57 protein-coding genes and 2 tRNA genes (2 of these 59 only partly in view) are annotated in these 55,379 nt (G+C 63.9%); 24 read left to right on the top strand and 35 right to left on the bottom strand.

What is annotated here, in order from left to right; genetic code table 11:
* The 3 genes from phnE to phnC all read right to left on the bottom strand — a co-directional run.
* Positions 1-573 carry the 5' portion of a phosphonate ABC transporter, permease protein PhnE gene (gene phnE, locus AC2FMN_RS05565; RefSeq protein ID WP_496686831.1) on the bottom strand. The gene continues 309 nt to the left of window position 1, outside the view, so only the first 573 of its 882 coding nucleotides appear in the window; its start codon is at positions 571-573; its stop codon lies beyond the left edge, outside the window.
* 66 nt (positions 574-639) lie between these two features.
* Positions 640-1,542: a phosphonate ABC transporter substrate-binding protein gene (gene phnD / locus AC2FMN_RS05560; protein ID WP_496686829.1), complete on the bottom strand. Its 903-nt coding sequence runs from the start codon at positions 1,540-1,542 to the stop codon at positions 640-642.
* Between the two features lie 68 nt (positions 1,543-1,610).
* On the bottom strand, positions 1,611-2,432 hold the full coding sequence (gene phnC / locus AC2FMN_RS05555; protein ID WP_496686828.1) for a phosphonate ABC transporter ATP-binding protein: 822 nt from the start codon (positions 2,430-2,432) through the stop codon (positions 1,611-1,613).
* 183 nt (positions 2,433-2,615) lie between these two features.
* Between phnC and rpe the strand changes: the two genes are divergently transcribed.
* Complete coding sequence (gene rpe, locus AC2FMN_RS05550; protein ID WP_496686827.1) at positions 2,616-3,305, top strand: ribulose-phosphate 3-epimerase; 690 nt, start codon at positions 2,616-2,618, stop codon at positions 3,303-3,305.
* 106 nt (positions 3,306-3,411) lie between these two features.
* Here rpe and AC2FMN_RS05545 read toward each other — a convergent pair whose 3' ends face one another.
* The 6 genes from AC2FMN_RS05545 to AC2FMN_RS05520 all read right to left on the bottom strand — a co-directional run bounded on the left by AC2FMN_RS05545 (position 3,412) and on the right by AC2FMN_RS05520 (position 11,035).
* Positions 3,412-4,902, bottom strand: a complete 1,491-nt coding sequence (locus AC2FMN_RS05545; RefSeq protein ID WP_496686826.1) for a class I adenylate-forming enzyme family protein — start codon at positions 4,900-4,902, stop codon at positions 3,412-3,414.
* Between the two features lie 39 nt (positions 4,903-4,941).
* The gene (locus tag AC2FMN_RS05540) at positions 4,942-5,361 is read right to left on the bottom strand and encodes a PaaI family thioesterase (RefSeq protein WP_170444354.1); all 420 of its coding nucleotides are present in this window, start codon (positions 5,359-5,361) and stop codon (positions 4,942-4,944) included.
* On the bottom strand, positions 5,342-6,469 hold the full coding sequence (locus AC2FMN_RS05535) for an acyl-CoA dehydrogenase family protein (RefSeq protein WP_496686825.1): 1,128 nt from the start codon (positions 6,467-6,469) through the stop codon (positions 5,342-5,344). The genes AC2FMN_RS05540 and AC2FMN_RS05535 overlap by 20 nt, the downstream gene beginning before the upstream one ends.
* Before the next feature lies 1 nt (position 6,470).
* Positions 6,471-7,661, bottom strand: coding sequence for an acyl-CoA dehydrogenase family protein (locus AC2FMN_RS05530; protein ID WP_496686824.1), 1,191 nt, complete (start codon positions 7,659-7,661; stop codon positions 6,471-6,473).
* A 102-nt stretch (positions 7,662-7,763) separates the two neighbouring features.
* Positions 7,764-8,939, bottom strand: a complete 1,176-nt coding sequence (locus tag AC2FMN_RS05525; protein ID WP_496686823.1) for an acetyl-CoA C-acyltransferase — start codon at positions 8,937-8,939, stop codon at positions 7,764-7,766.
* Entirely contained in the window at positions 8,939-11,035 is a 2,097-nt protein-coding gene (locus tag AC2FMN_RS05520; protein WP_496686822.1) for a 3-hydroxyacyl-CoA dehydrogenase NAD-binding domain-containing protein, read from the bottom strand. Before AC2FMN_RS05520 ends, AC2FMN_RS05525 begins: the two co-directional genes overlap by 1 nt.
* A 251-nt stretch (positions 11,036-11,286) precedes the next feature.
* Here AC2FMN_RS05520 and AC2FMN_RS05515 point away from each other — a divergent pair, with 251 nt between their 5' ends.
* The 3 genes from AC2FMN_RS05515 (at position 11,287) to AC2FMN_RS05505 (ending at position 12,843) form a co-directional block, all read left to right on the top strand.
* Positions 11,287-12,105, top strand: a complete 819-nt coding sequence (locus tag AC2FMN_RS05515; RefSeq protein WP_496686820.1) for a cyclase family protein — start codon at positions 11,287-11,289, stop codon at positions 12,103-12,105.
* A gap of 2 nt (positions 12,106-12,107) precedes the next feature.
* Entirely contained in the window at positions 12,108-12,503 is a 396-nt protein-coding gene (locus tag AC2FMN_RS05510) for a carboxymuconolactone decarboxylase family protein (RefSeq protein ID WP_496686819.1), read from the top strand.
* Positions 12,504-12,627: 124 nt separating this feature from the next.
* Positions 12,628-12,843 carry a DUF1127 domain-containing protein gene (locus tag AC2FMN_RS05505; protein ID WP_496679012.1) on the top strand — a complete coding sequence of 72 codons (216 nt, stop codon included), beginning with the start codon at positions 12,628-12,630 and terminating at the stop codon, positions 12,841-12,843.
* Here the strand turns inward: AC2FMN_RS05505 and AC2FMN_RS05500 are convergent.
* From AC2FMN_RS05500 to AC2FMN_RS05475, 6 genes are read right to left on the bottom strand one after another with little or no spacing between them, the layout of a single operon-like run.
* Complete coding sequence (locus AC2FMN_RS05500; RefSeq protein ID WP_496686817.1) at positions 12,840-14,138, bottom strand: aspartate aminotransferase family protein; 1,299 nt, start codon at positions 14,136-14,138, stop codon at positions 12,840-12,842. The genes AC2FMN_RS05505 and AC2FMN_RS05500 overlap by 4 nt on opposite strands.
* 10 nt (positions 14,139-14,148) lie before the next feature.
* Positions 14,149-15,255: a mandelate racemase/muconate lactonizing enzyme family protein gene (locus AC2FMN_RS05495; protein ID WP_496686815.1), complete on the bottom strand. Its 1,107-nt coding sequence runs from the start codon at positions 15,253-15,255 to the stop codon at positions 14,149-14,151.
* A complete protein-coding gene (locus tag AC2FMN_RS05490; protein ID WP_496686813.1) occupies positions 15,252-16,358 on the bottom strand; it encodes a mandelate racemase/muconate lactonizing enzyme family protein in 1,107 nt (368 codons plus the stop codon). The genes AC2FMN_RS05495 and AC2FMN_RS05490 overlap by 4 nt, the downstream gene beginning before the upstream one ends.
* The gene (locus AC2FMN_RS05485) at positions 16,355-16,933 is read right to left on the bottom strand and encodes a dimethylsulfonioproprionate lyase family protein (RefSeq protein WP_496686811.1); all 579 of its coding nucleotides are present in this window, start codon (positions 16,931-16,933) and stop codon (positions 16,355-16,357) included. The genes AC2FMN_RS05490 and AC2FMN_RS05485 overlap by 4 nt, the downstream gene beginning before the upstream one ends.
* Positions 16,930-18,009 carry an alcohol dehydrogenase family protein gene (locus tag AC2FMN_RS05480; protein WP_496686810.1) on the bottom strand — a complete coding sequence of 360 codons (1,080 nt, stop codon included), beginning with the start codon at positions 18,007-18,009 and terminating at the stop codon, positions 16,930-16,932. Before AC2FMN_RS05480 ends, AC2FMN_RS05485 begins: the two co-directional genes overlap by 4 nt.
* On the bottom strand, positions 18,006-20,459 hold the full coding sequence (locus AC2FMN_RS05475) for an FAD-dependent oxidoreductase (RefSeq protein ID WP_496686809.1): 2,454 nt from the start codon (positions 20,457-20,459) through the stop codon (positions 18,006-18,008). Before AC2FMN_RS05475 ends, AC2FMN_RS05480 begins: the two co-directional genes overlap by 4 nt.
* A 68-nt stretch (positions 20,460-20,527) precedes the next feature.
* Between AC2FMN_RS05475 and AC2FMN_RS05470 the strand changes: the two genes are divergently transcribed.
* From AC2FMN_RS05470 to AC2FMN_RS05425, 10 genes are all read left to right on the top strand, one after another.
* On the top strand, positions 20,528-21,415 hold the full coding sequence (locus tag AC2FMN_RS05470; protein ID WP_496679023.1) for a MurR/RpiR family transcriptional regulator: 888 nt from the start codon (positions 20,528-20,530) through the stop codon (positions 21,413-21,415).
* On the top strand, positions 21,412-22,536 hold the full coding sequence (locus tag AC2FMN_RS05465; protein WP_496686807.1) for an aromatic ring-hydroxylating oxygenase subunit alpha: 1,125 nt from the start codon (positions 21,412-21,414) through the stop codon (positions 22,534-22,536). Before AC2FMN_RS05470 ends, AC2FMN_RS05465 begins: the two co-directional genes overlap by 4 nt.
* Entirely contained in the window at positions 22,520-22,912 is a 393-nt protein-coding gene (locus AC2FMN_RS05460; RefSeq protein WP_170357019.1) for a carboxymuconolactone decarboxylase family protein, read from the top strand. Before AC2FMN_RS05465 ends, AC2FMN_RS05460 begins: the two co-directional genes overlap by 17 nt.
* 192 nt (positions 22,913-23,104) lie before the next feature.
* Positions 23,105-24,307 carry a 3-oxoadipyl-CoA thiolase gene (pcaF, locus tag AC2FMN_RS05455; protein WP_496686805.1) on the top strand — a complete coding sequence of 401 codons (1,203 nt, stop codon included), beginning with the start codon at positions 23,105-23,107 and terminating at the stop codon, positions 24,305-24,307.
* 15 nt (positions 24,308-24,322) lie between these two features.
* A complete protein-coding gene (gene paaA, locus AC2FMN_RS05450) occupies positions 24,323-25,315 on the top strand; it encodes a 1,2-phenylacetyl-CoA epoxidase subunit PaaA (protein ID WP_496679029.1) in 993 nt (330 codons plus the stop codon).
* A gap of 23 nt (positions 25,316-25,338) precedes the next feature.
* Positions 25,339-25,623 (top strand): 1,2-phenylacetyl-CoA epoxidase subunit PaaB, encoded by a 285-nt coding sequence (gene paaB, locus AC2FMN_RS05445; protein ID WP_005978248.1) that lies wholly within the window; start codon positions 25,339-25,341, stop codon positions 25,621-25,623.
* Positions 25,623-26,384, top strand: coding sequence for a 1,2-phenylacetyl-CoA epoxidase subunit PaaC (paaC, locus tag AC2FMN_RS05440; protein WP_496686804.1), 762 nt, complete (start codon positions 25,623-25,625; stop codon positions 26,382-26,384). The genes paaB and paaC overlap by 1 nt, the downstream gene beginning before the upstream one ends.
* A 6-nt stretch (positions 26,385-26,390) precedes the next feature.
* A complete protein-coding gene (gene paaD, locus AC2FMN_RS05435) occupies positions 26,391-26,852 on the top strand; it encodes a 1,2-phenylacetyl-CoA epoxidase subunit PaaD (protein ID WP_496686803.1) in 462 nt (153 codons plus the stop codon).
* 10 nt (positions 26,853-26,862) lie between these two features.
* A complete protein-coding gene (locus tag AC2FMN_RS05430) occupies positions 26,863-27,936 on the top strand; it encodes a 2Fe-2S iron-sulfur cluster-binding protein (RefSeq protein ID WP_496686801.1) in 1,074 nt (357 codons plus the stop codon).
* Positions 27,937-27,949: 13 nt separating this feature from the next.
* Positions 27,950-28,708, top strand: a complete 759-nt coding sequence (locus AC2FMN_RS05425) for a Phenylacetic acid catabolic protein (RefSeq protein WP_496686799.1) — start codon at positions 27,950-27,952, stop codon at positions 28,706-28,708.
* Here the strand turns inward: AC2FMN_RS05425 and AC2FMN_RS05420 are convergent, their stop codons facing one another.
* The 5 genes from AC2FMN_RS05420 to paaG all read right to left on the bottom strand — a co-directional run bounded on the left by AC2FMN_RS05420 (position 28,709) and on the right by paaG (position 32,137).
* Entirely contained in the window at positions 28,709-28,924 is a 216-nt protein-coding gene (locus tag AC2FMN_RS05420; protein WP_496679035.1) for a hypothetical protein, read from the bottom strand.
* Between the two features lie 70 nt (positions 28,925-28,994).
* Positions 28,995-29,591, bottom strand: a complete 597-nt coding sequence (locus tag AC2FMN_RS05415) for a TetR/AcrR family transcriptional regulator (RefSeq protein WP_496679037.1) — start codon at positions 29,589-29,591, stop codon at positions 28,995-28,997.
* Positions 29,592-29,594: 3 nt separating this feature from the next.
* On the bottom strand, positions 29,595-30,905 hold the full coding sequence (paaK, locus tag AC2FMN_RS05410) for a phenylacetate--CoA ligase PaaK (RefSeq protein ID WP_496686798.1): 1,311 nt from the start codon (positions 30,903-30,905) through the stop codon (positions 29,595-29,597).
* Positions 30,906-30,920: 15 nt separating this feature from the next.
* Positions 30,921-31,349, bottom strand: a complete 429-nt coding sequence (gene paaI, locus AC2FMN_RS05405; RefSeq protein ID WP_496686796.1) for a hydroxyphenylacetyl-CoA thioesterase PaaI — start codon at positions 31,347-31,349, stop codon at positions 30,921-30,923.
* 2 nt (positions 31,350-31,351) lie between these two features.
* Positions 31,352-32,137 (bottom strand): 2-(1,2-epoxy-1,2-dihydrophenyl)acetyl-CoA isomerase PaaG, encoded by a 786-nt coding sequence (paaG, locus tag AC2FMN_RS05400; RefSeq protein ID WP_496679042.1) that lies wholly within the window; start codon positions 32,135-32,137, stop codon positions 31,352-31,354.
* Between the two features lie 165 nt (positions 32,138-32,302).
* Between paaG and AC2FMN_RS05395 the strand changes: the two genes are divergently transcribed.
* From AC2FMN_RS05395 to AC2FMN_RS05360, 8 genes are all read left to right on the top strand, one after another.
* Positions 32,303-33,322, top strand: coding sequence for a TRAP transporter substrate-binding protein (locus AC2FMN_RS05395; RefSeq protein WP_496679043.1), 1,020 nt, complete (start codon positions 32,303-32,305; stop codon positions 33,320-33,322).
* A 56-nt stretch (positions 33,323-33,378) separates the two neighbouring features.
* Entirely contained in the window at positions 33,379-33,885 is a 507-nt protein-coding gene (locus AC2FMN_RS05390; protein WP_496686795.1) for a TRAP transporter small permease, read from the top strand.
* Positions 33,882-35,234 carry a TRAP transporter large permease gene (locus tag AC2FMN_RS05385; RefSeq protein ID WP_496686793.1) on the top strand — a complete coding sequence of 451 codons (1,353 nt, stop codon included), beginning with the start codon at positions 33,882-33,884 and terminating at the stop codon, positions 35,232-35,234. Before AC2FMN_RS05390 ends, AC2FMN_RS05385 begins: the two co-directional genes overlap by 4 nt.
* A 43-nt stretch (positions 35,235-35,277) precedes the next feature.
* Positions 35,278-37,308 carry a phenylacetic acid degradation bifunctional protein PaaZ gene (gene paaZ / locus AC2FMN_RS05380; RefSeq protein WP_496686791.1) on the top strand — a complete coding sequence of 677 codons (2,031 nt, stop codon included), beginning with the start codon at positions 35,278-35,280 and terminating at the stop codon, positions 37,306-37,308.
* Between the two features lie 51 nt (positions 37,309-37,359).
* Positions 37,360-38,160, top strand: coding sequence for a PaaX family transcriptional regulator C-terminal domain-containing protein (locus AC2FMN_RS05375; protein WP_496686790.1), 801 nt, complete (start codon positions 37,360-37,362; stop codon positions 38,158-38,160).
* A 76-nt stretch (positions 38,161-38,236) separates the two neighbouring features.
* Entirely contained in the window at positions 38,237-39,217 is a 981-nt protein-coding gene (locus AC2FMN_RS05370) for an alpha/beta fold hydrolase (RefSeq protein ID WP_496686789.1), read from the top strand.
* Between the two features lie 78 nt (positions 39,218-39,295).
* Positions 39,296-39,372, top strand: a tRNA-Met gene (locus tag AC2FMN_RS05365).
* Positions 39,373-39,982: 610 nt separating this feature from the next.
* A complete protein-coding gene (locus tag AC2FMN_RS05360; protein ID WP_496686788.1) occupies positions 39,983-40,954 on the top strand; it encodes an adenylate/guanylate cyclase domain-containing protein in 972 nt (323 codons plus the stop codon).
* A 125-nt stretch (positions 40,955-41,079) separates the two neighbouring features.
* Here AC2FMN_RS05360 and AC2FMN_RS05355 read toward each other — a convergent pair whose 3' ends face one another.
* The 10 genes from AC2FMN_RS05355 to AC2FMN_RS05310 all read right to left on the bottom strand — a co-directional run bounded on the left by AC2FMN_RS05355 (position 41,080) and on the right by AC2FMN_RS05310 (position 47,809).
* Complete coding sequence (locus AC2FMN_RS05355) at positions 41,080-41,673, bottom strand: GNAT family N-acetyltransferase (RefSeq protein ID WP_496686787.1); 594 nt, start codon at positions 41,671-41,673, stop codon at positions 41,080-41,082.
* On the bottom strand, positions 41,666-42,064 hold the full coding sequence (locus tag AC2FMN_RS05350; protein WP_496686786.1) for a ketosteroid isomerase-related protein: 399 nt from the start codon (positions 42,062-42,064) through the stop codon (positions 41,666-41,668). The genes AC2FMN_RS05355 and AC2FMN_RS05350 overlap by 8 nt, the downstream gene beginning before the upstream one ends.
* The gene (locus AC2FMN_RS05345) at positions 42,061-42,519 is read right to left on the bottom strand and encodes an arsenate-mycothiol transferase ArsC (protein WP_496686785.1); all 459 of its coding nucleotides are present in this window, start codon (positions 42,517-42,519) and stop codon (positions 42,061-42,063) included. Before AC2FMN_RS05345 ends, AC2FMN_RS05350 begins: the two co-directional genes overlap by 4 nt.
* A gap of 3 nt (positions 42,520-42,522) precedes the next feature.
* Entirely contained in the window at positions 42,523-43,002 is a 480-nt protein-coding gene (locus AC2FMN_RS05340; protein ID WP_496679056.1) for a UPF0262 family protein, read from the bottom strand.
* Positions 43,003-43,085: 83 nt separating this feature from the next.
* Positions 43,086-43,883: a hypothetical protein gene (locus tag AC2FMN_RS05335; RefSeq protein ID WP_496686783.1), complete on the bottom strand. Its 798-nt coding sequence runs from the start codon at positions 43,881-43,883 to the stop codon at positions 43,086-43,088.
* A 128-nt stretch (positions 43,884-44,011) separates the two neighbouring features.
* Positions 44,012-45,313, bottom strand: a complete 1,302-nt coding sequence (gene hisD / locus AC2FMN_RS05330; protein WP_496686781.1) for a histidinol dehydrogenase — start codon at positions 45,311-45,313, stop codon at positions 44,012-44,014.
* Positions 45,314-45,363: 50 nt separating this feature from the next.
* A complete protein-coding gene (locus AC2FMN_RS05325; protein ID WP_496686780.1) occupies positions 45,364-45,906 on the bottom strand; it encodes a GNAT family N-acetyltransferase in 543 nt (180 codons plus the stop codon).
* Positions 45,907-46,383, bottom strand: a complete 477-nt coding sequence (locus AC2FMN_RS05320; protein ID WP_496679062.1) for a DUF2948 family protein — start codon at positions 46,381-46,383, stop codon at positions 45,907-45,909.
* Positions 46,383-47,648: a UDP-N-acetylglucosamine 1-carboxyvinyltransferase gene (gene murA, locus AC2FMN_RS05315; RefSeq protein WP_496686779.1), complete on the bottom strand. Its 1,266-nt coding sequence runs from the start codon at positions 47,646-47,648 to the stop codon at positions 46,383-46,385. Before murA ends, AC2FMN_RS05320 begins: the two co-directional genes overlap by 1 nt.
* A gap of 5 nt (positions 47,649-47,653) precedes the next feature.
* On the bottom strand, positions 47,654-47,809 hold the full coding sequence (locus AC2FMN_RS05310; RefSeq protein WP_496686778.1) for a hypothetical protein: 156 nt from the start codon (positions 47,807-47,809) through the stop codon (positions 47,654-47,656).
* Between the two features lie 83 nt (positions 47,810-47,892).
* Between AC2FMN_RS05310 and AC2FMN_RS05305 the strand changes: the two genes are divergently transcribed.
* Positions 47,893-47,967, top strand: a tRNA-Thr gene (locus AC2FMN_RS05305).
* Positions 47,968-48,059: 92 nt separating this feature from the next.
* Positions 48,060-49,205 carry a hypothetical protein gene (locus tag AC2FMN_RS05300; protein WP_496686777.1) on the top strand — a complete coding sequence of 382 codons (1,146 nt, stop codon included), beginning with the start codon at positions 48,060-48,062 and terminating at the stop codon, positions 49,203-49,205.
* A gap of 292 nt (positions 49,206-49,497) precedes the next feature.
* Here the strand turns inward: AC2FMN_RS05300 and AC2FMN_RS05295 are convergent, their stop codons facing one another.
* From AC2FMN_RS05295 to AC2FMN_RS05275, 5 genes are all read right to left on the bottom strand, one after another.
* Positions 49,498-49,743: a MoaD/ThiS family protein gene (locus AC2FMN_RS05295; RefSeq protein WP_496686775.1), complete on the bottom strand. Its 246-nt coding sequence runs from the start codon at positions 49,741-49,743 to the stop codon at positions 49,498-49,500.
* Positions 49,736-51,991: a xanthine dehydrogenase family protein molybdopterin-binding subunit gene (locus AC2FMN_RS05290; RefSeq protein WP_496686774.1), complete on the bottom strand. Its 2,256-nt coding sequence runs from the start codon at positions 51,989-51,991 to the stop codon at positions 49,736-49,738. Before AC2FMN_RS05290 ends, AC2FMN_RS05295 begins: the two co-directional genes overlap by 8 nt.
* Positions 51,991-52,470 carry a (2Fe-2S)-binding protein gene (locus AC2FMN_RS05285; protein WP_170435415.1) on the bottom strand — a complete coding sequence of 160 codons (480 nt, stop codon included), beginning with the start codon at positions 52,468-52,470 and terminating at the stop codon, positions 51,991-51,993. Before AC2FMN_RS05285 ends, AC2FMN_RS05290 begins: the two co-directional genes overlap by 1 nt.
* Positions 52,467-53,333: an FAD binding domain-containing protein gene (locus AC2FMN_RS05280; protein WP_496686772.1), complete on the bottom strand. Its 867-nt coding sequence runs from the start codon at positions 53,331-53,333 to the stop codon at positions 52,467-52,469. The genes AC2FMN_RS05285 and AC2FMN_RS05280 overlap by 4 nt, the downstream gene beginning before the upstream one ends.
* 126 nt (positions 53,334-53,459) lie before the next feature.
* A protein-coding gene (locus AC2FMN_RS05275) for a reductive dehalogenase (RefSeq protein ID WP_496686771.1) crosses the window boundary here: on the bottom strand, positions 53,460-55,379 show its 3' portion. It continues 1,293 nt past the right edge of the window; 1,920 of the gene's 3,213 nt are visible here — the last part of the coding sequence; its start codon lies off the right edge, out of view — the gene reads right to left on this strand; its stop codon occupies positions 53,460-53,462.

Below are 55,379 nucleotides of genomic sequence, written 5' to 3'. Positions count from 1 at the left end.
CAGCCCCTCGACCGGCTTCAACGACGCGTTTTCGTTGACCTCAGAAAACAACTTGCCGAGCGCACCGGCGGTATGGATGGCGATGGCGATCATGGCCGGAACCGGACCGCCACCCAGCACGAAGATCAGAACCAGCGCGATCACGATCTCGGGGACGGCCCTGCAGATATCGGCGAGGCGGCGAAACAGCGGGATCAGCCGAGGCCAGGGCGCCAGCCCCCGTGTCGAGACCAGCGCCAGAAATGCTCCTGCCAGCGTGCCGACCAGTGTGGCCGCTGCCGCGATGTTCAACGTTTCGACCAGGGCCGGAAAATACGCGACAAGGTTCGCGGGCATGTCCGCAATCTTGTCCCACGCCTCGGACAGCACCTCGGCCGGATAGTCCAGAACGCGGTGCAGGCCGTCGGTGAAACTGCCGGCATTGCGCCTGTCGGCGGTGCGGAACCCCGCAGCCATCAAGGCCACGAACAGGATCAGAAGAATTCCGCCATAGACCCGCTTTCGGCGGGTCATCGCGACATAGTCGTCGCGGACATCGTCTACGCTTCGGGCGCTGGCGGTCAGATCTGTCATGGAATTCTCCCGGATGGACGGCGAGGCCCGGCCTCAGGCCGGACCCCGGGGCGGCAAGGCTTGGCGTCAGTTCGACTTCAGCTTGCGGGCCTCGATGATGCTTTCATAGGCCGCATGGGTGATCGGTTCGAACCCTTTGGCTTCTCCCGCCGCCACGCCATAGAAACAGTCACGGTCCTTTTCGGCCAATCCGGCCATCAGCGCCGTCATCTTCGCCTTGATCTCGGCCGGCAGCGCCTTTCGCAGCACGATCGGGCCTTCAGGGATGGGTTTCGAGCGCCAGATCTCGACCAGATCGTTCATGTCCACCAGACCGGCATCGACCGCCTTGCGCAGCGCACCCGAGTTGTAGCCGTCTTCCCATTCGCCCAGACCGTCGGCCCAGGTCACGCCGGCATCCACGTCGCCATTGCTGACGGCCACGATGGTCTGTTCGTGCCCACCGGTGAACTTAACTTGGCCGAAATAGTCACCCGACTCCATCGTGGCGCCGATGGCCCGAGGGATCTCGATCGACGGGATCAGGTAGCCCGAGGTCGAGTTGGGATCGCCGAAGCCGAAGACCTTGTCCTTCATGTCGGCCAGCGACGCGATGCCGCTGTCCTTGCGGGCGAAACCGATGGAATGATACCCGAACCCGCCGTCGGTGTTGACCTTGACCAAAACCGGCTCGACCGCCTCGGGGTCGCTCAGATAGGTCTTGGCATAGGCCGAGGCCCCCAGCCAGGCCATGTCGATCGTGCCGCCCAGCAGTCCCTGGATCACGCCGTTGTAGTCCGCCGGGGCGAAAAGCTTGGTTTCGACGCCCAGCGCGTCCTCGGTGTACTCACGCAGACATTCGTTGTTGTTCAGCCGGTCCTGTGCGTTTTCTCCGCCCAGGATGCCGATACGGAATTCCCTGATCCCCTCGGCCATGGCAGGCGCGCTCAGGGCAGTGGTCGCGACCAGGGCGGCAACAAGTTTCTTCATCTGTCTCTCTCCGGGTTGATTGGCCCACCCCGTTCATCGGGCCGGGCGATGAATGAGGTTGTTGGGGCTCAGATCGTGGCCTCGGCTTCCATCAGAGCCTTCCGGGAGGCATCCAGCGTTTCGATCTCGGTCGAGGTCGCGGCCTCGGAGAAGCTGGCATCAGCTCCGTAGATCTCGCGGGCGACGCCGGTGGTCAGCTGCTCGGGCAGGCCGTCGAACACAATGCGCCCGTCGCGCATGCCGACCACGCGGTCGCAGTAGCGGCGCGCGGTGTCCAGCGTGTGCAGATTGGCGATCACGGTGCGGCCATCCTCTTCGTGGATGCGGCGCAGGGCCTGCATCACGACCTGCGCATTCATCGGGTCCAGCGAGGCGATGGGCTCATCGGCCAGGATGATCTTGGGGTCCTGCATCAGCGCCCGCGCGATGGCGACGCGTTGCTGCTGCCCGCCCGACAGCGCCTCGGCTCTTTTGGGGGCATGTTCGGCGATGCCCAGACGGTCCAGAATGTCGATGGCGCGGTGGATGTCCGCGGTCGGGAACAGGTTGAACAGGGTCGCCAGCGTCGAGTGCTGGTTCAGCGTTCCATGCAACACGTTCGAAACCACGTCCATGCGGGGCACAAGGTTGAATTGCTGGAAGATCATCGCGCAATCCGCCTGCCAGGCGCGTTTGTCGCGCCCCTTCAGGGTGGTCACGTCGCGCCCGTGAAACAGGATCTGTCCGGCGCTGACATCGGTCAGGCGGTTGATCATACGCAGCAGGGTGGACTTGCCGGCACCCGACCGCCCGATGATCCCGATCATGCATGGCTTGTCGACGTCCAGCGTCGCGGTGTCGACGGCGGTAATGTCGCCGAAGCGCTTGGTCAGGTTTTCGATGCGCAGCACGGGCCACCCCCAGTTGTTGATGGCGGTCAGCTACTGACCCTGTTCAACGTCTGTGTGTCGGTCTGGTAAAACTTTTGCAAAGGCGCGACATTGACGCGGTACGGTGGGGCTGGGCAATGCCGCTCGTCCCGTCTATACGCGGGCCCAACACCTGAAACGTCAGATCTGTCACATGAGGCCGCCATGAGCTTTGACCGCAAGATCAAGATCGCACCGTCGATCCTATCCGCCGATTTCGCCAATTTCGGACAGGAGATCCAAGCCATCGAGGCCCAAGGCGCTGACTGGGTCCATGTTGACGTGATGGACGGGCATTTCGTGCCAAATCTCACCTTCGGCCCGCCGGCGGTCAAAGCGTTCCGGCCGCATGTCAAGACGGTGATGGACGTGCATCTGATGATCACGCCGGTCGACCCCTACATCCAGGCCTATGCCGATGCCGGCGCGGATTTTCTGACAGCCCATGTCGAAGCCGGCCCACATACGCACCGCACACTGCAAGCGATCCGAGCGGCCGGGATGAAGGCAGGCGTGGCGCTTAACCCGGGCACTCCGGCCGAAGCGGTCGAGCATCTGCTGGATCTGGCCGATCTGGTCTGCGTGATGACGGTGAACCCCGGCTTTGGCGGGCAGAAATTCATCGACATGACCGCAAAGGTGCGCCGCCTGCGCGAGATGATCGGCGACCGCCCGGTGCATATCGAAATCGACGGGGGCGTCGACCCATCGACCGCCCCGCTGGTCGCGGCGGCCGGTGCCGACGTTCTTGTTGCCGGTTCAGCGGTCTTCAAGGGCGGGTCGGTTGCGAACCCGGACGTTTATGGCCAGAACATCCGTGCCATTCGCGCCGCAGCCGAAGGCCACGCGGTCTGACGGCCGCTCCTGCCCGTCGTCGACGTTTTTTGACAAAACGCCTCCTCCTGTTGGGCCCGGCGCAGCCGATGTCGCGCGGGCGCGCAGCGTTTTGCCGGCCCTGCTCCTAGGCCAGTTGATCCGCGAAATGCGTCAGCAACTTGTGCTTGAGGATCTTGCCCGTGGGCGCGGCGGGCAGAGACGTGGCCAGCACGATCCGGCTGGGCCGTTTGTAGCCCGCAAGACGTGCGGCCACGAACTCCGCCAACTCTGCCTCGGACACAGCGCCGTTTTCAGGCACTTGAACAAAGGCCAGCACCTGTTCATCGCCGCCCACCCGATGCCCGATCACCGCAGACTGGATCACCAGCGGGTGGTCGTTCAGCGCGGCCTCGACCTCGGGCGGATAGACATTGAAGCCGCCGTGAATGATCAGTTCCTTGGCGCGGCCTACGATGTGTAGATTTCCCTGCGCGTCGAGACGGCCGAGGTCGCCCGTGCGCAGCCACCCCTGGGCAAGCACCCGGCCCGTTTCCTCGCCGTTGCGATAGTACCCCTTCATTACATGCGGGCCGCGCGTCAGGATCTCGCCCACGCCATCTCCGCCGCCGGGTATGGTTTCGTCAATGCGCAGTTCGACCCCCGGCAAGGGCGGGCCGACCGAGATATCCGGATCCCCGATCCGGTTGTGCGAGGCGCAGATCCCCGCCGTGCTTTCGGTCATGCCATAGCCATTTTGCAGCGCGACGCCATAGAATGCCTCGGCCTTGCGTTTCCACGCCGGGTCCAGCGGGGCGGCCCCGGACGATGTGTAGCGCAGAGCGCCTGACGGCAGCCGCTCCAACCCCTGTTCCTTGGCATATTGCATCAGCAGCGCATGCATCTGCGGCACGCCCGAAAACACCGTGACGCCCGCGTTCAACGCGGCAAAGGCGCGGTCCGCCGCGAACCGGGCATCCAGCTGGACGAAGGCCCCGGCCAGCGCCGACCCGGTGACGATCGAAGCCAACCCGAAGATATGCGAAATCGGCAGCACGCCGTAGACCACGTCATCCTGCGTCAACCCCCGGAAATTCGCCGAAGTCAGCCCGCCGAACCGCAGGTTTTCGTGGGTCAGCATCACGCCCTTGGGCGTTCCGGTCGTGCCGGTGGTGAACAGCATCGCCGCGACATCCGCCAGATCGGGGTCGGGCGCGCTCGGGTACGGCGCGGCCAGGTGCAACTGCCCGAAGGCCCCGGAAACGGGCCGGGCCACGGCCCTTCGCGCATGGTCGCGCGCCTCCGGCGACGCCGCCGATGTGAACAGGATCACCGCCGGAGAGACGTGATCCACGATGCGCGCCAACTCAGCCGCGGTGTGGCGGGCGTTCACCGGCACCACGCAGGCCCCAATCCGGGAACAGGCAAACAGCGCGGCCACCGCCGCACAGCAATTCTCGAGCACCAGCATGACCCGATCGCACGGGCGCACCCCCGAGGCCAGCAGGATGTCTGACAACTCGGAAATCGCGCGGTCGAGGTCAGCAAAGCTCCAATCGGCGCCGAACCCGTCGGCAAAGGCGCGGGCCCGCGGACGGGTCCGGATCTGGGCATCCGGATAATCGTGCCACTTGTTCATGTCCCTTCGCCCTCCCCTGCGCCGGAACCGGTTTTGCGCTCAGCGTTTCATGGTGCGCTTGAACACTCCCGCCGCCGTTGCGATCAGGGTTCCGTCGTCGCTGTGCAACTCTCCGGTCACATAGGCCAGCGTGCGCCCGCCACCCGTTGCGCGCCCCGTGGCCGTCACGCGCCCCTGACGCACCGCCGCCACATAGCTTGTGTTCAGCGACAGGGTCAGAACCAGCGGATGTTCGTCCCGGTCGAACCAGGCCGAGGCGGTGTTGCCGCAAGCCACGTCCAGAAGCATGGCGATGATGCCGCCATGCAGGATGCCCTGGCTATTCAAGTGATCCGCCCGGATGGTCAAATGACACCGGGCACGGCCGTCGGGGTCGGACAGATCCACCTCGAACCCGATCGCGTTCTGACAGCCCGATCGCCGGACCCTTGGGTCGTCTTCAGGCCGCGCCGAGTGCAATGAACCTCTCCAAGTGATAATCCGCGTCGCCAAACCTGTGATCCGACATGACGATCCGCTTGGCAATATGCGCCAGCTCATATTCCTGCGTCATGGCGATGCCGCCATGCATCTGGATCGTTTCCTCAGCCACCAGCCGGCCTACCCGCGACACAAGGTTGCGGGCCGCGGCGATCTGCCGGTCGCGGTCGGGTGCTTCAAGGTGACCGGCCGCGTTGATCACCGCCGAGCGCGCCTGCTCCAGCTCGATCAGCATATCCGCGAACCGGTGCTGCAGGGCCTGAAAGGTCCCGATCGGGCGGCCGAACTGCTTGCGCGTCATCAGATATTGCCGTGTCAGTTCCACCGCACTTTCCATAGCGCCCAGAACCTCGGCGACCAGCGCGCAATTGGCTGCGGCCACAACGTCCATCAGCGGATCGAACCCCTGCCCCGCGGCGCCCAGACGCGCGCTTTCCGGCAGGCGCACATCGTCCAGAGTGACCTCGGCCGCTCGGCCTCCGGCCAGCATCGGATACCCGCGCAGACCCAGCCCCGGCGTATCAGCTGGCACCAGGAACAGAGATATGCCGTCCAGATCGAACGGCCCGCCCGTTTCGCGCGCGGATACGATCAGCTGCCCGGCGGCCTCGGCATTCACGACCACGGCCTTGCGCCCGTTCAGGATCAGATCCGTGCCGTCGGTCCGCACGGTGGTCTCGACCCGGCTCAGGTCATACCGGCTGGCAGGCTCACCATGCGCCAGCGCCAGATGCAGCGCGCCCGAGATCACCTGATCCAGCAACACTCGCTGATCGGGGGTGCCCGCCTGCGCGATCAGCCGGCCGCCCAGAATGCAGCTGTCCAGAACCGGCTCGACCACCCCGGCCCGGCCCAGTTCCTCGAACACGGTGGCGATGTCAAAGCCCGCCCCGCCGAACCCGCCATCCGCTTCGTCGAACAGCGCGCCCAGAACGCCCAGATCGGCCAGTTCGCGCCAGATGTCAGCGCTGAACCCCGCCGCGCTGTCCAGAATGTCGTTACGCACCGGAGTAGTGTAGCGGTCGGCCAAATAGCGCCGCAGAGTGTCCTGCAGCATCTGCCGTTCTTCGGTCAGGTTGAAATCCATCTCAGCCCCCCATCTTGACCTTGGCGATGATCCCGCGCTGGATCTCGTTCGACCCGCCGAAGATCGACAGTTTCCGGTTGTTGAAATACTGGGCGGCGACCGGCGCGGCATAGTCCGGCCCGATCGGGTCGTTGTCGCCTGCCACCGCCTCGGAGGCGAAAGGCATCGCATAAGGCCCCACCGCGCGGCGGGCCAGGTCGTTGATCTCTTGCCGGATGATCGTACCCTTGACCTTCAGCATCGAGCTTTCCACCCCCGGTGCCTGTCCGGCCGAAGCCTGGCTGATGATGCGCATGTTGGTGGTGGCCATGGCCATCAGGTCGATCTCGACCCGTGCCAGCCGGGCGGCGAAATGCGGGTTCTCGATCAGGGGGCGGCCATTCGCGGTTTCGATCCGGGCAATCCGCTTGACCATGTCCAGCCCCGCCTGGCTGAAGCCAACCCCGGCGATGTTGGTGCGTTCATGCGTCAGCAGATACTTGGCATAGGTCCAGCCCTTGTTCTCCTCGCCCACCAGATTTTCGACCGGGACGCGCACATCGTCAAAGAACACCTCGTTCACCTCGGGCGTTCCGTCCAGCAGGACGATGGGGCGCACTTCGATCCCCGGCGTATTCATGTCGATCAGCAGGAACGAGATCCCCTCCTGCGCCTTGGCCTCGGGGTCGGTGCGCACCAGGCAGAAGATCCAGTTGGCGTATTGCGCCATCGTGGTCCAAGTCTTCTGGCCGTTCACGACATAGTTGTCGCCGTCGCGCACCGCCCGAGTCTTCAGCGAGGCCAGGTCCGACCCGGCGCCCGGCTCGGAATAGCCTTGGCACCACCAGTGTTCACCATTCAGGATGCGCGGCAGAAAATAATCCTGCTGCGCCTTCGACCCGAATTTCTGCAGCACCGGGCCCAGCATCGACAGGCCAAACGGCACGATGCGCGGCGCATAGGCGGCGGCGCATTCCTCCTCGAAGATATGGCGCTGAACCGCGTTCCACTCGGCGCCGCCAAACTCCTTCGGCCAGTTGAAATTCAACCAGCCGCGCTCGTTCAGAGTGGCATTCCACCACTCATACCCTTCCTTGCCGATGTTCCGGCCAGCCCGGATCTTGTCCGAGATCTCCTTGGGCAGTTTCTCGGCCAGAAAACCGCGTACCTCGTCGCGAAAGGCCTTCTCCTCGTCCGTATAATTCAAGTCCACAGCCGCCCTCCTCCTCGACGCGATCGGAACCTTGCCTGCTCGGCCCCAAGGGCCGGGCAGCGCCGGACCGGCCCTCGATGGGCTGGCCCGGCGCCCCTTTCTTCAATAGATCTCGAACAGACCGGCCGCGCCCATGCCGCCGCCGATGCACATGGTCACGACACCCAGCTTGGCCCCGCGCCGCCGCCCTTCGCGCAGCAGATGGCCGACCATCCGCGCGCCGGTCATGCCGAATGGATGCCCGATGGCGATCGAGCCGCCGTTCACGTTGCATTTCTCGTCATCGATCCCCAGACGGTTGCGGCAGTACAGCGCCTGCGAGGCGAAGGCCTCGTTCAGCTCCCACAGGTCGATGTCATCAACGCTCAGACCATGCCGTTCCAGCAGGCGCGGCACAGCAAAGACCGGGCCGATACCCATCTCGTCGGGCTCACACCCCGCCACGCAGAACCCCTTGAACGCGCCCATGGGCTCCAGCCCCCGACGCTCTGCCTCGGCGCTGTCCATCAGGACAACGGCGGCTGCGCCGTCCGACAGCTGGCTGGCATTGCCGGCAGTGATGTAGTTTCCGGGGCCACGCACAGGCTCCAGACCGGCCAGACCCTCCAGCGTCGTGTTCGGCCGGTTGCATTCATCCCGGTCCACGGTGACCTTCCGGTGCGAGACCTCGCCCGTCTCTTTGTCCTTGACCGCCATAATCGTCTGCATCGGCACGATTTCCTCATCGAACTTGCCGGCCGCCTGCGCCGCCGCGATGCGCTGCTGCGACCGCAGGCCATAGGCGTCCTGTTCTTCCCGGCTGATACCATAGCGTTCGGCCACGATGTCGGCGGTCTCGATCATCGTCATGTAGATCGCGGGCTTGTGCTCCTGAATCCACGCCTCGGGCACGGGGCGGGTTTTCGGCTGGACCAGCGAGATGCTCTCGACCCCACCGGCCACGATGGGGCCCGCGCCGCCCTCGGTGATGGCCTGCGCCGCTAGCGCCACGGTCTGCAGCCCCGACGAGCAGAACCGGTTCACGGTCATGCCCGAAACGCTGACCGGCAGCCCGGCCCGGATGGCGATCTGGCGGGCGATGTTGCTGCCGGTCTCGCCTTCGGGGAAACCGCAACCGATGATGCAATCCTCAATCTCGGCGCCATCCAGCCCCGACCGTTCGACCGCGGCCTGAACCGCGTGGCCGCCCATCGTGGCGCCGTGGGTCATGTTGAACGAGCCCCGGAACGACTTGGCCAGCCCGGTGCGCGCGGCGGATACGATTACGGCTTGTTTCATCACTCGGCGCCCTTGTTCAGATCATCAAAGCTGCGGCCCTCGGCCACCAGTTTTTCCAGCAGTGGCGCGGGTTGCCAGAAATAGGCATCCTCGGCCGACCAGGCGCGGATATCCTCCAGAATACCCGGCAGACCCTGCAGATCCGCCCATTTCAGCGGCCCGCCGCGATAACGCGGGAACCCATAGCCATAGAGCAGCACCACATCCACGTCCAAGGGGCGGCGCGCGATGCCCTCGCCCACCACCTTGGCGGCCTCATTGACCATCGCCACCATATATCGCCGCACGATCTCGTCATCCGTGAATGTGCGCGGGGTGATGCCCTGCGCCGCGCGGTCGGCCGCGATCAGGTCCAGAACCTCGGGGTTGGGCGAGCCACCGCGCTTGCCCTTTTCATAGACATAGAAGCCTTTACCGGTCTTCTGTCCGAAATGCCCGGCCTCACACAGTTTGTCGGCATAGCTGCTGTCGCGGGCACGCGGGTCCAGCCCCTCGGCGCGTTTGCGTTTGCGCACCGCCCAGCCGATATCCAGCCCGGCCAGATCGGACACCGCGAACGGCCCCATGGCAAAGCCGAAATCGGTCAGCGCCTTGTCGATCTGGAACGGGCTTGCCCCGTCCAGGACCATGTGGTCGGCGCAGGTGCGATAGGTGCTGAGGATCCGGTTCCCGATGAACCCGTCGCACACCCCCGCCCGCACCGAGACCTTTTTCAGCCGATGCCCCAGCGCAAAGCCGGTGGCGACCACCTCGGGCGCGGTCTTGTCGGCCACAACGATCTCGAGCAGCTTCATCACATGGGCAGGCGAGAAGAAATGCAGCCCGATCACGTCATGCGGGCGCGTAGTGGCGGCTGCAATTTCGTTGACGTCCAGATACGAGGTGTTGGTCGCCAGAACCGCCCCCGGTTTGCAGACCGCATCCATCTGGGCAAAGACCTGTTTCTTGACGTCCATATCCTCGAACACGGCCTCGATCACCAAATCGACGGCGCTCAGCGCGTCATAGCCGGTGGCAAGCTGCAACTGGTCCGACAGGATTGCGTCATGCTGTTGTTGGCTGATCTTGCCGCGCTTTAGGGCGCCGGCGATGTTTCCGGCGATCCGGTCCTTGGCGGCATGGGCGGCCTCCTGCGTCATCTCCAGCAAGGTCACGGGCAGACCCGCCAGCAAGGCGGCGGTGGCGATCCCCGCGCCCATCGTGCCGCCGCCGATGACCCCGATCTGATGCACCGGACGCGGCTCGACACCCTTCAGTTCGGGCAGTTTGCCCACGGCGCGTTCGGCGAAGAAGGCGTGGATCAGGCCCTTGCGCTGATCTGACTCCATCAACTGCATGAACAGTTCCCGCTCGCGCGCCATGCCCTCGGCAAAGCTGGCCGCCTCGCAGGCGGCTTGCACAGCACGCACGGCGACAGCTGGGGACAGCTGGCCCCGGCCCTTCTTCAGAACGGCCTCGTAGACCTCATCGAAATCGACAGAGTCCGGCGCAGGCATCTCTCCGACTGCGCGACGGGGCGCGCCCGAGTCAAGCAGCTCCTGCGCATAGGCCAGCCCGATCTCGCGCGGGTCGCCATCCTGCACCTTGTCGATCACGCCCAGCTTCAGCGCCTCGTCGGCCCGGACATGGCGGCCGGTTGTGATCATATCCAGCGCGGCCTCGACCCCGGCCACGCGCGGCAGACGCTGAGTACCACCGGCGCCGGGCAGGATACCCAGATTGACCTCGGGCAGGCCGACCTTGGCTGAGGGGAGCGCGATGCGGTAGTGGCTGGACAACGCAACCTCGAGCCCGCCACCGAGCGCCGTGCCGTGCAGCGCCGAAACCACCAGCAGGGGCGAGGCTTCGATCCGGTCGCACAGGCCCGGCAGCCAGGGCTCTTGCGGGGGTTTGCCGAACTCGCGGATATCGGCCCCTGCGAAATAGGTCCGCCCCTTGCCGTAGATCAACACCGCCTTTGCGCCCTCGGCCTCGGCCCGTTCAATTCCGGCCAGCAGGCGCCGGCGCACGTCCACGCCCAGCGCATTGACCGGCGGGTTGTTCGCCGCCAGCACCGCGATATCGCCAATCCGTTCGTATTCCACCGCCTCGGACATCAGACTTGGTCTCCTCTTGCCAACCAGAGCTTGTTCCGCATTGCGGAACAATATTCCGCAACAGATTGAACCCGTCCGCGCGCGGGTTCAACCCCTTATACCCGACTACGCCTCCGGGCCGCATTTGTTGTCGGCGAGCGGGGTCAAAACAACTTGTGAACCGGATCGCGGAAAACCGTGCTAGGCTTTGCCCACCCGGCCAATGAATTCGGCCGGGAACGAAAACAGATTGCAGAACAGGGAGTTTTGAAATGTGTGACGTTTGCGTAATAAACACGGTGAAAGACCGGATGCTGTCCCGCCGTTCCTTTTTCAAGGCTGGCGCGGCGATGGCGGCAGGCACGGCGCTTGGAACGGTGGCAGCACCCCCTGCACTGGCCGCGGGTCATGGCGAGGTGCTGGACATGACCCATGTCTACGATGCCGATTTCCCCACTTATTTCGGCCAACCGGGGATCGAGGCGACCCAGGCCTTCAATTTCAAGGAACATGGCTTCAACCTGTTCAACCTGACCGTCAACGAACACACCGGCACGCATGTCGATGCCCCGCTGCATTTCTCGGCGGATGGGCAGTCGGTGGACGAAATCCCGGTCGCGAACCTCGTCTGCCCTCTGTGCGTGGTGGACATTGCCGCCCGCGCGGCCGAGGACCCGGATGCGCAGGTGACCCCAGATGACCTGAAAGCGTGGATCGCGGCAAATGGCGACATCCCCGATGGCGCCTGCGTCGCCATGCATTCGGGATGGGCCGCTAAGACCGCCACGCCCGAGTTCCGCAACGCCGACGGCGAAGGCAAGATGCATTTCCCCGGCTTCCACGTCGAAGCGGCTCAGATGTTGATCGAAGGAACCGGCGCCGTTGCGCTGGCCGTCGACACGCTGTCGCTGGACCACGGGCCATCGGCTGATTTCGTGACGCATTACGCGTGGCTGCCCACCAACCGTTACGGCATCGAGAACCTCGCCAATCTCGACAAGGTGCCCGCCAGCGGAGCAACGCTGGTGGTCGGCGCGCCGGCCCATCGTGGCGGGTCGGGCGGCCCGGCGCGCATCTTCGCGATGGTCTGAGCATGGCAACGGTTCGCCTGTTGACGGACGAAGAGGTCAGCGCCGAGGCGCTGGCCGTCTTCGATGACATCCGCGCCACCCGCAACACTGATTACATCAACAATTTCTGGCGCGCTCTGGCCCATGACCCGGTGCTGCTGAAAGCGACGTGGGAGCGGCTCAAGACCGTCATGGCCCCCGGCGCGCTGGACCCGTTGATGAAGGAGATGCTGTATGTGGCGGTTTCGATCGCCAACAATTGCGAATACTGCGTGCACTCCCATTCGGCCGCGGCCCGCGCCAAGGGAATGACCGACCAAATGCAGGCCGAGCTGCTGGCGGTGATCGCGATGGCCAGCCAGACCAACGCTCTGGCCACAGCCTTGCAGGTGCCGGTGGATGACCGGTTCAAAGCCTGAAATCCTGCATTCTGCCCGCAGATTTGCATCAGACGCACGGCGGGTATTCGGGCAGAACCCTAGCTGCACCGCAGCATCGGGTCTAACTGCGCGGGGTCAACTTCAGACCAGAGGAGTTCTGCTCATGGCACATACGACGCGCCGCCCGGCGGTCTTCAACCTGCTGTCGACAGTGGCCGATGTGTTCTACGGCATCTACGAGGCGCTGATCCGCATGGGTGAGGCCAACGCCAAAGTCGTCAAGATCAAGCAACTGCACGCGCTGACCGACGAAGAACTGGCCGCGCGTGGCATGAAGCGCGAAGACATCGTGCGTTTGGTGATGGCGGGCGTCTACTAAGACACGCCCGCATCCTGCATCTCGACCACGGCCTGCGCGGCCTTGGCATAGGCGGCTTTGCACAGGTCAAAGTCCGCTTCGGTCAGCGCCAGGGACGGATAGGTCTTGCCCGGTGACTTGAACATCCCGTTCTGCATCAGAACCGCATTGAACCGGGTGGCCTTGGCCGTATCCGCGCGGACTACATCCCTGTAATCCCGCACTTTCCCGTCCGTGAACACGATCTCGAACAGGGTCGAATCACCGATGATACGATGGGCGACCCCCTGCTTGGTCAGCGCGGCCGAGGCCATATCCATCAGACGCTGACCATTGGCGCGCAGCCGGTCGTACTGACCGGGACGGCGCAACACCTCCATCGTCTTGAGCCCGGCCACCGCTGCCACCGGATTGCCTGACAGTGTCCCCAGCTGCATCAGCCATTTCTCAGGCCCAACGGCGGGTTTGTCGAAATGGGCCATGATCTCGGCCCGCCCGGCGATCGCGGCCAGGGGAAAGCCGCCGCCGATGATCTTGCCCAGCGTGGCGATGTCGGGGGTCACGCCGTACAGCTCCTGCGCGCCGCCATAGGCGAAACGAAACCCGGTCACCACCTCGTCAAAGATCAGCACGATGCCGTACTTGTCGGCCTCGTCCCGCAGAAGCTGTAGGAAGCCCGGTTCGGGCGGGATGATGCGTTGCAGCGGCTCGACGATGATGCCCGCGACCTGGTTGCCGTGCTCGGCCAGCAGCGAGCGGATGTAGTCCGGGTCGTTGAACGGCGCGATCAGCATTTCGGCCTGAACGCTGGCCGGTATGCCCGCGCTGTCGGGAACCGCCTGCGGGAAATTCACCATTCGTGACGGGGCCAGGCTCATCTGTGCTTCGGCGCTCATGCCGTGATAGCCGCCTTCGAACTTCACGATCTTGTCGCGGCCAGTAAAGGCGCGGGCCAGCCGGATCGCGTACATGTCAGCCTCACCGCCGGACGAGACATAGCGGATCTGATCAGCGCAGGGCACGGCAGCGCAGATTTCCTCGGCCAGTTCGACCGCGCGCGCGTTGTTGGCGAAGAACGTCATGCCCTTGGGCATCTGTTCGGCGACGGCCTCCAAGACCTCGGGGTGGCCGTGGCCCAGCAGCATCGGCCCCGAGCCGATCAGCAGGTCGACATATTCCTTGCCGTCTTCGTCCCAGACGCGGCTGCCCCGGCCCTCGCGGATGAAGACCGACGGGTCGAAATTGCCAAAGCCGCCGCCGGGCAGCACCGCGCGGGCGCGCTGGCCCCAGTCGGATTGGCTGAGATGTCGCGGCATGGTCGCCTCCCTAATCCAGTATCACGTCCGGCGCGCCCAGGTATTCGCGGTCTGGCGAGACGCCGAGGCCGATCCCGTCGGGCGGCGCGATCCGACCGCCCTTGCGGGCCGGGCCATCCGGCGCCAGCCGCGGCGCGACATAGCCCGACAGGTCGCACACGTTCATCAAGCGCGCGGGTTCGGTGGCCGCGCCCAGATGCAGCAGGGCGGCTGTGGTGATGTCAGACCCCCAGGTGTCTTCGACGCACATCTTCGCCCCCAGATGCAGGCACAGATCACGCGCGCGGCGCGCCGCCGACAGCCCGCCGAATTTCGACAGCTTCACCGCGACCGCATCCATGCAGCCCAGCGCATGCGCGGCCAGCAGGCTGGCGGTGTCGTGTGCGCATTCGTCCAGCTTCATCGGCAGACCGGTGGCGGCGCGCACGCGGGCGCAATCTTCAATCGTGGCACAGGGTTGTTCCAGCATCACATCCAGATCCGCAACCGCCCGCCCCACGCGGCTGGCGTCCAGAGACGTGGCGCCGCAGTTCCAATCGCCATAGACCAGCGGCCCGTCGCCCACCGCCTCGCGCACCAGACGCAGGCGCTCGACATCGGTCTGCCAATCGGCATCCGCGCCCAGCTTGACCTGGAACTGGGTGATGCCCTGCGCCTGCGCCTCGCGGGCGATGCGGGCCATCTCGGCCGGGGCGATACAGGTGATCGAGTGATAGAGCGGCATCGTCTGCGCCCGCCGACCGCCCAGCAGCGCGTGCAGCGGCAGCCCTGCCACCTGCCCCGTCAGATCCCACAGCGCGATGTCAATCGCCGATTTGGCATAGACATGCCCCGGCAGGTGCCGGTCCAGCCGCGCCATCAACGCCTCGGGTCCGATCGGGTCGGCGCCCAGCAGAACCGCGGCCATGTCCTCAACCGCCGGGGCTACGCCGCGCGCATAGGCGGGCAGGTAATGCGGAATCGGGCAGACCTCGCCCCAGCCGGTAAGATCGTCATCGGTGTCCAGCGCCAGAACCACCGTTTCAACCGTGTCGCAGGCCTTGCCGTCAGCCATGTAATAGGCCTGGTGGCTGGTCAGCGGCACATGCCAGAGCGAAATGCGGGTGATGCGAGTCATTGGTACACGGCCTTGGGATCGCCCAGTGCATCTTCATCAGGGGCCAGGCCAAGGCCGGGGGCCTCGGGCAGTTCCAGATGACCCAGACGGTTGCGTGGGCCGCGCCCGCCCGCAACGTCCAGCGTCAGCATGTCCTGACAGGCCCAGACGCCCAGGCGGTTGTGGTCGGGGATGGTGGCGGCCAGATGCAGCGCCTCGGTGTCGGCCAGAACCGAGCCGCCGGTGGCCATTACGTACATGTCGATGCCATGCGCCAGCGCGATGTCCCGCATCCGAGCAGCCTTGGTCAGGCCGCCGACACGGTTGAGCTTGATCCCGAAGACCTCGGCCAGCCCGTCGCGGGCAATGCGCGCGGCGTCCTGCAGGGTGACCAGGCTTTCATCCACGCTGACCGGCGCGGAATGCAGGGCCCGGATGGCGGCGATGTCGTCCAGCGTCTCGCCCGGTTGTTCGAACATCACGCCCAGATCCTCGGTGGCCTTCATCACCCGCAGCGCCTGCTGCCGCGTCCAGGCGCGGTTGACGTCATAGAGGATGCGCTCACCCGACGGGCGATGCGCCTCGACATCGCGTATGCGTTCTATGTCGCGATCCACGTCGCCGCCCACTTTGACCGAATGTACCCAATAGCCGCGGTCACGATAGCGATCCATCACCGCGCGGGTTTCCTCGATGGTCTTGGCCCCGACCGATGAGGCGATCGGCGCGGGGCTGCGCGACCCGCCGCCCATCAGATCGGCAATCGGCAAACCGGCCGCCTGTCCGGCAATGTCCCAGCAGGCCATGTCGATCGGCGACTTGGCATAAAGATGCCCGGGCAGCGCGTGGTCCATCGCCCGCTCGACCTCTAGAACCCGGCGGGGGTCCAGCCCGAGGACGAAGGGCGCCATGGTCTCGATCCCCGCCCGGATACCCGGTCCGTGCGCGGGCACATAGGTGTGGCCCCACGGCGTGCCCTCGCCCCAGCCGGTCAGGCCGGCGTCGGTTTCGATCTTGACGAAGGTGGCATCCAGCACCTCGAATTTCAGACGTCCGCCAGACAACCAATAGGGATGCTCGAGCGGCAGATCGACGTGAAAGACCGAGATGCGAGAGATCTTCATGCGGCGTCCATCCTGGGCAGGTCGTTCAACCCCTCGCCCCGCCACAGTACGAAAGTGAGGATCGGCTGATCCCCTGTGGACATGGCGTGACTTTGCCAACTAGCGTGCAACCGCGTGCCCTCAGCGCCCACAAAGGCCCGACCCCCGTCAACCTTGAAGACCGCGCCGCCCGCCAGCGTCAGATACAGCTCCTCGGCCTGGTGGCTGTGCCAGTCATAGTCCAGCCCGGCGCCCCAATAGGCGACATAGCCCCGCAGCTGGGTCGAATGGAAATGACCGGTTGGCCCGAACAGTTCGAAATACCCGTACCGATTGCGGAAATCGGCACCGACCTCTGCCTCGGAATAGGTTCGTTTCCAATGGGCAAGATGCGCCGCCGACCGGATCGCCTGAACGAGCCCCGTGGTCCGGGGTGATCCGGGCTGATCCAGCGCCTGCACCAGCGGCGTGGCGGGGATCGCCCGCGGTTGCAAACCGGTTGCGGTCAGGTCGGTGGGCCAGTTGCCGAATGCGGACAGCGCCGGCAGTGCTTGATGCAGTTGCCGCGCGGCTTCGAGAACGTTTTCCAGAGTCATGGGATCACCACGATGTTGCCGGTATGATGCTTGTCGATGAAGGCCTGCTGGGCCTCTCGCAGCTCAGTCAACGGGTAAGTGGCGGCCAACGCTGGCTTGATTTGCCCATTTTCTATGTATTTCACGACATCAAAGAAGTTCTGCGGCGTGTTCACGGTCGACCCGGTGAAGGTCAGATCGCGCAGGTAGAAGGTGCGCAGGTCGAATTGCACGATCGGACCGGCAATCGCGCCCGAACAGGTATAGCGCCCGCCACGCTCCAGCATGTCGATCAGTTTGGGCCACATCTTTCCGCCCACGACGTCGGCGACGACGGTGATCCGTTCGCCTTTCAGCTCGGCCCGCAAGTTCCTGGGGCTGCGCGGCAGGATGCGATCCGGACCCAGTTTGGCGACCTCGGGGTGCTTGGCCGCGCTGGCCATGGCGATCACACGTGCACCGCGCAGCTTGGACAGCTGGATCAGCGCCCCGCCCACACCGCCCGAGGCACCGGGGATCAGAACCGTGTCGCCCTCGCCGACCTGCGCCCTGTCCAACATGCCTTCGGCCGTCACATATGAGCAACTGAAGGTCGCCAGTTCGGCATCACTCAGGCCGGAGTCGATCGCCGCCACGCCGCGGATGTCGGCCTTGGTGTATTCGGCAAAGCCGCCGTCACATTCCGAGCCGAAATATCCGGCCTTGTCGCGATTCATCGGCTCGGACCAGTCGCGCAGCCAGCCCGCCACGATCACCCGCCGGCCGATGATCGCAGGATCGGCCCCCTCGCCCACGGCCACGACCGTGCCGACCGCATCCGCGCCCTGGATGCGTGGGAAGGTCAGAGGTGCGCCGCCCCAGGTGCTGTCGTCGTCATCCACCTCGGAATAGGCGCCGCCGGTGGTCGGCTCGTCCACCGCCTTGGAATACCAGCCGGTGCGGGTGTTCACATCCGTGTTGTTCAGTCCACAAGCACCAACCTTGATCAGCACCTCCATCGGGCCGGGTGTGGGCGTAGGCCAGTCCTCATGCCATTCATATTTGTCCAGATCGCCATGCCCAGTCAGGACCATGGCTTTCATGGTTTTCGGGATCATACCGCAGCCTCCATCGCGGTATCGGTGCGGGGCTGAACGCTGTGCGGGTCATAGGCAGGCGCCCCCAATATCCGCCCGGGACGCGGCGCGCCCGCGATCACCACCTGCACCTCTGTTCCCGGTACATTGGCCTGCGGTTTGACATAGGCAAAGGCAAGGATCTTGCCGACCGTATGCCCGTAGGCCACCGAGGCGGTAGAGCCCACGACCTTGCCGTCCAGCAGGACCGCCTCGCCGCCATGCCCATCGTTCTGGCCATCCGGTTCGATCTCCAGATAGGCGCAGACCCAGCGCAGATCGGGGTTCAGAGTCCGGTCCTTGCCCAGGTATTCCTTGTCGGTGCGGGCAAAGCGCAGCACGTCGGCTTCGGCCAGGGTGACCTCGTTGGTCAACTCACCCGCGCCCTTGAAGGCCTTCTCCATCCGCAGCGCGTTCATCGCGAACGACCCGTAATCGGCGATGCCATGCGGCGCGCCCGCGGACCAGAGCGCATCGTAGACGGCCAAGGCGCTGTCACGCGGCATGTGCAGTTCCCATCCCAATTCACCGGCATAGGACATGCGGAAAGCCCAGAGCCGGTGACCCGCCACGTCGATTTCCTGCGCGGTCAGCCATTTGAAACCGGTATTGCTCAGGTCGGCATCGGTGCAGGCGGCCAGAACCTCGCGCGCCCGGGGGCCATTGAGGCTGAGCGCGGCCCAGTCGTCGGATCGCAGGATGATATCGACGTTTTCTTCGGCGCGATGCTGGGTCAGGTGGTCCAGTAGGCGCTGCTCGAAGAAGGCAGCACAGACGAGGTAGTACCGGCCTTCGGCCAGTTCCACGACCGTGGTCTCCAGCTCGATCCGTCCACGGCGGTTGAGCATATGGGTCAGCGCGATGCCGCCCACCTTTTGCGGCAGGCGGTTGGCAACCAACCGGTCCAGCAGGACCCGGGCATCCGGGCCGCTGACCTCGACCTTGGTGAAGGCCGAGATATCCATAATGCCGACCGCCTCGCGCACGGCCCTGCATTCAACGGCGACCATGTCATGCACCACATTGCGGCGGAAAGAATAATGGTCGCGCTGTTCAACGCCATCCTTTGCGAACCAGCGGGGGCGCTCGTGGCCATAGACCTCTTCGAACACCGCCCCCTTGGCTTTCAGCCGGTCATACAGCGGGGACGGCTTGATCGGCCGCCCGGCAAGACGGTTGAAATGCGGAAACGGAATTTCGTGGCGCAGTTTGTAATCCTCATGCGCCTTGGTGACCTGCCAGTCTTTGGTGGCATATGCCCCGAACCGGCGCGGATCATAGTCGCGCATCGAAATGTCGGCCGCGCCATGCACCATCCACCGCGCCAGTTGGCGCGTCAGGCCCGGGCCCCAGCCGATGCCGATCTGCGTGCCGCAGCAGCACCAGTAGTTACGCACCCCCGGCGCCGGGCCGATCAGCGGATTGCCGTCGGGCGGGTGCGAGATCGCCCCGTGAACCTCGCGCTGGATGCCCAGATCGGCGAAAATCGGCATCCGGTTCAGGCTCTCTTCGAGCCACGGCATGACCCGGTCGTAATCGGCATCGAACAGCCAGTTTTCGTAGTCCCACGGGCAGTGGTCATGCCAGACCGAGTTCGAATTTTCCTTCTCGTAGATCCCGATCAGCCCGCGCTTCTGCTCCATGCGGATATAGCCCGAGACCTTGCGGTCATCGCGGATCACCGGCAACTCGTGATCGAGGTCCTGGAACTGTGGCACCGGTTCGGTCACGAAATAGTGGTGGGTCATCGAAGTCATCGGCAGTTGCAGGCCCGACCATTCGCCCATCTGCCGGGCATAAGTGCCACCCGCATTCACCACGTGTTCGCAGCGGATCGTGCCCCGTTCGGTCTCGACCACCCATTCGCCATTGGCCGCCTGGGTGATGTTGGTGGCCTGGCAGCGGCGGATGATCCGCGCGCCGAGCTGACGCGCCCCCGCCGCCATGGCCATGGTCACGTTCGTCGGGTCCACATGCCCGTCATCCGGCGTGTGCAGCGCGCCCAGAACCCCGTCGAGGTTGTAGAACGGGTGGAGTTCGGCCACGCGGTTGGGGCCCACCAGCTCGATGTTGAAGCCCAGTGACCGGCCCACCGACAGGGTGTGGCGCAGCCAGTCCATCTCGTCCTCGGTATAGGCCAGCCGGAACGAGCCGCAGCCATGCCACGTCACCGCCTGCCCGGTCTCGGCCTCAAGCGCTCCGGAATAAAGCCCGATGTTGTAGTCCACGCATTTGCCCAGACCAAAGGAACTGGTCGAGTGGGTGATCTGCCCTGCCGCATGCCAGGTGCTGCCGCTGGTCAGCTCGGCCTTTTCCAGCAGAACGACATCCGTCCAGCCCTCGTGCGCCAGGTGATAGGCCAGACCCACGCCCATGACACCTCCGCCCACGATCACCACGCGGGCCTGTGACGGCAGTTCCTTCCCGGACATGATTTTTCCTCTCACCGAGTCGCATTTCTTCTCGACAGGCTAAGGCCACATTTGTACCATCGTCAATCATGAATGACACAAATGTATCAAATGCCGTTCTTGACCGGCTGACCCGTGAATGGGACGCCCTGACACCCGAGGCGCAGAAAGCCGCCCGCTATGTGCTGGAAAATCCGGCGGATGTGGGCGTTTCGACCGTGCGCGAGATCGCCGAGGCCGCGAACGTGAAACCCAACACCTTCGTCCGCATGGCGCGGCAGGTGGGGTTTGAGGGGTACGAGGATTTCCGCGCGCCGTTCCGCGACGCCATCCGGCGTGGCACCGTGTCGTTCCCGGACCGCGCCCGCTGGCTGCAGGAGATCGGCAAATCCGGCGAACTGGGCGGGCTCTATGCCGACATGGTCGGAGCCGCGATCCGAAATATCGAGGAAACCTTCGCCGGGATCGACGCCACCCGGTTGCAGGCTGCAGCCGAGGCGATCTGGACATCCCGGCAGATTTTCACGCTGGGCGTCGGCGTCAACAACGCGAACGCGCGCAACTTTACCTATTTGGCCTCGACCGGGATGAAGCAGTTCCACGCCATTCCCCGGCCCGGCTCGACCCCGGTGGACGATCTGGCCTGGGCCGACGAACAGGACGTGCTGATCGCGATGACTTGCCACCCCTACCGGACCGAGGTGATCGAGGCGGTAAAGCTGGCCCGCGAACAGGGCATGACCGTGGTCGGCATTTCCGACAGCCCCGCCAGCCCGGTCATTCTGAACGCGCAACATGGGTTTGTCGTCGCCGCCGACACGCCCCAGTTCTTTCCATCATCTGTTTCGACCATCGCGTTGCTGGAGACGCTTCTGTCTTTCGTGGTCGCCCTGTCCAGCGATGAAATCGTCGAGCGTGTCGAGCGGTTTCACCGCCGCCGGCACCAACTTGGCCTATATGCGGAGGAGCCTGAATGACCGCACCGCTGACCCGCTCGCTGGAAGCCCGCTATTACACCGACCCGGCGATATTCGAGCAGGAGAAACAGGGTCTTCTGGCCCGCACCTGGCAATTTGCCGGCCATGTGGCTCAGGTGCGCGAACCGGGCGACTATTTCGCCTTTGAAATCGCAGGTCAGAACCTGTTCTGCATCCGCGGGCGCGATGGCGAAATCCGCACCTTCTACAACGTCTGCCAGCACCGCGCGCATGAAATGGTGACCGGGGCCGGCAACACCCGCGTCGTCGTCTGCCCCTATCACGCGTGGACCTATGAGCTCACCGGGCACCTGCGCGCCGGACCCAACATCAAGTCGGTTCCGGGCTTCGACCGCAGCGCGATCTGCTTGACCCCGGTGAGGACCGAGCTGTTCAACGGCTTCATCTTCGTCAACCTCGACGATGACGCCGCCCCGATGGACGATTGGTACCCCGGCGTACGCGCGGAAATCCGTGCATTCGTTCCACACATTGACGATCTTGAACCGCTGGAATGGGTCGAGATACCCGAAAACTGCAACTGGAAGGTCAGTATCGAGAACTACTCGGAATGCTATCACTGCCCGACCAATCACCCGACCTTTGCCACCGGTGTGGTCAAACCCGAAACCTATGACATTCAACCCGATGCAGGCGGCGGATACGTTCTGCGCCATACGACCGAGTGTCAGAGCCTCGACAAGATGACCTATCCCATCGACCTTTCGGTGCCCCATGCGGGCGACTATCGGTCATGGTTTCTATGGCCGATGTTCTCGTTCCAGTGCTATCCCGGCAATGTCCTGAACACCTATCACTGGCGCGCGCATGATGCCGATCACTGTACCGTCTGGCGCGGATGGTACACCGAGGGCGGGTCCGAAAGCGCGGTGATCCGCCAACTGGCGGTGCAGGACCGGGAAACCACGGTCGAAGAAGACATCCAGCTGGTTGAAAGCGTGCATCGCGGCCTGAAATCGCGCGGCTATCGCCCCGGCCCGCTGGTGCTGGACCCGGCTTGCGGCGTATTGTCGGAACATTCGATCGCCCGCTTGCAGCAATGGATGCGCGAGGCGGTGGATACAGATGCAAGCGGAGTAGACGATGGCCGACATCTTTGACGAAGACCTGTTCCTGAAAGGACTGGCACAGCGCAAGGCGACGCTGGGCGACGAATACGTGGAAAAGAACCTGGCTGCGGCGGATGATTTCACCCGCCCGTTTCAGGAGGCCATGACAGCCTGGTGCTGGGGCTTTGGTTGGGGGGACGAGGTGATCGATCCCAAGACCCGTTCGATGATGAACCTGTCGATGATCGGCGCCCTGGGCAAGATGCACGAATGGGAGATCCACTGTCGCGGAGCCCTGAACAACGGCGTCAGCAAGGAGGAAATCCGGGCGATCATCCATGTCGTCGGCATCTATTGTGGCGTCCCGCAGGCGCTGGAATGCTTTCGCGTGGCGCGCAAGGTTCTGACCGAGGCCGGTCAGCTTTAGCCACCCCCCAACCGCCGCAGATCGAGATCACCCGCCCCGCGCGGGTTTCCTCGTTTCAGCACGAATATGTTACTGAATTTCGATTTGATGCACAGTTGCGTTACATTTTCCTTGCTGCGAATCGCTTCCGGGCGTATTACCCGACCAAGCGGTCACCTAATGACCTGAGCTCAAGACACGAGGTTCTGACGCATGGACGCTTTCATCTGCGACGCACAGCGCACCCCGATCGGACGCTATGGCGGGGCCTTGTCCCAGGTTCGCACCGACGATCTGGCCGCGATCCCGTTGGCCGCGTTGAAAGAGCGGAACCCGCAGGTGGACTGGGCTAGCCTGGATGACGTGATCCTGGGCGATGCCAACCAGGCCGGCGAAAGCAACCGGAACGTGGCCCGCATGGCCGCCCTGCTGGCCGGTTTCCCGGTTCAGGTGCCCGGCACCACGATCAACCGCCTGTGCGCCAGCGGCATGGATGCGGTCGGCATGGCCGCGCGGGCCATCAGGGCGGGCGATTATGACATGGCGATTGCCGGTGGCGTCGAAAGCATGTCGCGCGCGCCCTTCGTGATGCCCAAGGCCACCAGCGCCTTTTCCCGCGCCAATTCGGTCTATGACACCACCATCGGCTGGCGCTTCGTGAACCCGAAAATGGAAAAAATGTACGGCACCGACTCGATGCCGCAGACGGCCGACAACGTGGCCGAGGAATACAACATCAGCCGCGCTGATCAGGACGCATTCGCGGCACGCAGCCAGGCCCGCTGGGCCGCGGCGCACCAGGCCGGGGTGTTTGCGGAGGAGATCACCCCGGTCACCATCCCGCAGCGCAAGGGCGACGCCATCGTCGTCGATACGGACGAACACCCACGCCCCGGCACGACCGCAGAGAAGCTGGCCAGCCTGCACGGCGTCAACGGCCCGCACAAGACCGTGACCGCGGGCAACGCCTCGGGCGTCAATGACGGCGCCGCGGCCATTCTGCTGGCCAACGAGGCCGCCGCGCAGAAGAACGGCCTGACCCCGATGGCGCGTGTCGTGGGCATGGCGGTCGCGGGGGTCGAGCCTCGGGTCATGGGAATCGGTCCGGTCCCGGCCACCCGCAAAGTGCTGGCCCGCACAGGGCTGAGCATCGAGCAGATGGATGTGATAGAATTGAACGAGGCCTTCGCAGCTCAGGGTCTGGCCACCCTGCGTGAACTTGGCGTGGCCGATGACGCACCCCATGTGAATCCCAATGGCGGCGCCATCGCCATCGGCCATCCGCTGGGCATGTCCGGCGCTCGGCTGGTCATGACGGCGGCCTTTCAACTGCGCCGCACCGGCGGACGCTATGCCTTGTGCACCATGTGCGTGGGCGTAGGCCAGGGCGCCGCGCTAATTCTCGAACGCGTGTAAGGGAGGAGACCCGACATGTATGCTCAGATGATCAAGACGGCAGGAACAGGCGTCAAATCCCGCGAGGAAATGACCGAGCAGGAACGCGCCTTTCAGGACAAGATCGACGCCGACATCAAGATCGAGCCCAAGGACTGGATGCCCGACGACTATCGCGCGACGCTGATCCGCCAGATCGGGCAACACGCCCATTCCGAGATCGTCGGCCAACTGCCCGAAGGCAACTGGATCACCCGCGCGCCCACGCTGGAACGCAAGGCGATCCTGCTGGCCAAGGTGCAGGACGAGGCCGGGCACGGCCTGTACCTGTACTGCGCCGCCGAAACTCTGGGCGTCAGCCGCGATGAACTAACCGAAATGCTGCTGGACGGGCGGATGAAATACAGCTCGATCTTCAACTATCCCACGCTGAACTGGGCCGATATCGGCGCGGTGGGCTGGCTGGTCGACGGGGCGGCGATCATGAACCAGGTGCCGCTGCAGCGCACCTCGTACGGGCCTTATTCGCGCGCGATGATCCGCATCTGCAAGGAAGAAAGCTTTCACCAGCGCCAGGGCTATGACGCGATCCGCAAGATGGCCGAGGGCACGCCCGAACAGCGCAAGATGGCGCAGGACGCGCTGAACCGGTTCTGGTACCCGTCGCTGATGATGTTCGGCCCGTCCGACAAGGACTCGGTGCATTCGGCCCAGTCGATGGCGTGGAAGATCAAGATCAACACCAATGACGAACTGCGCCAGAAATTCGTCGATCAAACCGTGCCGCAGGCCGAGTATCTGGGCCTGACCATCCCCGACCCGGACCTGAAATGGAACGAAGAGCGCGGGCATTACGATTTCACTCAGCCCGACTGGTCGGAATTCTTCGACGTGATCAAGGGCAACGGCCCCTGCAACACCGACCGCCTGGCCGCCCGCAACAAGGCCTGGGACGACGGCAAATGGGTGCGTGACGGTCTGCTGGAACATTCCCGCAAGAAACGCGCCCGCAAGGTCGCAGCCGAATAACCCACCCGATAGGAGGACACCTGATGAAAAACGAATGGCCCCTGTGGGAAATCTTCATCCGCGGCCAGCACGGCATGAGCCACCGCCATGTCGGCTCGCTCCACGCGCCCGACGCCGAAATGGCGATCAAGAACGCCCGCGACGTCTATACCCGCCGCAACGAGGGCGTCTCGATCTGGGTGGTCGAGGCAAACAACATCACCGCCAGTTCGCCCAGCGACAAGGGTCCGCTGTACGAGCCCAGCGAAAGCAAGGTCTATCGTCACCCGACCTTTTTCGACATCCCCGAAGAAGTGGGGGCGATGTGATGGCACGCGACGAGGCATTCCTGCAATTCCTGCTGCGGATGGGCGACAACACGCTGATCCTGGGCCATCGCGTCAGCGAATGGTGCGGCCACGCGCCGGTGCTCGAGGAAGACATCGCGCTGGCCAACACCGCGCTGGACCTGATCGGCCAGACGCAGATGTGGCTGGGCCTGGCCGGAGAGGTTCAGGGCGAAGGCAAGTCTGCCGACGATCTGGCCTTTCTGCGCGACGCCTGGGATTTCCGCAACGTGCTGTTGGTCGAGGTGCCCAACGGCGATTTCGGCCGCACCCTGATGCGCCAGTTCCTGTTTGATGCGTGGCACTCGATCATGCTGGGCCGGCTGATGAAATCGTCTGACGACCGGGTCGCGGCGATTGCCGAGAAGGCCAGCAAAGAGGTCGCCTATCACCTGGAACGGTCCAGCGACACGGTGGTCGGACTGGGCGACGGGACCGAGGAAAGCCACAGGCGCATGCAAGAGGCGCTGGATTACCTCTGGCCCTATGTCGGCGAGATGTTCGCCAGCGACGAGATTGATGCCGAGATGGCCGCCGCGGGTATCGCACCCGACCCGGCCGGCCTACGCGAGGAATACGACGCGCTGGTTCAGCGCGTACTGACCGAAGCCACCCTGACCATTCCCGACAGCCGCTTTTCCCACAAGGGCGGCCGCGACGGGCGCATGCATACCGAACATCTGGGCCACCTGTTGACCCAGATGCAATGGCTGCAGCGGGCCTATCCGGGCGCAACCTGGTAAAGGCCGATGGATCGCGCCACCGTAGAGCAGGTCTGGGAATGGCTCGACGCCGTGCCCGACCCCGAGATCCCCGTGATCTCGGTCGTCGATCTGGGCATCGTGCGCGATGTGACATGGGAGGGCGACACGCTGAAGGTTGCCGTGACGCCCACCTATTCCGGCTGCCCGGCGACCTCGGTCATTGCTATGGACATCGAAACCGCCCTGCGCGACCACGGCATCGACAAGATCAAGCTGGAGACCCGAATCTCTCCGGCCTGGACGACCGATTGGCTCAGCGACAAGGGCCGCGCGAAGCTCGAAGAATACGGCATCGCACCGCCCCAGCCCGCAGGCGGACCCGACCGCTGCCCGCATTGCGGCAGCACGGCAGTGGAAAAGGTCAGCCAGTTCGGCTCGACCCCGTGCAAGGCGCACTGGCGCTGCACCGACTGCCTGGAACCTTTCGACTATTTCAAGTGCATCTGAGGAGGACCGGATGGCACGTTTTCACGATCTGGAAGTCACCGACATCCACAAGACCATCCGCGACGCGGTCGTGGTCACTCTGAAGCCGGTGAACGGCGCGGCCGAGGCGTTCGACTTTGTCCAGGGCCAGTACCTGACCTTCCGCCGCGAATTTGACGGGGAAGAGCTGCGCCGCTCCTACTCGATCTGCGCGGGCAAGGATGACGGCGTTCTGCAGGTGGGCATCAAACGGGTCGAGGGCGGCGCTTTTTCGACCTGGGCCAACACCGAGCTGAAAGTGGGCGACAGGTTGCAGGCGATGCCGCCGATGGGGGCCTTCCACACGCCGCTGGACCCGTCCGCGCACCGGCAGTACCTGGGCTTTGCCGGCGGGTCGGGCATCACGCCGGTTCTGTCAATCCTAAAGACCACGCTGGCACGCGAACCGCATTCGCGCTTCACGCTGGTCTATGCCAACAAGGGCGTGAACACGATCATGTTCCGCGAAGAGCTGGAAGACCTGAAGAACCAGTACATGGGCCGCCTGAACGTGATCCATATCCTGGAAACCGACGCGCAGGAGATCGACCTGTTCACCGGGCTGGTAACCAAAGAGAAATGCGCCGAACTGTTCCAGCATTGGATCGACGTCGAAAACACCGACACCGCCTTCATCTGCGGCCCCGAGCCGATGATGCTGGGCATTGCCGAGGCTTTGCGCGAACACGGGCTGGATGACAGCCAGATCAAGTTCGAGCTGTTTGCCAGCGCCCAACCGGGCCGCGCCAAACGCAAGCAGGGCGATGCCGCCAGCGCCGCGCAGGCCAACCAGACCCAGGCGCGGGTCACGCTGGACGGCGCCACCCAGACCATCACCATGCCCAAGGACCAGACCATTCTGGACGCGGCGCTGGAAAACGCGATGGACGCCCCCTATGCCTGCAAGGCCGGGGTCTGTTCGACCTGCCGCTGCAAGGTGATCGAAGGCGAGGTCGAGATGGTCGCCAACCACGCGCTCGAGGATTACGAGGTCGAGAAAGGCTATGTGCTCAGCTGCCAGGCCTACCCGCTGACCGACAATGTCGTCGTCGATTACGACCAATAAAGGGAGAGGGACCATGGCCGAAGACATGAGCATCGAAAGCTACCTGGCCGCGGGCGGCGTTCTGACCAACCCGACCAACGTGCCGCCCCGATACCGGGCGGAGCTGATGAAGCTGATGGCGACCTTCGTCGACAGCGAACTGGCCGGTGCGGCTGGGTTTGCCGACATCATCAACCAGGGACCGGGCATCAAGGAACGCATCGCGGCGGCGAAGATCGTTCTGGAAAAGACCGACAATGCCGACCGCGTCCTGAAGATCATGGGCGAGTTCGGCGCGGATACCGACCGATATGCCACGCATCACCCGTGGACCGCACGGCTGGACCGTTCCGCCGATATCGGGGCCACGCGCAGCGAACATGACATGCGCCTTGCGGTCTTCAACTATCCGATCGAAGGCTGGACCGATGCGGTGGTGATGAACCTGCTGATGAGCCGCGCCGTGGGCGTGCAACTGGCCGAGTTCGCGCTGGTGTCCTATCAGCCGCTGGCCGAGGCCTTCCGCGCCATCGCCCCGATCGAGGCGCATCACGGTGAATTGGCCCTGGAAGGCGCGGTCAAGCTGTTGGAACAGGGCGCGTCGCCGGCCATGCAGGACTCGGTCGATTACTGGTGGCCCCGCGTGGCCGCAAGTTTCGGCGCGGGCGACCCCGAGCGGATGGAAAAGCTGCGCCAGATGGGCCTGCGCCGCGCCTCGGGGGTCGAACTGAAAAACCGTTGGCTGGCCGAGGCCGCCGAGGTCGTAACGCGGCTTGGCTTGCGCACCCCGTGATCACCGCCCGCTGGGGCGGCTGATCAGGCCGTATTTAAGGGCAAGCGATCGCAGGCCGCGACGCCGTGGCCGAGCCACCTTGCCCGTGCCCGCGTCAACCGCACCGGCCTTGCGGTTGAACTCATAGACGTCAATGATGCGCTCGGCGCAGCCGCAGGCCTCGCCCATCCCGACCTTGGCGAAATAGAATTCGTCGAACCGTTCGGGTTTTTGCATGGCGCCCTCCGACCGCAAGTAGACGCCGGTTTGGCTCAAAAGCCAAATCACAATGCCGGCAGGGCCGGTGCTACAGCGCCTTGACGCCCGACAGGGTCAGATTGCTGACCAGCGCGGCATAGTCCCGGCGCGCCTGTGCATCGGCACCGGAATTCCACATGTAATACCAGTTCAGCATGCCGAAGACCGACATCGTGGCCGAGCGCAGCTTGGACCTGTTGCCGCGAAACACGTCAGGAGCGACTTCGGCAATGATGGAACTGAGGAAATTCACCATGTCGCGCTGATACCCGCGCAGCAGGCGCTGCTGCTCCTCGGGCAGGGCCGACATGCCGCTGGTCTGAACCCGGTGTTCGTCATCCACGCCCTGATAAGCCAACAGGATTTCAGCCACCACGCGGTGAAGCTTGTCGGGCGGGCTGAGGCCTTCAATCTCGAGCCCGCATATCAGGTCGCGCAATTCCCGCAGATAGGTCTCGAGAATGTCGAACAGGATCGCGTCCTTGCTGTCATAATAGTGATAGATGTTGGCCTTCGAGATCCCGCATTCGCGCGCAAGCTGGGTCATCGAGGCGCGGTCGAAGCCTTCGCGGGCAAAGACCCGCGCCGCCGATTTAAGGATCTGCGCGCGTTTCTGGTCGTGATCTTTTGCAATCGTACGGGCCAAACCTCACTCCTTGTCTCGGTTGTCGACGACGCGCTTGGCCTTGCCCTGGCTGCGCTCGACATCGCCGGGGTCCCCTACAACGATTTCGGTGGAAACGCCAACGATGTCCTTGATCCGCTTGGTCAGCATGCGGGCGGCGGCGGTCTTGCTGAGTTCATCGGCCGCGTCGGGCATCGCCTCGACATAGACGCGCATCGCGTCCATGCGGCCGGATTTGTACAGCTCGATCTGGTAATGCGCGGCAATGCCGCCGGTGGCCATGACCTGTTCCTCGATCTGGCTGGGGAAGACGTTGACCCCGCGCAGGATGATCATGTCGTCGCTGCGGCCGGTGATCTTCTCCATCCGTCGCATCGAGCGCGCGGTGCCCGGCAGCAACCGCGTCAGGTCGCGGGTGCGGTAGCGGATCATCGGCAGGCCTTCTTTGGTCAGCGTGGTAAAGACCAGCTCACCCATTTCGCCGTCGGGCAGAACCTCGCCGGTCTGAGGGTCGATGATCTCGGGATAGAAATGATCCTCCCAGATGACCGGGCCGTCCTTGGTTTCCACGCATTCGTTGGCGACGCCCGGCCCCATGATCTCGGACAGGCCGTATATGTCGACGGCATGCATATCAAAGGCCTGTTCGACCTCTCTCCGCATCGCATCCGTCCAGGGCTCGGCCCCGAACACGCCCACCGACAGCGAGCTTTCGCGCGGGTCCATCCCGACCTTGTGATACTGCTCGAGGATGTTGAGCATGTAGGACGGCGTGACCATGATGCCGTCGGGTTTGAAATCGGTGATCAGGGCTACCTGTTTCTCGGTCTGACCGCCGGACATGGGAACGACCGTAGCGCCCAGTCGCTCGATTCCGTAATGCGCGCCCAGACCGCCAGTAAACAGGCCGTAGCCGTAGGCGTTGTGGATCATGTCGCCCTTGCGCAGACCGCTGGCGCGTAGGCTGCGGGCCACCAGATCGGCCCAGTTGTCGATGTCGTTCTTTGTGTAGCCCACCACGGTCGGCTTGCCCGTGGTGCCGGACGACGCATGCAGGCGGATGATCTGTTCGCGCGGCACGGCAAAAAGGCCGAACGGATAGTGGTCGCGCAGGTCATTCTTGTAGGTGAAGGGGAACTTGGCCAGATCGTCCAAGGTTTTCAGATCGTCGGGATGCACCCCTGCCTCGTCGAACCGCTGTTTGTACATCGGCACATTGTCATAGGCATGACGCAGCGACCATTTCAGGCGGTCCAGCTGCAAGCTGCGGATTTCATCGATCGACGCGATCTCGATCGGGTCAAGATCCGCTTTGTTCGGGGTCAGATCCTTCATGATGTCCTCCTCACCTCAAGATTCTGGAAACAGGGTCCCGTTGATCGCGCGGGAAAAGCCCCGGAACTCGGCGATCTTGTGGCCATCCTGGTTGGTCACTGTCACGTCATAGATGCCGCTGCGGCCGGTCAGGCTCTGCTCGGTCGCGCGGGCGGTCAGCCGGTCGCCCAGCCGGCCCGGCGCGACATAGCTGATCACGTTGTGCTGGGCCACGGTCGACTGGTTGCGGCTGTTGCAGGCAAAGGCAAAGGCGCTGTCGGCCAGCATGAAGGTCACGCCGCCATGGCAGATTCCGTGCCCGTTGCAATGGTGCTGCTGCACGGTCAGCGCCAGCGTCGCGGTGCCCTCGTCGACCTCGACCAGTTCCATCCCCGCCCATTTCGAGGCATGGTCCTGCGCCCACATCGCGGCGGCGGCTTTTTCGGCGCGTTCTTTCGGTGTCATGCTCATTTGCCCCGAAACTCCGGGCTGCGCTTTTCCAGAAAGGCCGCGACGCCTTCGGCATAGTCGGCGGATTCACCGCAGGTCTTCATGGCGTCGGCCTCGATCTCAAGATGATCGGTCAGACTGTTGGTCGCGGCGGCCTGGATGGTCTGCTTGGTCAGGCCCAGGCCGAGCGTCGGACCGTTCGACAGGCGTTCGGCCAGCGCGCGCGCCTCGCTCATCAGATCGGCATCAGGCAGGGCTTTCCAGATCAGGCCCCAGTCCTCGGCCGTTTTCGCCGCCAAAGGCTCGCCGGTCAGAGCCAGCCCCTTGGCACGCGCCTCGCCCAGCAGATGCGGCAGGTGCCAGCTGCCTCCGGTATCGGGGATCAGCCCGACCTTGGCGAAGGATTGGATGAATTTCGCGGACTCGGCGGCCAGCACGATATCGCAGGCCAGCGCAAGATTGGCGCCTGCGCCCGCGGCCACGCCATTGACCGCGCAGATCACCGGAAAGTTCAGCGACCGGATCAAACGCACCAGCGGCGCATAGAAAGTGCGAACCGTGTGGCCCAGATCCGGCGGACCGTCCATTTTCGACGGGTCGCGATCGGCCAGATCCTGCCCGGCGCAGAACCCACGCCCGGCCCCGGTCAGCAGGATCGCCCGCGCGCCCTCATCGCGCGCGCTTTCGATGGCGCGGCGCAGGGCATGATGCATTTCTTCGGTGAAACTGTTCAGGCGATCAGGGCGGTTGAGAGTGATTTCCACATAATTTCCATGCCACTGCGCAAGAATCGTATCGCTCATGGGCCGCTCGCTTTGCATTCGTTTCGATATTCTTCTTGCATTAACCGAACGGTTGGTCAATAAATTTCTCCGACGAAGTGCCGAATCCGGCTTTCGGCCGGTTGATGGTTACAAAAGTGACCATTAACGCATTAATGACTCATGTTTTGGAGGAGGAAACCAGTCATGAAACTCAACGGGATCAAAACGCTGTTGGCGACTGCTGCCCTGGCAGTATCGGGCAGCGTGGCATTTGCAGCGGACTACACCCTGACGATTTCCAGCTGGGCGCCGCCCACCCACGGAATCAACGCCAAGATGTGGCCCAAATTCGTCGAGATGGTTGAAGAGGCCACCGACGGCAAGGTGACCGCCGAGCTGAAGCTGGGCATCGCCCCGCCCCCGGCCCAGATGGACCTGATCATGGATGGTGCGGCGGATGCGTCGATCATCTTCCACGGTTATCAGCCGGGCCGTTTCGTGACGACCAAGCTGATCGAACTGCCGGGTTATGAGGGTTCGGCCGAGGCCGCCTCGGTCGCGTACTGGCGGGCCTATGACAAGTATCTGAAGGCGGCCGACGAACATCGCGGCGTCAAGGTCATCGCACTGCACACCCACGGCCCGGCCCAGCTGCACACCAGCAGCCCGGTGACCTCGATGGACCAGATTTCGGGCCTCAAGGTTCGTATCCCCGGTGGTGTCGGTGGCGACGTAGGCACCGCACTGGGTGCGACCGGCATCCAGGTTCCGGCCCCCAAAGTCTATGAAACGCTGGCCTCAAAGGCCGCCGATGGCGTGGTCATGCCGTTCGAATCGCGCAAGGGCTTCAAGCTGACCGAGGTTGCCCCGAACGTCTATGAGATGCCGGGCGGCCTGTATCGCGGGTCGTTTGCCTTTATCATGAACGAAGACACGTTTGCCGACCTGCCGGAAGACATACAGCAAGCACTGGAGGAAAACGTGTTCGGCGAGCCGCTGAGCCGCGAAATCGGCAAGATCTGGGACGAGATCGACGCCATCGGCCGGGATGAGACCCAAGCCACCGAAGGCAACGCCATCCAAGAGGCCAGCGCCGAGGACATGGAAAAGTTCGCGACGATCGCCGAGGGCGTCCGCGCCAAGGTCATTGCCGAGGTCAACGAAGCCGGCGTCGATGCGCAAGCCGCCTATGACATGATCAAGTCAGAAATGTCCTCGAACTGATCTTTGATGCGGGGCGGCACTGGCCGCCCCCATCCAGCCCCTTCCGGAGCCACCCGATGACCCCTCTCATCCAGCTTGTACGGCGCGCCAGCGTCCTGCCGGTGATTGTCGCCTGCACGGCCCTGTTCATCCTAATGGTGATGACCTTCTGCGACGTGATCTTGCGGTCGGTCTTCAACGCGCCGATCGAGGCCGCCACCGAACTGACGCGCATCCTGATGGCGATTCTGGTATTCTCGGTGCTGCCCATCATCTCGGTCACCAACGGGCATATCGCCGTGGACCTGACCGACGGTATCTTCCACCGCCTGCGGCTCAGCCGCCTTCGCGACGCGGTGATCTATATTCTCAGCGGCGTCATGCTGTACTGGCCGGTCCAGCGCGTCTGGGTCCTGGCCGAGCGCGCCCGCGATTACGGCGATGTTACCGAATATCTCAGCATCCCGACCTACCTCGTTGGCTGGTTCATCACTGCATCGGTGGCGATCACCGCCGTGGTGATGATCATCACCGGCCTGCTGCACCTTTTCGCACCCAAAACCCTGACGGGAACCTCCCAATGACCGCTGCACTGATTGGTTTTGCCCTTGTCCTGATCCTGGTGCTAATGCGCCTGCCCATTGTCTTTGCCATGGGGCTGGTCGGTACGCTGGGCTTCGCCTATGAACGCGGCGGCTCGATCTTTGACGAGCGCGGGCTGAAGGCCGCGATGTCGATGGTTGGCCGCCAGATCACCGATACCGCGCAGGATTACGGCCTGTCGGTCGTGCCGCTGTTCATCCTGATGGGCCTGTTCGTCAACAAGGGTGGCATGGCGCGCGAACTTTATGCGGTTTCCAACGCTTTTCTGGGCCACATGCGCGGCGGTATCGCCATGGCGACCGTGGCGGCCTGCGGCGGGTTCTCGGCGATCTGCGGATCGTCGCTGGCCACCGCTGCGACCATGTCCAAAGTCGCCATGCCGCAGATGCGCCGTTACGGTTATTCCGACGAGCTCTCGACCGCCTCGATCGCAGCCGGCGGAACGCTGGGCATCCTGATCCCGCCCTCGGTCATCCTGGTCATCTATGGGCTGCTGACCGAAACCTCGATCGGCAAGCTGTTCATGGCCGGCATCATTCCCGGCGCACTGGGCATCCTGTTCTACCTGTTCGCCGTGCGCTGGACCGTCTGGCGCAACCCGGAGGCCGGCCCGGCCGGTGAACGCGCAAGCTGGGGCGAGCGCATCAGCGCGCTGGGGTCCGTCTGGGCGGTGCTTCTGCTGTTCTTCCTGGTGATCGGCGGGCTGTATGGCGTGTTCGATTTCGAACCACTGAACCTGACCTTTTCGCCGACCGAGGCCGCTGGCATGGGCGCCACCGGCGCCTTTCTGATCGCGCTGTTCCGCGGCGGGCTGACCGTGGGATCGACCTTCGAGGTGCTGAAGGAAACCTGCTTTACCGCAGCCGCGCTGTTCGCGGTGCTGATCGGTGCGCAGATCTTTTCGAACTTCATCAACCTGGCCGGCCTGCCCGAGGCGCTGATCGCCATGGTCACCGCTTATGACGTGGCGCCGTTCGTGGTGATCCTCATGATCCTCGGCATCTACATCATCCTGGGCTGCGTATTCGAATCCCTGTCGATGCTGCTGCTGACGGTTCCGATCTTTTTCCCGCTGGTGACCTCGCTGGGCTATGACCCGATCTGGTTCGGCATCGTCGTGGTGGTGGTAACCGAGATTTCGCTGATCACCCCGCCGGTGGGCCTGAACGTGTTCATCCTGAAAGGCGTGGTGGGGGATGTCTCGACCGGCACGATCTTTCGCGGCGTGACCCCGTTCTGGGTGGCCGACATCTTCCGCCTGGCGCTGATCGTTCTGGTTCCGATCGTGGTTCTGTACCTGCCGCAACAGATGGGCGCGCTGGGTCACTGAGCACATTTCGCCGCGCAAGGCGGCCCCAATACAGGAGCATTTCATGTCTCTGAAACAGATTTCCAGTTTCGCCGCGGGCCAGTGGGTTGCGCCCGGAGCCGGGGCCCGCACCATCGCCTCGGCGATCACCGGAGAGCCCTTTGCCACCGCCGGAAACGACGCGCTGGACGTGCAGGCGATGCTGGCACATGCCCGCGACGTGGGCGGGCCTGCTCTGCGCCGGCTGACTTTCCATGAACGCGCCAAGATGCTCAAGGCGCTGGCGCAGGCGCTGTCGGAACAGAAACAGGCGCTCTATGACCTCAGCTTTGAAACCGGCGCCACGCAGAAGGATCATCTGATCGACATCGACGGCGGCATCGGCACCATGTTCGTCTTTGCCTCGAAAGGGCGGCGCGAGATGCCCGACGGCCATGTCTATCTGGATGGCGATGTCGAGCAGCTGTCGCGGAACGGCACCTTCTTGGGCCAGCACGTCTGCACCCCGTTGCAAGGGGTCGCGGTGCATATCAACGCCTTCAACTTCCCGGTCTGGGGGATGCTTGAGAAACTGGCCCCCACCCTGCTGGCCGGGGTTCCGGCGATCGTCAAGCCGGCCACCAACAGCTGCTACGTCACCGAACTGGCCGTGCGGATCATGCTCGACAGCGGCATCCTGCCCGACGGCGCACTGCAGCTGGTCTCGGGCGGGCTGGGCGACATGCTGGATCATTTGACCTGTCAGGACGTGGTCAGTTTTACCGGCTCGGCCGACACCGCGATGAAGCTGCGGCAGAACCCGGTGATCTTGACCAACTCGGTGCGGTTCGTGGCTGAGCAGGACAGCCTGAACGCCTCGATCCTTGGCCCCGACGCGGCACCCGGCACGCCCGAATTCGACCTGTTCGTCAAGGAAGTCGTACGCGAGATGACGACGAAAGCCGGGCAGAAATGCACCGCCATCCGCCGCATCATCGCACCCCAGGCGCAGGTCGAGCCGCTGATCGCCGCGATCTCGGGCAAGCTCGAGCAGACCACGATCGGCGATCCGCGGCTGGACGGCACGCGCATGGGCGCGCTGGTGTCGAACGGGCAGAAGGCCGACGTTCTGGCCAAGGCCAGCCTCATCGGGCAAGAAGCCGAACGTGTATTCGGCGACCCGGATGCCTTCGAGGTGATCGGCGCCGACGCCACAAAAGGCGCCTTCGTACCGCCGATGCTGTTTCACTGCGCCGATCCCGACGCCGCCAAGCATGTGCATAACACCGAGGCGTTCGGCCCGGTCTCGACCATCATGGGCTACCGCGATCTGGACCACGCCATCGCGCTGGCCAATCGCGGCCAGGGGTCGCTGGTCACCTCGCTGATCACCCATGACCCCGAGGTCGCGCGCCAGGTGGTGATGGGCGCGGCTGCCTTCAACGGGCGGATCTACATCAATGACCGCGACTCGATGCAGGAATCCACCGGCCATGGCTCGCCCCTGCCGCACATGGTCCATGGCGGTCCCGGCCGCGCCGGCGGCGGTGAAGAGATGGGCGGCGTGCGCGGCGTGAAACACTACATGCAGCGCACGGCCTTGCAGGGCTCGCCCCGGATGCTGGCGACGATCGGCCGGAAATGGATCCCCGGCGCGCCCGAGATCCAAGGCCCGGCGCATCCCTTCACCCGCAACTTCGGGGAACTGCAGATCGGTGAGACGCTGCACACGGCGCCTCGGACCATCACGCTGGACGACATCGAACATTTCGCCCATTTCACAGGCGACACCTTCTATGCCCACATGGACGAGGACGCGGCGGCCAGAAACCCGTTCTTTCCGGGCCGGGTGGCGCATGGCTATCTGCTGCTGAGTTTTGCCGCCGGCCTGTTCGTCGAACCGAACGAGGGGCCGGTGCTGGCCAATACAGGGCTGGACGGCCTGCGCTTCATGAAGCCGGTCGTGGCCGGCGACAGCATCAACGTCCGCCTGACGGTCAAGCAAAAGACCCGCCGCACCGACGACTATGGCGAGGTGCGCTGGCACGTGACCCTGACCAATCAGGATGACGAGAAGGTCGCCGAATACGAACTGCTGACCATGAACGCCTACTGAGCGCACGGCAAAGTGTTTTTCTTGCACCGCCAGGCCGGATAGACTGAGTGTATGACCAACGCGCATCCGTGGTTCACCAAGGCCGTGGCCGAATTGGCCGACCCGCAGAATCAGCGGGTCTGGTCGATCATCGTGTCGCTGTTCGGCGACATGGCGCAGGAGCGCGGCGCCAAGATATCGGGTGGGGCGCTGGGCCGCATCATCGAACCGATGGGCATCAAGCCCGAGGCGATCCGCGTCGCCCTGCACCGTCTGCGCAAGGATGGCTGGATCGAAAGCGACCGGATCGGGCGCGTCTCGATGCATTTCCTGACCGAATATGGCCGCACGCAGTCGGCCCGGGTCACCCCGCGCATCTATGCCCGCGACCCTGCGCCAGATGCGCCGTTGCACCTTCTGATCGCCGAGGATGGCACCGGCACCCGGCTGCTCGAGGACATTCTGCTCAGCCACGATTACACGCCGATCGCGCGCAACGCCGCGTTGGGATCGGGGGCACCGCCCGAGGACCAGGACGAGCTGCTGATCCTTGAGGTTACTGCCCGCTCGGTTCCGCAATGGGTGCATGAAAAGCTGTTCCCGTCGGATCTGCGCGCGGCTTGCCGATCCTTGCACGAGACCGTCCGCCACGTGTCCCAAGAGCGCACGGCCAGTTGGGAGCCCACGCCCTGTCAGATCGGCACCCTGCGCACGTTGATCGTGCACCGGTGGCGGCGCGTCGTTCTGCGTCTGCCCGACCTGCCCGACGGTTTCTGCCCGCCGGACTGGACCGGCCCGGCCTGTCGTGCGCAGGTGTTCCGCCTGCTGGACCAACTGCCGCGCCCCCGGCCCGGCGACCTGAATGACGACTGATCCGGCGGTGGGTTCCTCTTGGTGCCGCTCTTGGCCTATCCTCATGGGCGACACGCCCTGACACGAGGCCCTGCCGATGACCCTGCTGCCGATCGCCGTGACCGCAGTCTGCCTGCTGCTCATCGGGCTGCACCTGTGGACACGCTACCTGACGAAGACAGGCACCAGACGCGTGCCGCAGGCGGGGCGGATCGTGCCGGTTGACGGTGGCAGTATCCACTATGTCGCCGCGGGCGACCCGTCCAGACCGGCCCTTGTGATGATCCACGGGCTGACCGGGCAGTTGCAGCACTTCACCTATGAAATGGCCGACCGGCTGACCGACAGGTATTACGTGATCGCGCTGGACCGTCCCGGCTGCGGGTATTCGACCCGAGATTGCGCGCGGCTGGCAACCCTGCCCGAACAAGCCCGCATGATCCACGAGTTCCTGCAGGCGATCCACGTCAAAGACCCGCTTCTGGTCGGACACTCCCTTGGCGGAGCGGTTTCGTTGGCCATGGCGCTGGACTACCCCAACCACGTCCGCGGTCTGGCCTTGCTGGCGCCGTTGACGCATCGGGTGCCCGAGACCCCTGCCATCTTCAAGGCGCTGGAGATCCGCAGCGAAAGGGTGCGCCATCTGATCGCCAACACGATCGCGGTGCCGCTGGCCAGACTCACGGCGCCGCATGTCATCGACCAGGCCTTCGCCCCCGAGCCGGCGCCGGATGACTTTCTGGACCGCGCCGGGGGCGCCCTGGGCCTGCGGCCGTCGGCCTATGTGACCGGATCGCAAGATTTGGCCGGTGTGGACGCGAGCATTGACTCGCAGGTCGCGCGCTATGGCGACTTGCGGGTTCCCGGCGGGATCCTGTTCGGCGCCGACGACCCGATCCTGTCGCCGGAATGCCAAGGCGCATCCATGGCTGACTTCGGTCTCGTGTACGAGCGGCTTGCAGGGCGGGGCCACATGATTCCGATGACGGCGCCCGATGACTGCGCAGATTTCGTCCGTCGCGTCGCAAACAATGCTCCGCGAACCGACCCGACGCCTTCCAAACCGAGACAGGCCTGACCAGAAAGAAATCTGGTGGATTGAGTATTTTTCCCTCTTGACCCTCTCGGGCACCTCCCGTAAATCGCCACTCACCTTGGCGGAGTAGCTCAGTTGGTTAGAGCAGCGGAATCATAATCCGCGTGTCGGGGGTTCAAGTCCCTCCTCCGCTACCACCACCTCCCACCTGTTTCGAACGGTCTGAAACGAAGGCGCTGAGCCGCCCCTTCACCTCGACCGGCACACCGTTTTCCTCGGCCGGAGAGACAGCGATCTCCGAGATAGAACTGCGCACGGCTTCACGTGCTTTCGGATTCGGATACCGAAGATAACTTTGTAGCGTTTGTTGCGCTCCGCCTCAGGGTCACATGTTATGTAGTCGACGATCGGCGTCACAACGCTCGCTTGAGCCAGCGTCTGGATCCGCCCCATGCCAGGATCGGCTTTGCCAAGACGCTTTGTTTTGTCATTTAGGGGCCCTTCCTCGAACCCTTAAAGGGCGTGCTCGATCGCAGATTTCGACTGGACCCTGCCGGCCCCACCGCAGAAACAGGTCCGGCAAAGCTATGGGCTACAGGCGAGAAGTGTATAGATGAATTGCCCTGATCGATACGAAGAAAGCGCCAATGCTGATGTGAGATCGAAGCCGACACCATCGATTCTCCGGAACAAATAAACCTTGATTGGTGAAACGCTGACCATCAGCATAGTCTGGGTAACCCCATCGGAGTTGATTGTGCCAGAACGCGAAGCCACAAATCTGCTCAGACCGCCGTACACAGCAAGATGATACGGCCGTCTCCAGAGTTGCTTGCGATTTCGCGCCGGATGCATCAGGCCATCCTCACCCGCAACACCGAAATTCTGCCGGGCTTTTTCTCTACCGCCGAAGAAATGCGCTTCATTGGCACGGCCGAGAACGAATATTGGAACGGTTCGGTTGTAAGCGAAGGGGTTGCCGACTTTTTCAGCGAAGTGCCTGACATACTTGCCGTGGAAGAAATCGAGGCCGAGGCGTTCGAGAACGGCGAAACCGGCTGGGCGTCTTTCGTTTATCGGGTCCACTTTTCAGGTTTGCCCGAACCCAGCCTTCAACGCGAAACATACGTGTTTGTTTTGGATGGGGCCCGGTGGAAAATAGTTCAGCGACATGGTTCTGCACCAGTACCAAACGCTGTTCATATGGGCACGGAACAAACAGCCATACAGCGGCTGGTCGATGCGGCGAGAGACGAAGGTCCGAAGCTGGAACAATCTGAGGGATTGGCTTCGATCCTGTTCACCGATCTGGAAGCCAGCACGGAATTGGCGGCTGCGTTGGGCGATGCACGCTGGTCGAGCCTGATCAATGACCACTTTCGCGATATTGCAGACATCGTGGAGGCGCAGGGCGGTCAGTTCGTGAAATCCCTTGGAGATGGCACGTTGTCGAGCTTCCCTTCGGCACAGCAAGCCTTGAAAGCTGCCGTTGAAATGCAGAAGGCCGTTGTTTCCCAAAATCAGGACCCGCAACTTGGTTTGCGCATCGGCATCCACACCGGAGAAGTCGTTCAGAATCGCGGTGACTTCTTTGGTGCTGTGGTAAACAAGGCTGCCAGGATAACAACCATGGCCTCTGCTGGTCAGATCTTGGTATCCAACGCCACATGCACCATGGCTGAGAACGCTCCGGACATGAAGTTTTCAGAGCCCGTATCTGTGTTTTTCAAAGGTTTTGAAGGAAGGCATTTGCTTCATAGGCTGGAATGGAAACGGTAAATTTGACGTTGCGCAGGCCGAATGTGGTCATCGCCGAATGAACGAAACGCCTGCACAGCGGTCGTTCATCCGAACTCCAAGATCCATGCTTGATCGAAACACCTGAAAGCTTGTGCAGAGCCGCCTCACAAATCCCTGATCCAGAACTGCAAAGGCTTTAGGGTTTCCGATGCCTCGCCCAGATCCTTCCACGAGAACTGGGCGATCACCCCGGGCAGCGGCCTGTACCCGCGCGCGCGCCAGAAATCGTCCAGCGGGCGGTAGGTTGCGGGCCGCATCGGGTGGTCGTCCGGACGCTGCACGCCGCAGAAGGCAGACTTGGCGAAGCCCAAGCCCCGCGCGTGACCCTCGCGCATATCAAAGAACGCATGTCCGACGCCCTGCCCCCTATACTCGGGTAGCAGTACGGATTCGGCGCAGTAGAAGATCTTCGACAACTCCAGCCCGGTGCCGTCGAAAGCGGCTGCGAAATCCTCGGCATGGTCGGCAAGCGGCGCGCCGGTCGCGGCCCCCACAAGCCGGTCGCCGTCAAAGGCGCCGACGACGATCGCCCGGTCGCTGTCACGATAGGATTGCAGGTATCTGCGCTCATAGTCCAGATCGCCGTCATAGAGATAGGGCCAGTCGCGGAACACCGAGATGCGCAGCCGCGCCACGTCGTCCAGCGCCGCCGACAACGCCTCGCCGGTCAGGGGGCGGACGGCAGTGACCTCAGCCACCCGACACCTGCTTCACCCAGTCAGCCAGGTTGTAATAGGTGGTCACGCGGGTGATCTTGCCGTCCTCGAGGTCAAAGAACGACCCGGCGGGCAGGCGATAGGTCTGACCCGAGGCCGCAGGCAGGCCGGCATCGGTTTCCAGATAGGTGCCGTTAACGATGTATTCGGCGGCGGCGCGGGTGCCGCCCTCGGCCTCGAAGATCACAATGTCGGTCAGGGTCTCGCGATAGCAGCGGTTCATATGCGCGCAGAATTCGGCGAATTTGTCTTTGCCGACGCGGATCTGGCCTTCGTTCACGTGATGGGCCACGTCGTCGGACAGGCAGGTCAGCATGCCGGCCACATCCCCGGCGTTGAAGGCATCGAAATAGGCTTGGACAGTCTGGGTCATGCGATCTCCGTAGGTTCCCCCCAGCGATCCTTCAGGTGCTTGATAATCTGATCGCGGGTCTGACGGTAGTGGTGTAGCTTTTCTTCGCGCGTCTCGCCCAGTCCGGTAGGGTCCATTATTGGCCAGTATTCGACATCCAGGTGAAAAACCCGCGTCAGTTCCAGCGCCTTGCGCTGGCTGGCTGGCGACAGGGCCACGATCAGATCGAAGGAGCTGAGATCGTCGCCCCATTCCTGCATCTCGTCGAACGACCGCGACCGGTGGCGTGACAGTTCCACGTCGATCTCTTGGCAGACGGCGATGCTGAACCCGTCGATTTCCAAGTCGTTGCGCACACCGGCCGACTGCACGTAGGTGCCCGTGCCATAGAATTTCTTCATGATACCTTCGGCCATGGGCGAGCGCACCGCGTTGTGGTCGCAGCAGAACAGGACCGAATGCGGCAGAGGCTTCACCCGTCAACCTCCGAAGTGCAGCACGCAGATCAGCGTGAACAGGCGGCGGGCGGTATCGGCGTCGATCTCGGCCTTGCCCTCCAGCCGTTCCTGCAGGACCCGACTGCCTTCGTTGTGGATGCCGCGCCGGGCCATGTCGATGGTTTCGATCTGGCTGGGCGGCAGGGTCTTTACCGCATCGAAGTAGCTTTCGCAGATCTGGAAGTAGTCCTTGACCACCTGCCGGAACGGGCCCAGCGACAGGTGGAACTCGGCGGCTTTCTGGCTATCTTCGGTGCTGACGTCGAACACCAGCCGCTTGTCGCGGATCGACAGCTGCAGGTGATAGGGGCCATCGGGCACCACTCGGTCGTCGCGCTTGGGCAGCGTGAACGAGTTTTCCTCGAGCAGATCATAGATGGCGACCTTGCGCTCCTGCTCGATTTCCGGTGTGGGCGGCGGCAGGTTTCGATCGTCCAGTTCGATATGCGAAATGCGGGTCATGGTCATCGACTTCCGTTCAGGTCAGGCCAGACCTAGCGCACCTATGCCCGCGGGACAACGCGCGAAACCGGCCGGACGCAAGGTTAGATGGGGTGATCGTTGGGGTCGATGCCGTGCTTGCGCAGCAAGGTGTCAACCAGCGAGCCGGGATTGATGTCGCGGTCCTTGAATATCTTGCGGAACCAGGACCCGTAGAAATGGATCGAAGTTTGGTTCTGCCAGTCCAGGAACTCAAGCTTGTCCTGATCCGGCTCGTTCCACAGTGCCCGGTGGCGCAGCGGAATCGCATACAGCGATTTCCGCGAGACGGCCTTGGCATGTTCCGGCGTCGGGAAAAGGTAGTGAAACAACATCGGCGGGCCAAAGCTGAAGATCGGCAGGCTCCAATAGGTCGAGCGCCCGAAGATCTGAAGATAGGCGCGCTGCTGTTCCTCGGGCCACCAGGGCGGCACCAGATCGCCGTCAAAGGCAAAGGCGCACATTTCGGCCAGGGCCGGGCTGTCGATCGGCAGGGCAAGAACGCCATTCATGATGCGTTGCCGCCTGCGGTTGGCCGCTGGAAACAAATAGCCCTGATCGGTCTGGAAAGGTTTGACCGCATAGGCGTCGGCATCGACCCATATCTGGTCGGTCTGCTGCAGCAGTTTCAGGCGGAACAGGTCCGCGTGCACGGCGACCGACCGCGTGATCGGATCGCGATAGATCTCGGGCGTATCGAAAATCTCGCGTGCGTCGCGGGCCTCGACGTAACTCGGAATGTCCTGCAACTCGCCATAATGATAGACGATCGGAGTCTGGCCGAGATCGGCAAAGGACTTCAGGCACAGATGCTCCAGAAAGCTGAAGCGCTCTCCGATCCAGAGGGTTGCGACACGTTCCAATTTCGGCTCCGGGTTTGTCCTAAGACATCACCGGTTAAAACGCACGGGTCGGACGACCACCGCAAGTGGTTTTGCGCCGGCCGCGGCAGTCCCGGGCCGGATGTGACCCCACCGCAATTGTCCCTAGATCACCCGTTCAGCCGCTTGAGCCGCGCCCCCACCGATAGCCCGTGCGCCTCAAGGCTTTCCGACTGCGCAAGCTGCTCGGCCGCCGGGCCAATGGCACGCAGAGCCTCGGGCGTCATGCGGCTGAGCGTGGTGCGCTTGAGGAAATCCATAACCGAAAGGCCCGACGAGAACCGCGCCGAACGCGCGGTGGGCAGCACATGGTTCGGGCCGCCGACATAGTCGCCGATGGCCTCGGGCGTGTACTGGCCCAGGAAAATGGCGCCGGCGTGGATCGTCTTTTGGCTGAGCGCCACCGGATCGGCCACGCACAGTTCCAGGTGTTCCGGAGCGATGCGGTTCGAAAGGTTCGCGGCCTCGTCCAGGTCGCGCACGGTGATGATGGCGCCATAGTCGCGCCAACTGGCCCCGGCGATCGTGCGGCGCTCGAGCGTTTCCAGCCGCTTGTCCACCGCCTCGGCCACCGCGCGGCCGAAAGCGGCGTCGTCGGTGATCAGGATGGACTGGGCGCTTTCGTCATGCTCGGCCTGGCTGAGCAGGTCCAGCGCGATCCAGTCGGGGTCGTTGTCCTTGTCGGCGATCACCAAGATCTCGGAGGGGCCCGCGATCATGTCGATGCCGACCTTGCCGAACACCCGCCGCTTGGCCGCCGCGACAAAAGCGTTGCCCGGCCCGGTGATCTTGTCCACCGGCGCGATGGTTTTGGTGCCATAGGCCAGCGCCGCAATCGCTTGCGCGCCGCCGATGCGGTAGATCTCGTCAACGCCCGACAGGCGCGCGGCCAGCAGGACCAGCGGATTGACCTGTCCGTCCGGCGTGGGCACCACGATGGCCAGACGTTCGACCCCCGCAACCTTGGCCGGGATCGCGTTCATCAGCACCGACGAGGGGTAAGAGGCCAGCCCGCCCGGCACGTAAAGCCCCGCGGCGGACACCGCCGACCAGCGCCAGCCAAGGGTCGCACCCGCCTCGTCGGTCCATTCACGATCCTGCGGCATCTGGCGTTCGTGATAGGCGCGGATACGCTTGGCAGCCAGTTCCAGCGCCGCGCGGTCCTCGACCGCGACATCTTCGATCGCGGCATCGATTTCCCCGGCCGTGAAGGCCAGGGTTTCCGGCGTCAGCTCCAGCCGGTCGAATTTCGCGGTCAGCTCGATCACGGCGGCATCGCCGCGCGACCGAACGTCCGCTATGATCTGCGCGACGACCGCGTCCACGTCCGGGCTGTCCTCGCGCTTGGCCGAGAGCAGGTCGGCGAAGGCGGTTTCGAAGTCGGGCGCAGTGGTATCAAGGAAAACGGGCATGATGGTGTCTCCGGCAGTCCTGCGGGGAATATCCGGGGGCGGCCCGCGCCTCAAGGGCTTAGATCAGGGGTGCAGCGATTTGCGCATCGGGTATCCGACGATCCAGCGCCCGGCGGTCCTGTGTCCACCCACCCGCGCGACAAGTAGAACCGGCGCGCGGCGGCGGTGCTGGTGACACGCGCCTCGGTCACGCCGAGGGCCGAGAGGCGCGATTCGCGATGCGAGAGCATGGCAGAGCTTGCGCCCTGCCCCAGGAAATCCGGGTCAACATAGTTGAGGGTGATCCGCCCGGTGCCCCGCCCCGGCTCAACCTCGCCCAGCGCCCCGACCGAGGCCAGCCTGCCATCCCCCAGCAACAGCCAGACCTCGCTATCCGAGTTCGGCAGGTCGTCCCGCAGCGCCTGCGGGGTCTTGTTCGCCGTCCAGCGGGCAATCACGTCCGGGGCGTTGCCGTGATCCTTGGTGCAGAGCCTCTCGATCGAGCGGGTCAGAACCCGACGCATCTCGAACACGTCGAACACGGTGGCACGGCGAATTTCAGCGCCTTTCGGCGCACCCGAGAAGGTCTGGGATATCCCGCGCTTGTTCCTCACCTAGACCGGGTGCTTGGGCGCATGCCCCGAGGGCGCGCGGTACGGGCGCGTGACGTCCCTGAGCGTGGCCTCGAGCGCCTCGACCGTCAGACGAATCGCGCCATCGCCGGCCAGCGTCAGCAGCACCTCGCCAGCACCGTCCTCGGCCGGGTGGAACTCGATATCCAGCAGCGACAGGATCAGGTCCTTGTCGGACCGGTTGATGCCCTGGCTGGCCACCGCCAGGACCGAATCGAACACCAGCACCGACTGCACCCGCTCGTAGGGGCGGTCGCGGCGCTCGGCGGCCTCCTTGTCTTCCCACCGGAACCGGTTGAGCAGCAGGGCGAAGCGGCGGCGGGCCGGTTGCCAGGTCATCTCGCTGGCCGGAAAGACGGCATCCTGCCCCAGCGCCGCGATCACCCGCAGGTCGTCGGCGTCCAACGCGCCCAGGTTCAGCGGCGCCTCGCGCCCATCTTCAAATGTTGCGTCTGCCATCAGCCCTTGATCCGTTCGATTTTGGCGCCCACGCCTTCCAGCTTGCGGACCACATGCTCATATCCGCGGTCAAGATGATAGACCCGGCTGACAAGTGTTTCGCCCTCGGCCGCCAGACCGGCCAGGATCAGCGAGACCGAGGCCCGCAGATCGGTGGCCATCACCGGCGCGCCCTTCAGGCGCTCGACCCCGGTCACCGTCGCGGTGCCGCCATGCACCTCGATCTGTGCGCCCATCCGCACCAGTTCGGGGGCGTGCATGAAGCGGTTCTCGAAAATCCGCTCCTCCAGCACCGAAACCCCATCGGCCGTGCACATCAGCGCCATCATCTGCGCCTGCAGATCGGTGGGAAAGCCGGGGAACGGCTCGGTCACCACGTCGACCGCACGCACCCGGCCATTTCTGCGCGAGACCTTCAGGCCCGCTTCCGTTTCCTCGACATCGACCCCGGCGGCAGTCAGCTTTTCCACGAAGGATTCGACCAGCGACAGGCGGCCACCCAGCAGCTCGACTTCGCCGCCGCAGATGGCGGGGGCCAGCATGTAGGTGCCCAGTTCGATCCGGTCGGTCACCACCTGGTGCGTCGCGCCATGCAGCCGGTCGACGCCCTGAATCTCGATGGTCGAGGTCCCCTCGCCCTGAATCTGCGCGCCCATCTTGCGCAGGCATTGCACCAGATCGACGATCTCGGGTTCGCGCGCGGCGTTTTTCAGAACCGTCGTGCCCTTGGCCAGCGTCGCGGCCATCACGATGTTCTCGGTGGCCCCCACCGACGCAAAGCGCATTTCATGCACCGCGCCCTTCAGCCCGTTCGGCGCCTTGGCGTGCAAGTAGCCGTCCTTCAGCTTAATCTCAGCGCCCAGGGCTTCCAGCCCTTCGACATGCAGGTCCATCGGCCGCGCTCCGATGGCGCAGCCGCCGGGCAGCGACACTACCGCCTGACCGAATCGCGCCAAGAGCGGCCCCAGAACGAGGTTCGAGGCACGCATCTTGCGCACGATCTCGTAATCGGCGGTGTGGCTGGTCAGGTCGTGGCTGGACATCGCCAGAACCTGCCCGTCCTGCAGGGCCGACACCTCGGCCCCCAGCGACTGCAGCAGCGCGGTCATGGTCTTGATGTCGCTCAGACGCGGCGCGTTGGTCAGCGTGAGCGGTTCTTCGCTGAGCAGCGTGGCCGGCATCAGTGTGAGGCAGGCATTCTTTGCCCCCGCGATCGGGATTCGGCCATGAAGCGGCCCGTTGCCCGTTACAAGAATCGAATCCATCTGCTCTAGCCCTTGTTCTGACCGGCCTTGCCGTCCGAGCCCGCCCGCGCCTTGGCCTGCGCCTTGCGCCGCGCGAGATTCGCCTTGAGAGCGGCCTTGAGCCGATCCTCGCGCGTATCGCCGGATTTGCCGTGTTTTTTGGGTGAATTTTTGTCTGACATGATCTTTCTCTACAGGAGGTGAAAAAAACCGTCCAGAGACCCTTGCGCCCCGTTTCGTTTGAGTCTAATCACCCGCCCACAACGCTGCTGTAGCTCAGAGGTAGAGCACTCCCTTGGTAAGGGAGAGGTCGAGAGTTCAATTCTCTCCAGCAGCACCATCTCTCTTGAAATTGTGGGATTTAGACGTGTTGCGGCGTAGCTTGCGCGGCACGGTGTAGTGCTGTACCCAACCCGCAGCAGAGGTATTTCCATGACTCCGAAACGTCTTGTTTTTCATGTAGGGCTGCCCAAAACGGGCACGACATCCATTCAAAGGTACCTTGTCAGACATGCTCCGCAGCTGCGGGAGGCAGGCATCGCCTTTCCGTTCGATCTGTCCAGGCGCCCGAAAGGTGCAAATGGAAACCCGATTGGCGTCCCCCAAATTGACGGGTCAGAGTATTTTTTCAAAACGCCTAGGCGGGACGTCCCGGCCACATCGATCGATTGGGCACAGGAACTTCGCGAGTTTGCCGAGTCCGAACACTTGCACTCTTTTCTGATCTCGGATGAGACCCTCTTCAATTCTGTGCAAGGCCTTCGTACCGAAGTATTTTCCGGCCTGCCCAAAAACATCGAAGTCATTTTTCTGGCCTACCTGCGCCACCCCGTTGACTTCATCAACTCCAGAGTATTGCAAAGCATCACCGGAAGCGATGACCCGTATTCCCGGTTTTTGAAGTCTCTGCCGGGATTTGCCAGACGATATGTTCAGTATGGATATATAGACTCGCTCACAGAATATGCTCGGCACGGAACGACGCTGGTTCGCTCCTACGAACATGCGGCCCGGACCGGAGTCGTGCGCGACTTCTGTCAGGCTCTGAACATCCCGCATCTGGAAGACGGGCCAGAACAATACGCCAACACCAAATCATTCGGCTACAAGACCGGACTTGTGCTGATGGGCTGCCGAAAAGAACTGGGCGTGTTCAACAAGAAGCGCAACGATGAAAGCCAGTCCCGGTTCTTCAGCGTCGGGGACGAAGTCGACGATTCGAAGAAGACCTTTCTTCCCGCCAAGGTCTTTGACGATGTGCTTGCAAAATGGGACGAAGAACGCCCCCTGATCGAGGCACGGTTCAACGTCTCGCTGCAGGCGACCACGAAACAGAAACCTGCACCTGACCATCTGAATATTGACCAGCCTTTTGCCCAAGCATTCCAGAATGCCGCCCGAGGTATTTTCGACCCCGAAGAAGAAAGGCTTCTGGAAAGCGCCTTGAACACTGCCCAGCAGGGTTTTGAAATCTTCAAGGACTACCAGCCGGCAACCAGCCCCGAACCGATTGCTGCACCTCCGCAGAAAAATAGAGGCTGGTTTACACGGATCTTTGGAAAACGGGCCGCAGACTGACCAATTTCCGCGCCAAAATCGCACGGTTTGCCTCTGCATCCTCCAGATTCAAGCAGCGCGCTGGCCATGACGAACCGAAGCGTCATGTTGACGCGACGTCAGGATGCAAACGGGCAAAATCACAAAATTATGACACCTTTCGGCACCACATATGCCCATATTCGGATACAGGTGGAACTCACCCCTGCTGATCTGTTTTATGGTGTTTTTTTAACGAGGGGGTACTTCGGCAGGGCCAGGGGAAGGACCGATCATCAGGCCCTGTCGCCGAAATGACCGTGTCTTTCCCCGCCTAGCCGCCCCGCAACCTCTGCATCAGATAGACCTCGGCCCCGTCGGGAATGGGTTCGGACAGACCCGCTGCAATGATCCTGCCATTGACGGCAATGGACACGCCCGCATCGATCGGCGCCTGCAATTGCGAATGGAGACGCACCAGTTCGCGCAGCAGCTCGCCGGTTGTCTCGGCCTCAACCTCGACCACCTCCTGACCCCCGGTCAGAGACCGGAGGCCGGACCAGAGATGGACCTCAACCATTGTCCTTGAGCGCGGCCAGAATGCGCGGCGGCGACATCGGCAGTTGCCGCATCCGCACGCCCGCCGCGTTCGAAACCGCATTCGCGATGGCCGCCAGCGGCGGCACGATGCCGGTTTCACCCACGCCGCGCACGCCGAACGGGTGGCCGGGGTTGGGCACTTCGACGATCACCGTGTCGATCATCGGCAGGTCGCTGGCCACCGGAATACGATAGTCGAGGAACACGGGGTTCTGCAGCCGACCATCCTCGCCATAGATGTATTCCTCGTTCAGCGCCCACCCGATGCCCTGCGCAGCGCCGCCCTGGTACTGGCCCTCGACATAAGCGGGGTGGATCGCCTTGCCTGCGTCCTGGATGACCGTGTAGCGGGTGATAGTGGTCTTGCCGGTTTCGGGATCGACCTCGGCATCGACGATATGGGTGCCAAAGGACACGCCTGCGCCTTCGGGGGTCGCCTCGAAATGCCCCGAGATCGGGCCGCCGGTGCGCCCCATGTCAGCGGTGATCTCGGCCAGCGGCAGCGGGTCGAAGTCGCCCGCGTTGGGGCCGGATGGCACCGCGCAGCCGTTTTCCCATTTCACCGCGTCCACGGGGATGCCCCATTTGGCCGCCGCGCGTTCGCACAGTTTCTCGACCGCGTGCTGCGCCGCCTTTATCGTGGCCAGACCGCTGGCATAGGTCACGCGCGAGCCGTGGCTGACGTCGTTGTAACCCAGCGTGGCGGTGTCGGCGATGGTCACGCGGATGTTCTCGTACGGGATGCCCAGCACTTCGGCCGCCATCAGCGCCATCGACGCGCGCGAGCCGCCGATATCGGGCGTACCGACCATCAGCTGCGCCGAGCCGTCTTCGGACAGGGCCAGCGACACCGACGTCTCGCCGCCGTGGTTGAACCAAAACCCGCAGGCGATGCCGCGCCCCTGACCCGGCTTCAGCGGCGCGGAATAATGCGGGTGGGCCTTGGCGGCCTCGAGCGTCTCGACCAGGCCGATCCGGTCATAGGTGGGGCCATAGCTGGCCTTGGTGCCCTCGCGCGCTGCGTTCTTGAGGCGCACCTCGATCGGATCGAGGCCCAATTTCTTGCACAGCTCGTCAATGACCGACTCTACCGCAAACGCCCCCATCGGCGCGCCGGGCGCGCGATAGGCGGCCTGTTTCGGGCGGTTGGACATCACGTCATACCCCACCTGGCGCACGTTGGTCAGGTTGTAGGGGGCAAAGGCGCACATCGCGGTCATGTCGCCTGGCGCGCCCGGAAAGGCACCGCCTTGCAGGCGGAACACGCCCTGCGCGGCAGTAATGGTGCCATCCTTTTTCATGCCGATCTTGACGTCCATCGAGGCCGAGGCAGTCGGCCCCGTGGCCCGCAGAACCTCTGACCGGGACATCACGATCTTGACCGGACGGTTGGCCTTGCGCGACAGCGCCAGCGCCACCGGTTCGATGAATACGGTGGTCTTGCCGCCGAACCCGCCGCCGATTTCCGATGCGGTCACGCGCAGCTGCGCGGTTTCGATCCCCAGCAGCGCGGCACAGGTCTTCTGCACGATCCAGTGGCCCTGCGTACAGCACCACAGCTCGCCCTTGCCGTCAGCGCCCAGCGAGGCAAGGCAGGCGTGCGGTTCGATATAGCCCTGGTGGGTGGCCTCGGTGACGAAGTGATCCTCGATCACCAGATCGGCCTCGGCAAAGCCCGCCTCGACATCGCCGTGACCGCTTTCGTGATAGCGCACGACGTTGGGATGCATGCCCTCGGGCACCGAATAATCGGCCGCGCCTTCGCGGATCACCGGTGCGTCGGGCGCCATAGCCTTGTCCACGTCAGTGACGTGAGGCAGCACCTCGTATTCGACCTCGATCAGCTTGAGCGCATCCCGCGCCGCCAGCGCCGAACTGGCCGCAACCGCCGCCACGGCATGCCCGTCATAGAGCGCCTTTTCCCCGGCCATGACGTTTTCCAGAACGTTCCAGAATTCGCCCTCAAGCCCCGGCTTGAACGGGACATCGGCGAAATCGGCGCGGGTGACCACGGCCTTCACGTCCCGATGCGCCTCGGCCTTCGAGGTGTCGATCCGGACGATCCGCGCATGGGCGTGGGGCGAGCGCAGGATGGCGCCGAACAGCATGCCCGGCGCGGTCACGTCGGCCCCGAACCGGGCGCGGCCCGTGACCTTGTCCAGCCCGTCGGGGCGGTTCGGGCGGGTGCCCACGAAGGTGAAGTGCGACTTGCGATCGTCGAGTGCCATTACGAAGCCTCCCGCAGCTCGGCGGCCGTGTCCAGAACGGCGCGGATGATCTTGTCATAACCCGTGCAGCGGCACAGGTTGCCGGCCAGCCAATAGCGGGCCTCTTCCTCGGTCGGGTCGGGGTTCTTTTCCAGCAGCGCCTTGGCGGCGACCAGAACGCCCGGCGTGCAGACCCCGCATTGCAGCGCGGCATGTTCGATGAACTTGCGCTGCAGCGGGTGCAGGGTTTCGCCCTCGGCCATGCCTTCGATGGTTTCGATTTGCTTGCCTTCGGCCTCGACCCCCAGCACGAGGCAGGAACAGACCAGCCGCCCGTCCAGCGTGACCGAGCAGGCCCCGCAATCGCCGGTGCCGCAGCCTTCCTTGGCGCCGGTCAGGTTCAACTTGTCGCGCAGACAGTCCAATAGGGTTTCGCGCGCGTCGCACAGGTATTCGACCGTGTCGCCATTGACGGTGGTGGTGACGTGATGCTTGGTCATGCGGTCTCTCCCTTGGCGCGGGCATAGGCGATTTTCGCGGCGCGTTTTGCCAGAACGCCGGCCACTTCGGTGCGGAATTCGATCGTGCCGCGTTTGTCGTCGATGGGTTTGCAGGCGGCCGAGGCGGCGGCGGCCAGCGCCGCCAACGCGGCATCATCCAGCGTGGTGCCGATCAGCGCCCGGGCGCAGTCTTCGACAAGCAGGACGGTAGGCGCCACGGCGCCCAGCGCAACACGGGCCTCGGTGATGGTGTCGCCATCGATGCGCAGGTTCACGCCCACTCCGACCACGGCGATGTCCATCTCGGTGCGCGGAATGAAGCGCAGATAGGCGTCACCGCCGTTCTCGCCCCGCGCCGGGATGTGCAGGGCCGAGATCAGTTCGCCCTGCGCCAGCGAGGTCTTGCCGGGGCCGGTCGGGATGTCCTCGACCGCCACGACCCGATCGCCCGCGGGGCCGGTCACCGTCACGCTCGCCCCCGCAGCAACCATGGCCGGAACGGAATCGGCGGCGGGCGAGCCATTGCACAGGTTGCCAACCGGCGTGGCACGGCCCTGAATCTGGGTCGAGCCGATCAGGTCCATCGCCTCGACCACACCAGGCCACTCTCGGCCCAGTTGGGGGTGTTCGTTCATCTCGGCACCGGTGACGGCCACGCCCAGCGTCCAACTTCCGTCGGCGTGGCGGGTGATGTCGCGCACCCCGTCGATGGTCTTGATGTCGATCAGGGTGTCGGGGGTCACGATCTCGGACCGCAGTTGCACCAAGACGTCGGTGCCGCCGGCCAGAAACCGCGTGATGCCCGTTGCATGGGCAGCCAGATCCGAAGCTTCGGCAAAGCTGGCGGGGCGGTGATATTGCATGATTGTACCTCGCGCCTGTTGGTCAGGGTTCACTGGGTTTGGGGCGACGTTAGAGCAGCCGCGCGGCGGCGTCCATGGCCCGCGCGACCTATTTTTTTGCCTGCAAATGTCGCTTTCCGACCGGGGTCAGAGGTCGATCTCGACCACCCCGCCCGGCTCGGCCGCGCGGCTCTGGCACAGAATCAGCGCCGATTCCCGCTGCTTGTTCGACAGGACGAAATCGCGATGCTCGACCTCGCCCCCGATCAGCCCGCATTTGCACACGCCGCAGATGCCGTCGGCGCATTTCACGTCGACATGGATGCCGGCCTCGTTCAGCACCTGCGCCGCGTCCTTGTCGGCGGGCACCTCAAGGTCACGCCCTGACCGTGCCAACCGCAGGGTGAACGGGTGGTTTTCATATTCGGGCTGCTCGGGCACCGAGAAATACTCCAGATGCCGGGCCACCTCGGGCCAGCCCTGACGTTCGGCAGCCTGCATCACCGCCTCCATGTACCGGTCGGGGCCGCAGGTATAGACATGCCAGCCGTCGCGATAGCCCGCCAGGATCGAGTCCAGATCGGCGCGGGTGCCTTCGTCCGAGACATGCAGATGCACGTGGTCCGCCCAGGGCGCGGCAGCCAGATCGGCCAGATACCCGGCCTTTTCCCGTGAGGGGACGGAATAGTGCAGATCGAAATCGCGCCCCAGCGCGTGCAGGCGATGGGCGAAGGCGATCATTGGGGTAATCCCGATGCCGCCGCCCATCAGCAGGGTGCGGGTGGCGGTTTCGTCCAGTTCGAAATGGTTGATCGGTTTTGACACGAACACCTTGCGGCCCGGCGTGAAGATCCGGTGCAGCAGGGCCGATCCGCCGCGGCCCTGATCCTCGCGCAGGACCCCGATCTGATAGGTCATGCGGTCGGCCGGGTCTCCGGACATCGAGTATTGCCGCAGGAATTCCGGCGCCACCAGCACATCCAGATGCGCGCCGGCCGTCCAATCCGGCAAGGGCGCACCATCTGGGGTGGAAAACTCGTATTTGGTGACATCTGCCGTCATCTTTTCGACCTTAGACAGCACCAACTGCATCACCGGCGCATCGCCCGAGATGGTGTAGCGGTGGATGACCGACACATCGCCCGCGGCCAGCTGGGCCTTGTATTCCTCGGCCGTGACCATGGCCTGATAGGCGGCGATCCCGGCCTCGCGATCCATCGCAAAGGGGTAGGGCCAGGGATGCGGCGCAAGCGGGGCGGGATAGACGGCCAGGGTCTGGTCCTCGTATTTCAGGTCCAGATCCTTTTGCAGGCCGCGCCGGTTCAACGGGTGTTTCGTGGGGCGATAAGCCCCGTCGGACTGAAGCTCCAGATCCCACCACCATTTCTTGGTGTCGTTCAGCCCGCCATTGCCCAGCGCATCGTCCAGTTTCGCCAGCGCGGGCGCGGCAGCGGGGATGTTCATCGCGGCCCAGCGGAAGGGGCGCTCGGCAAAGATGCCTTCGAGGTTCCACGGGCAGGTCTTCATGCAGCGCCCACACATCGCACCGCCGGGCGTGGTGATCCGGTAGGTGGCGCATTTCTGGCTGTCGGATTTCCAGATCTCGTAGCCGTTGAACATCAGCTTGGGCCCAGCGGTGATCGCCCCCGAGGGGCATTCGCGAGCGCATTTGTTGCAGCTCTCGCAGAATCGCTGCAGGCCGAAGTCGATGGGCTTGTCATGCGCCATCGGCATGTCGGTCGTCACGACGCCCGACTTGAGGCGCGGGCCGAGGTAGGGGTTCAGGATCACCTCGCCGATGCGGCTGACCTCGCCCAGCCCGGACAGCAGCAACAGCGGCGGCTGCAGCACCTCGCCATCCATCACCGTATGCGCCTTGGCCTTGTAGCCCAGGTTGCGGATCTGCTGGGCGATCACACCGCCCAGAAGCGAGAACCGCAGATAGGCGCGCATCGACTGGGCGACGCTGATCCAGTCATCGCCCGAGGCGCCCTCCATCGTCTCATAGCCCTGGTCGATAATCATGCTGACGGCCTGATCGTGGGGCGGCACGATTTCCTCGCCGGT

This window comes from Ruegeria sp. BHSC037, from assembly GCF_059613045.1.
Note: the sequence above shows the minus strand (reverse complement) of the source record. Positions and strands in the feature narration are given on the sequence as shown.

What these genes read in the sequence shown, in the direction of transcription:
- AC2FMN_RS05460 (WP_170357019.1), top strand. Translation starts at nt 22,520, where the DNA reads ATGGCCGACATCTTTGACGAAGACCTGTTCCTGAAAGGACTGGCACAG.
- pcaF (WP_496686805.1), top strand. Translation starts at nt 23,105, where the DNA reads ATGGACGCTTTCATCTGCGACGCACAGCGCACCCCGATCGGACGCTAT.
- AC2FMN_RS05375 (WP_496686790.1), top strand. Translation starts at nt 37,360, where the DNA reads ATGACCAACGCGCATCCGTGGTTCACCAAGGCCGTGGCCGAATTGGCC.
- AC2FMN_RS05510 (WP_496686819.1), top strand. Translation starts at nt 12,108, where the DNA reads ATGGCAACGGTTCGCCTGTTGACGGACGAAGAGGTCAGCGCCGAGGCG.
- paaA (WP_496679029.1), top strand. Translation starts at nt 24,323, where the DNA reads ATGTATGCTCAGATGATCAAGACGGCAGGAACAGGCGTCAAATCCCGC.
- AC2FMN_RS05545 (WP_496686826.1), bottom strand. Translation starts at nt 4,902, where the DNA reads ATGAACAAGTGGCACGATTATCCGGATGCCCAGATCCGGACCCGTCCG.
- AC2FMN_RS05320 (WP_496679062.1), bottom strand. Translation starts at nt 46,383, where the DNA reads ATGGCAGACGCAACATTTGAAGATGGGCGCGAGGCGCCGCTGAACCTG.
- paaK (WP_496686798.1), bottom strand. Translation starts at nt 30,905, where the DNA reads ATGAAGGATCTGACCCCGAACAAAGCGGATCTTGACCCGATCGAGATC.
- AC2FMN_RS05395 (WP_496679043.1), top strand. Translation starts at nt 32,303, where the DNA reads ATGAAACTCAACGGGATCAAAACGCTGTTGGCGACTGCTGCCCTGGCA.
- AC2FMN_RS05505 (WP_496679012.1), top strand. Translation starts at nt 12,628, where the DNA reads ATGGCACATACGACGCGCCGCCCGGCGGTCTTCAACCTGCTGTCGACA.
- AC2FMN_RS05480 (WP_496686810.1), bottom strand. Translation starts at nt 18,009, where the DNA reads ATGATCCCGAAAACCATGAAAGCCATGGTCCTGACTGGGCATGGCGAT.
- murA (WP_496686779.1), bottom strand. Translation starts at nt 47,648, where the DNA reads ATGGATTCGATTCTTGTAACGGGCAACGGGCCGCTTCATGGCCGAATC.
- phnD (WP_496686829.1), bottom strand. Translation starts at nt 1,542, where the DNA reads ATGAAGAAACTTGTTGCCGCCCTGGTCGCGACCACTGCCCTGAGCGCG.
- AC2FMN_RS05360 (WP_496686788.1), top strand. Translation starts at nt 39,983, where the DNA reads ATGATACGGCCGTCTCCAGAGTTGCTTGCGATTTCGCGCCGGATGCAT.
- AC2FMN_RS05385 (WP_496686793.1), top strand. Translation starts at nt 33,882, where the DNA reads ATGACCGCTGCACTGATTGGTTTTGCCCTTGTCCTGATCCTGGTGCTA.
- AC2FMN_RS05520 (WP_496686822.1), bottom strand. Translation starts at nt 11,035, where the DNA reads ATGTCCGAGGCGGTGGAATACGAACGGATTGGCGATATCGCGGTGCTG.
- AC2FMN_RS05280 (WP_496686772.1), bottom strand. Translation starts at nt 53,333, where the DNA reads ATGCAATATCACCGCCCCGCCAGCTTTGCCGAAGCTTCGGATCTGGCT.
- hisD (WP_496686781.1), bottom strand. Translation starts at nt 45,313, where the DNA reads ATGCCCGTTTTCCTTGATACCACTGCGCCCGACTTCGAAACCGCCTTC.
- paaD (WP_496686803.1), top strand. Translation starts at nt 26,391, where the DNA reads ATGGATCGCGCCACCGTAGAGCAGGTCTGGGAATGGCTCGACGCCGTG.
- AC2FMN_RS05475 (WP_496686809.1), bottom strand. Translation starts at nt 20,459, where the DNA reads ATGTCCGGGAAGGAACTGCCGTCACAGGCCCGCGTGGTGATCGTGGGC.
- AC2FMN_RS05465 (WP_496686807.1), top strand. Translation starts at nt 21,412, where the DNA reads ATGACCGCACCGCTGACCCGCTCGCTGGAAGCCCGCTATTACACCGAC.
- AC2FMN_RS05515 (WP_496686820.1), top strand. Translation starts at nt 11,287, where the DNA reads ATGTGTGACGTTTGCGTAATAAACACGGTGAAAGACCGGATGCTGTCC.
- AC2FMN_RS05485 (WP_496686811.1), bottom strand. Translation starts at nt 16,933, where the DNA reads ATGACTCTGGAAAACGTTCTCGAAGCCGCGCGGCAACTGCATCAAGCA.
- paaC (WP_496686804.1), top strand. Translation starts at nt 25,623, where the DNA reads ATGGCACGCGACGAGGCATTCCTGCAATTCCTGCTGCGGATGGGCGAC.
- AC2FMN_RS05430 (WP_496686801.1), top strand. Translation starts at nt 26,863, where the DNA reads ATGGCACGTTTTCACGATCTGGAAGTCACCGACATCCACAAGACCATC.
- paaZ (WP_496686791.1), top strand. Translation starts at nt 35,278, where the DNA reads ATGTCTCTGAAACAGATTTCCAGTTTCGCCGCGGGCCAGTGGGTTGCG.
- rpe (WP_496686827.1), top strand. Translation starts at nt 2,616, where the DNA reads ATGAGCTTTGACCGCAAGATCAAGATCGCACCGTCGATCCTATCCGCC.
- AC2FMN_RS05340 (WP_496679056.1), bottom strand. Translation starts at nt 43,002, where the DNA reads ATGACCCGCATTTCGCATATCGAACTGGACGATCGAAACCTGCCGCCG.
- paaB (WP_005978248.1), top strand. Translation starts at nt 25,339, where the DNA reads ATGAAAAACGAATGGCCCCTGTGGGAAATCTTCATCCGCGGCCAGCAC.
- AC2FMN_RS05290 (WP_496686774.1), bottom strand. Translation starts at nt 51,991, where the DNA reads ATGGCACTCGACGATCGCAAGTCGCACTTCACCTTCGTGGGCACCCGC.
- AC2FMN_RS05370 (WP_496686789.1), top strand. Translation starts at nt 38,237, where the DNA reads ATGACCCTGCTGCCGATCGCCGTGACCGCAGTCTGCCTGCTGCTCATC.
- AC2FMN_RS05390 (WP_496686795.1), top strand. Translation starts at nt 33,379, where the DNA reads ATGACCCCTCTCATCCAGCTTGTACGGCGCGCCAGCGTCCTGCCGGTG.
- AC2FMN_RS05525 (WP_496686823.1), bottom strand. Translation starts at nt 8,939, where the DNA reads ATGAAACAAGCCGTAATCGTATCCGCCGCGCGCACCGGGCTGGCCAAG.
- AC2FMN_RS05470 (WP_496679023.1), top strand. Translation starts at nt 20,528, where the DNA reads ATGAATGACACAAATGTATCAAATGCCGTTCTTGACCGGCTGACCCGT.
- AC2FMN_RS05495 (WP_496686815.1), bottom strand. Translation starts at nt 15,255, where the DNA reads ATGACTCGCATCACCCGCATTTCGCTCTGGCATGTGCCGCTGACCAGC.
- AC2FMN_RS05490 (WP_496686813.1), bottom strand. Translation starts at nt 16,358, where the DNA reads ATGAAGATCTCTCGCATCTCGGTCTTTCACGTCGATCTGCCGCTCGAG.
- AC2FMN_RS05425 (WP_496686799.1), top strand. Translation starts at nt 27,950, where the DNA reads ATGGCCGAAGACATGAGCATCGAAAGCTACCTGGCCGCGGGCGGCGTT.
- AC2FMN_RS05300 (WP_496686777.1), top strand. Translation starts at nt 48,060, where the DNA reads ATGACTCCGAAACGTCTTGTTTTTCATGTAGGGCTGCCCAAAACGGGC.
- AC2FMN_RS05310 (WP_496686778.1), bottom strand. Translation starts at nt 47,809, where the DNA reads ATGTCAGACAAAAATTCACCCAAAAAACACGGCAAATCCGGCGATACG.
- AC2FMN_RS05350 (WP_496686786.1), bottom strand. Translation starts at nt 42,064, where the DNA reads ATGACCCAGACTGTCCAAGCCTATTTCGATGCCTTCAACGCCGGGGAT.
- AC2FMN_RS05535 (WP_496686825.1), bottom strand. Translation starts at nt 6,469, where the DNA reads ATGGATTTCAACCTGACCGAAGAACGGCAGATGCTGCAGGACACTCTG.
- AC2FMN_RS05285 (WP_170435415.1), bottom strand. Translation starts at nt 52,470, where the DNA reads ATGACCAAGCATCACGTCACCACCACCGTCAATGGCGACACGGTCGAA.
- AC2FMN_RS05500 (WP_496686817.1), bottom strand. Translation starts at nt 14,138, where the DNA reads ATGCCGCGACATCTCAGCCAATCCGACTGGGGCCAGCGCGCCCGCGCG.
- paaI (WP_496686796.1), bottom strand. Translation starts at nt 31,349, where the DNA reads ATGACACCGAAAGAACGCGCCGAAAAAGCCGCCGCCGCGATGTGGGCG.
- paaG (WP_496679042.1), bottom strand. Translation starts at nt 32,137, where the DNA reads ATGAGCGATACGATTCTTGCGCAGTGGCATGGAAATTATGTGGAAATC.
- AC2FMN_RS05295 (WP_496686775.1), bottom strand. Translation starts at nt 49,743, where the DNA reads ATGGTTGAGGTCCATCTCTGGTCCGGCCTCCGGTCTCTGACCGGGGGT.
- AC2FMN_RS05420 (WP_496679035.1), bottom strand. Translation starts at nt 28,924, where the DNA reads ATGCAAAAACCCGAACGGTTCGACGAATTCTATTTCGCCAAGGTCGGG.